The 55888-nt window shown below is 52.7% G+C and carries 58 protein-coding genes, 1 tRNA gene and 2 rRNA genes (2 of these 61 only partly in view); 34 read left to right on the forward strand and 27 right to left on the reverse strand.

Annotated elements, in window-relative coordinates; genetic code table 11:
- A 23S ribosomal RNA gene (locus F6R98_RS06300) occupies positions 1-2626 on the forward strand; it begins 255 nt to the left of the window's first position.
- A 156-nt stretch (positions 2627-2782) separates the two neighbouring features.
- A 5S ribosomal RNA gene (gene rrf, locus F6R98_RS06305) occupies positions 2783-2895 on the forward strand.
- Between the two features lie 201 nt (positions 2896-3096).
- On the opposite strand, the gene F6R98_RS06310 is transcribed toward rrf, so the two are convergent.
- The 7 genes from F6R98_RS06310 to F6R98_RS06340 all read right to left on the reverse strand — a co-directional run bounded on the left by F6R98_RS06310 (position 3097) and on the right by F6R98_RS06340 (position 8338).
- Complete coding sequence (locus tag F6R98_RS06310; RefSeq protein WP_153248262.1) at positions 3097-3978, reverse strand: carbon-nitrogen hydrolase family protein; 882 nt, start codon at positions 3976-3978, stop codon at positions 3097-3099.
- Positions 3979-4134: 156 nt separating this feature from the next.
- Positions 4135-4737, reverse strand: coding sequence for a GNAT family N-acetyltransferase (locus F6R98_RS06315; RefSeq protein ID WP_153248263.1), 603 nt, complete (start codon positions 4735-4737; stop codon positions 4135-4137).
- 9 nt (positions 4738-4746) lie between these two features.
- The gene (locus tag F6R98_RS06320) at positions 4747-5151 is read right to left on the reverse strand and encodes a ketosteroid isomerase-related protein (protein WP_153248264.1); all 405 of its coding nucleotides are present in this window, start codon (positions 5149-5151) and stop codon (positions 4747-4749) included.
- A 302-nt stretch (positions 5152-5453) separates the two neighbouring features.
- Positions 5454-6788 (reverse strand): exodeoxyribonuclease VII large subunit, encoded by a 1335-nt coding sequence (gene xseA / locus F6R98_RS06325; RefSeq protein ID WP_153248265.1) that lies wholly within the window; start codon positions 6786-6788, stop codon positions 5454-5456.
- Complete coding sequence (locus F6R98_RS06330) at positions 6785-7165, reverse strand: RNA-binding S4 domain-containing protein (protein WP_153248266.1); 381 nt, start codon at positions 7163-7165, stop codon at positions 6785-6787. Before F6R98_RS06330 ends, xseA begins: the two co-directional genes overlap by 4 nt.
- A 9-nt stretch (positions 7166-7174) precedes the next feature.
- Positions 7175-8113: a 4-hydroxy-3-methylbut-2-enyl diphosphate reductase gene (ispH, locus tag F6R98_RS06335; protein ID WP_153248267.1), complete on the reverse strand. Its 939-nt coding sequence runs from the start codon at positions 8111-8113 to the stop codon at positions 7175-7177.
- Positions 8114-8200: 87 nt separating this feature from the next.
- A complete protein-coding gene (locus F6R98_RS06340) occupies positions 8201-8338 on the reverse strand; it encodes an entericidin EcnAB (protein ID WP_153248268.1) in 138 nt (45 codons plus the stop codon).
- Positions 8339-8632: 294 nt separating this feature from the next.
- Between F6R98_RS06340 and F6R98_RS06345 the strand changes: the two genes are divergently transcribed.
- Entirely contained in the window at positions 8633-9070 is a 438-nt protein-coding gene (locus tag F6R98_RS06345) for a hypothetical protein (protein ID WP_153248269.1), read from the forward strand.
- A 10-nt stretch (positions 9071-9080) separates the two neighbouring features.
- Here the strand turns inward: F6R98_RS06345 and nadD are convergent, their stop codons facing one another.
- Together nadD and F6R98_RS06355 are read right to left on the reverse strand one after the other, a co-directional pair.
- Positions 9081-9722, reverse strand: coding sequence for a nicotinate-nucleotide adenylyltransferase (nadD, locus tag F6R98_RS06350; RefSeq protein WP_153248270.1), 642 nt, complete (start codon positions 9720-9722; stop codon positions 9081-9083).
- Positions 9723-9731: 9 nt separating this feature from the next.
- Positions 9732-13163 carry a DEAD/DEAH box helicase gene (locus tag F6R98_RS06355; protein ID WP_153248271.1) on the reverse strand — a complete coding sequence of 1144 codons (3432 nt, stop codon included), beginning with the start codon at positions 13161-13163 and terminating at the stop codon, positions 9732-9734.
- A 202-nt stretch (positions 13164-13365) separates the two neighbouring features.
- Between F6R98_RS06355 and F6R98_RS06360 the strand changes: the two genes are divergently transcribed.
- From F6R98_RS06360 to F6R98_RS06370, 3 genes are read left to right on the forward strand one after another with little or no spacing between them, the layout of a single operon-like run.
- The gene (locus F6R98_RS06360) at positions 13366-14556 is read left to right on the forward strand and encodes a pyridoxal-phosphate-dependent aminotransferase family protein (RefSeq protein WP_153248272.1); all 1191 of its coding nucleotides are present in this window, start codon (positions 13366-13368) and stop codon (positions 14554-14556) included.
- A gap of 3 nt (positions 14557-14559) precedes the next feature.
- Positions 14560-15417: an archaetidylserine decarboxylase gene (asd, locus tag F6R98_RS06365; protein ID WP_228125128.1), complete on the forward strand. Its 858-nt coding sequence runs from the start codon at positions 14560-14562 to the stop codon at positions 15415-15417.
- 7 nt (positions 15418-15424) lie between these two features.
- Positions 15425-16387, forward strand: a complete 963-nt coding sequence (locus F6R98_RS06370) for a sulfite exporter TauE/SafE family protein (protein WP_194270170.1) — start codon at positions 15425-15427, stop codon at positions 16385-16387.
- A gap of 119 nt (positions 16388-16506) precedes the next feature.
- Here F6R98_RS06370 and F6R98_RS06375 read toward each other — a convergent pair whose 3' ends face one another.
- Both F6R98_RS06375 and F6R98_RS06380 read right to left on the reverse strand, forming a co-directional pair.
- The gene (locus F6R98_RS06375; protein ID WP_153248274.1) at positions 16507-16794 is read right to left on the reverse strand and encodes a PIN domain-containing protein; all 288 of its coding nucleotides are present in this window, start codon (positions 16792-16794) and stop codon (positions 16507-16509) included.
- A 127-nt stretch (positions 16795-16921) separates the two neighbouring features.
- A complete protein-coding gene (locus tag F6R98_RS06380; RefSeq protein WP_153248275.1) occupies positions 16922-17170 on the reverse strand; it encodes a ribbon-helix-helix protein, CopG family in 249 nt (82 codons plus the stop codon).
- Between the two features lie 317 nt (positions 17171-17487).
- Here F6R98_RS06380 and F6R98_RS06385 point away from each other — a divergent pair, with 317 nt between their 5' ends.
- The 12 genes from F6R98_RS06385 to F6R98_RS06440 all read left to right on the forward strand — a co-directional run bounded on the left by F6R98_RS06385 (position 17488) and on the right by F6R98_RS06440 (position 33808).
- Complete coding sequence (locus F6R98_RS06385; RefSeq protein WP_153248276.1) at positions 17488-18810, forward strand: NAD(P)/FAD-dependent oxidoreductase; 1323 nt, start codon at positions 17488-17490, stop codon at positions 18808-18810.
- A 108-nt stretch (positions 18811-18918) separates the two neighbouring features.
- Positions 18919-20667 (forward strand): DUF262 domain-containing protein, encoded by a 1749-nt coding sequence (locus F6R98_RS06390; protein ID WP_228125129.1) that lies wholly within the window; start codon positions 18919-18921, stop codon positions 20665-20667.
- Between the two features lie 158 nt (positions 20668-20825).
- Positions 20826-21932, forward strand: coding sequence for a hypothetical protein (locus F6R98_RS06395; protein WP_153248277.1), 1107 nt, complete (start codon positions 20826-20828; stop codon positions 21930-21932).
- A 24-nt stretch (positions 21933-21956) separates the two neighbouring features.
- A complete protein-coding gene (locus tag F6R98_RS06400; protein ID WP_153248278.1) occupies positions 21957-23162 on the forward strand; it encodes a toxic anion resistance protein in 1206 nt (401 codons plus the stop codon).
- Positions 23163-23174: 12 nt separating this feature from the next.
- Positions 23175-24758 carry a vWA domain-containing protein gene (locus F6R98_RS06405; RefSeq protein WP_153248279.1) on the forward strand — a complete coding sequence of 528 codons (1584 nt, stop codon included), beginning with the start codon at positions 23175-23177 and terminating at the stop codon, positions 24756-24758.
- Positions 24758-25384 carry a hypothetical protein gene (locus tag F6R98_RS06410; protein ID WP_153248280.1) on the forward strand — a complete coding sequence of 209 codons (627 nt, stop codon included), beginning with the start codon at positions 24758-24760 and terminating at the stop codon, positions 25382-25384. The genes F6R98_RS06405 and F6R98_RS06410 overlap by 1 nt, the downstream gene beginning before the upstream one ends.
- 316 nt (positions 25385-25700) lie before the next feature.
- Positions 25701-27284 (forward strand): VPA1262 family N-terminal domain-containing protein, encoded by a 1584-nt coding sequence (locus F6R98_RS06415; protein WP_153248281.1) that lies wholly within the window; start codon positions 25701-25703, stop codon positions 27282-27284.
- Positions 27281-28750, forward strand: coding sequence for a hypothetical protein (locus tag F6R98_RS06420; RefSeq protein ID WP_153248282.1), 1470 nt, complete (start codon positions 27281-27283; stop codon positions 28748-28750). Before F6R98_RS06415 ends, F6R98_RS06420 begins: the two co-directional genes overlap by 4 nt.
- 116 nt (positions 28751-28866) lie before the next feature.
- Positions 28867-30159 carry an ATP-binding protein gene (locus F6R98_RS06425; RefSeq protein ID WP_153248283.1) on the forward strand — a complete coding sequence of 431 codons (1293 nt, stop codon included), beginning with the start codon at positions 28867-28869 and terminating at the stop codon, positions 30157-30159.
- Positions 30149-30772 carry a COG4648 family protein gene (locus F6R98_RS06430; protein ID WP_153248284.1) on the forward strand — a complete coding sequence of 208 codons (624 nt, stop codon included), beginning with the start codon at positions 30149-30151 and terminating at the stop codon, positions 30770-30772. The genes F6R98_RS06425 and F6R98_RS06430 overlap by 11 nt, the downstream gene beginning before the upstream one ends.
- Complete coding sequence (locus F6R98_RS06435) at positions 30769-31461, forward strand: outer membrane lipoprotein carrier protein LolA (protein ID WP_153248285.1); 693 nt, start codon at positions 30769-30771, stop codon at positions 31459-31461. The genes F6R98_RS06430 and F6R98_RS06435 overlap by 4 nt, the downstream gene beginning before the upstream one ends.
- A gap of 1 nt (position 31462) precedes the next feature.
- Positions 31463-33808, forward strand: coding sequence for an MMPL family transporter (locus F6R98_RS06440; protein WP_153248286.1), 2346 nt, complete (start codon positions 31463-31465; stop codon positions 33806-33808).
- A 164-nt stretch (positions 33809-33972) separates the two neighbouring features.
- Here the strand turns inward: F6R98_RS06440 and purD are convergent, their stop codons facing one another.
- A complete protein-coding gene (purD, locus tag F6R98_RS06445) occupies positions 33973-35280 on the reverse strand; it encodes a phosphoribosylamine--glycine ligase (RefSeq protein WP_153248287.1) in 1308 nt (435 codons plus the stop codon).
- 139 nt (positions 35281-35419) lie between these two features.
- Between purD and F6R98_RS06450 the strand changes: the two genes are divergently transcribed.
- On the forward strand, positions 35420-35953 hold the full coding sequence (locus F6R98_RS06450; protein WP_153248288.1) for an NUDIX hydrolase: 534 nt from the start codon (positions 35420-35422) through the stop codon (positions 35951-35953).
- A gap of 8 nt (positions 35954-35961) precedes the next feature.
- On the opposite strand, the gene F6R98_RS06455 is transcribed toward F6R98_RS06450, so the two are convergent.
- Genes F6R98_RS06455 through F6R98_RS06470 form a run of 4 tightly spaced genes read right to left on the reverse strand, consistent with a single transcriptional unit; the run spans position 35962 to position 38412 of the window.
- Complete coding sequence (locus F6R98_RS06455) at positions 35962-36219, reverse strand: YkgJ family cysteine cluster protein (RefSeq protein ID WP_153248289.1); 258 nt, start codon at positions 36217-36219, stop codon at positions 35962-35964.
- Complete coding sequence (locus F6R98_RS06460; protein WP_153248290.1) at positions 36216-36653, reverse strand: HIT family protein; 438 nt, start codon at positions 36651-36653, stop codon at positions 36216-36218. The genes F6R98_RS06455 and F6R98_RS06460 overlap by 4 nt, the downstream gene beginning before the upstream one ends.
- Positions 36650-37687, reverse strand: coding sequence for a tRNA preQ1(34) S-adenosylmethionine ribosyltransferase-isomerase QueA (gene queA / locus F6R98_RS06465; RefSeq protein ID WP_153248291.1), 1038 nt, complete (start codon positions 37685-37687; stop codon positions 36650-36652). Before queA ends, F6R98_RS06460 begins: the two co-directional genes overlap by 4 nt.
- The gene (locus F6R98_RS06470) at positions 37684-38412 is read right to left on the reverse strand and encodes a 4'-phosphopantetheinyl transferase family protein (protein WP_153248292.1); all 729 of its coding nucleotides are present in this window, start codon (positions 38410-38412) and stop codon (positions 37684-37686) included. Before F6R98_RS06470 ends, queA begins: the two co-directional genes overlap by 4 nt.
- Before the next feature lie 124 nt (positions 38413-38536).
- Here F6R98_RS06470 and F6R98_RS06475 point away from each other — a divergent pair.
- Positions 38537-38623 (forward strand) — tRNA-Leu (locus F6R98_RS06475).
- A gap of 179 nt (positions 38624-38802) precedes the next feature.
- On the forward strand, positions 38803-40032 hold the full coding sequence (locus tag F6R98_RS06480; protein WP_153248293.1) for a tyrosine-type recombinase/integrase: 1230 nt from the start codon (positions 38803-38805) through the stop codon (positions 40030-40032).
- Here F6R98_RS06480 and F6R98_RS06485 read toward each other — a convergent pair.
- From F6R98_RS06485 to F6R98_RS06500, 4 genes are read right to left on the reverse strand one after another with little or no spacing between them, the layout of a single operon-like run.
- Positions 40027-40269, reverse strand: a complete 243-nt coding sequence (locus tag F6R98_RS06485; RefSeq protein WP_153248294.1) for a hypothetical protein — start codon at positions 40267-40269, stop codon at positions 40027-40029. The two genes, F6R98_RS06480 and F6R98_RS06485, sit on opposite strands and share 6 nt — an antisense overlap.
- 44 nt (positions 40270-40313) lie before the next feature.
- Positions 40314-41183, reverse strand: a complete 870-nt coding sequence (locus F6R98_RS06490) for an IS3 family transposase (protein ID WP_153247699.1) — start codon at positions 41181-41183, stop codon at positions 40314-40316.
- Positions 41180-41497 (reverse strand): transposase, encoded by a 318-nt coding sequence (locus F6R98_RS06495; RefSeq protein ID WP_153247700.1) that lies wholly within the window; start codon positions 41495-41497, stop codon positions 41180-41182. The genes F6R98_RS06490 and F6R98_RS06495 overlap by 4 nt, the downstream gene beginning before the upstream one ends.
- A gap of 59 nt (positions 41498-41556) precedes the next feature.
- Positions 41557-42906, reverse strand: coding sequence for a hypothetical protein (locus F6R98_RS06500; protein ID WP_194270171.1), 1350 nt, complete (start codon positions 42904-42906; stop codon positions 41557-41559).
- Between the two features lie 49 nt (positions 42907-42955).
- Here F6R98_RS06500 and F6R98_RS06505 point away from each other — a divergent pair, with 49 nt between their 5' ends.
- The 9 genes from F6R98_RS06505 (at position 42956) to F6R98_RS06545 (ending at position 48381) form a co-directional block, all read left to right on the forward strand.
- Entirely contained in the window at positions 42956-43174 is a 219-nt protein-coding gene (locus F6R98_RS06505) for a helix-turn-helix transcriptional regulator (protein WP_153248296.1), read from the forward strand.
- Positions 43175-43466: 292 nt separating this feature from the next.
- A complete protein-coding gene (locus tag F6R98_RS06510) occupies positions 43467-43751 on the forward strand; it encodes a hypothetical protein (protein ID WP_153248297.1) in 285 nt (94 codons plus the stop codon).
- Positions 43744-44040: a DUF3077 domain-containing protein gene (locus F6R98_RS06515; RefSeq protein ID WP_153248298.1), complete on the forward strand. Its 297-nt coding sequence runs from the start codon at positions 43744-43746 to the stop codon at positions 44038-44040. Before F6R98_RS06510 ends, F6R98_RS06515 begins: the two co-directional genes overlap by 8 nt.
- Positions 44037-44315, forward strand: coding sequence for a DNA-binding protein (locus F6R98_RS06520; RefSeq protein WP_153248299.1), 279 nt, complete (start codon positions 44037-44039; stop codon positions 44313-44315). The genes F6R98_RS06515 and F6R98_RS06520 overlap by 4 nt, the downstream gene beginning before the upstream one ends.
- Complete coding sequence (locus tag F6R98_RS06525; protein ID WP_153248300.1) at positions 44312-44803, forward strand: hypothetical protein; 492 nt, start codon at positions 44312-44314, stop codon at positions 44801-44803. The genes F6R98_RS06520 and F6R98_RS06525 overlap by 4 nt, the downstream gene beginning before the upstream one ends.
- Positions 44800-45999, forward strand: a complete 1200-nt coding sequence (locus tag F6R98_RS06530) for a hypothetical protein (protein WP_153248301.1) — start codon at positions 44800-44802, stop codon at positions 45997-45999. Before F6R98_RS06525 ends, F6R98_RS06530 begins: the two co-directional genes overlap by 4 nt.
- An 8-nt stretch (positions 46000-46007) precedes the next feature.
- Entirely contained in the window at positions 46008-46697 is a 690-nt protein-coding gene (locus tag F6R98_RS06535; protein ID WP_153248302.1) for a hypothetical protein, read from the forward strand.
- A 935-nt stretch (positions 46698-47632) separates the two neighbouring features.
- On the forward strand, positions 47633-47977 hold the full coding sequence (locus F6R98_RS06540) for a nucleotidyltransferase family protein (RefSeq protein ID WP_228125130.1): 345 nt from the start codon (positions 47633-47635) through the stop codon (positions 47975-47977).
- Positions 47974-48381, forward strand: a complete 408-nt coding sequence (locus F6R98_RS06545) for a HEPN domain-containing protein (RefSeq protein ID WP_228125131.1) — start codon at positions 47974-47976, stop codon at positions 48379-48381. Before F6R98_RS06540 ends, F6R98_RS06545 begins: the two co-directional genes overlap by 4 nt.
- Here the strand turns inward: F6R98_RS06545 and F6R98_RS06550 are convergent.
- Positions 48378-48890 (reverse strand): 3'-5' exoribonuclease, encoded by a 513-nt coding sequence (locus tag F6R98_RS06550; RefSeq protein WP_153248303.1) that lies wholly within the window; start codon positions 48888-48890, stop codon positions 48378-48380. The two genes, F6R98_RS06545 and F6R98_RS06550, sit on opposite strands and share 4 nt — an antisense overlap.
- Positions 48891-49024: 134 nt before the next feature.
- Here F6R98_RS06550 and F6R98_RS06555 point away from each other — a divergent pair, with 134 nt between their 5' ends.
- Together F6R98_RS06555 and F6R98_RS06560 are read left to right on the forward strand one after the other, a co-directional pair.
- Positions 49025-49486 carry an HAD domain-containing protein gene (locus tag F6R98_RS06555; RefSeq protein WP_153248304.1) on the forward strand — a complete coding sequence of 154 codons (462 nt, stop codon included), beginning with the start codon at positions 49025-49027 and terminating at the stop codon, positions 49484-49486.
- Positions 49483-49917 carry an HAD domain-containing protein gene (locus F6R98_RS06560; RefSeq protein WP_153248305.1) on the forward strand — a complete coding sequence of 145 codons (435 nt, stop codon included), beginning with the start codon at positions 49483-49485 and terminating at the stop codon, positions 49915-49917. The genes F6R98_RS06555 and F6R98_RS06560 overlap by 4 nt, the downstream gene beginning before the upstream one ends.
- Positions 49918-50115: 198 nt before the next feature.
- Here F6R98_RS06560 and F6R98_RS06565 read toward each other — a convergent pair whose 3' ends face one another.
- From F6R98_RS06565 to F6R98_RS06590, 6 genes are read right to left on the reverse strand one after another with little or no spacing between them, the layout of a single operon-like run.
- The gene (locus F6R98_RS06565) at positions 50116-52233 is read right to left on the reverse strand and encodes a DotA/TraY family protein (protein WP_153248306.1); all 2118 of its coding nucleotides are present in this window, start codon (positions 52231-52233) and stop codon (positions 50116-50118) included.
- Positions 52233-52736, reverse strand: a complete 504-nt coding sequence (locus F6R98_RS06570; RefSeq protein ID WP_153248307.1) for a hypothetical protein — start codon at positions 52734-52736, stop codon at positions 52233-52235. Before F6R98_RS06570 ends, F6R98_RS06565 begins: the two co-directional genes overlap by 1 nt.
- A 14-nt stretch (positions 52737-52750) precedes the next feature.
- Complete coding sequence (locus F6R98_RS06575) at positions 52751-52969, reverse strand: hypothetical protein (RefSeq protein WP_153248308.1); 219 nt, start codon at positions 52967-52969, stop codon at positions 52751-52753.
- 42 nt (positions 52970-53011) lie between these two features.
- Complete coding sequence (locus F6R98_RS06580; RefSeq protein ID WP_153248309.1) at positions 53012-53761, reverse strand: hypothetical protein; 750 nt, start codon at positions 53759-53761, stop codon at positions 53012-53014.
- Positions 53761-54489, reverse strand: a complete 729-nt coding sequence (locus tag F6R98_RS06585) for a nucleotide-binding protein (protein ID WP_153248310.1) — start codon at positions 54487-54489, stop codon at positions 53761-53763. Before F6R98_RS06585 ends, F6R98_RS06580 begins: the two co-directional genes overlap by 1 nt.
- A gap of 26 nt (positions 54490-54515) precedes the next feature.
- Positions 54516-54749 carry a hypothetical protein gene (locus F6R98_RS06590; RefSeq protein ID WP_153248311.1) on the reverse strand — a complete coding sequence of 78 codons (234 nt, stop codon included), beginning with the start codon at positions 54747-54749 and terminating at the stop codon, positions 54516-54518.
- A 424-nt stretch (positions 54750-55173) separates the two neighbouring features.
- On the opposite strand from F6R98_RS06590, the gene F6R98_RS06595 reads away from it, so the two are divergent.
- Positions 55174-55692, forward strand: a complete 519-nt coding sequence (locus tag F6R98_RS06595) for a plasmid mobilization protein (protein WP_228125132.1) — start codon at positions 55174-55176, stop codon at positions 55690-55692.
- A gap of 139 nt (positions 55693-55831) precedes the next feature.
- Positions 55832-55888, forward strand: the start of a protein-coding gene (locus F6R98_RS06600) for an LPD7 domain-containing protein (protein ID WP_194270172.1). It continues 2187 nt past the right edge of the window; only the first 57 of its 2244 coding nucleotides appear in the window; its start codon is at positions 55832-55834; its stop codon lies off the right edge, out of view.

The raw sequence follows: 55888 nt of genomic DNA on the forward strand, positions 1-55888 counted from the left end.
AACAGCCCTTAAGTTGGTTGTGTGTTAGTGGAACAGACTGGAAAGTCCGGCGATAGAGGGTGATAGCCCCGTACACGAAAATGCGCATCCAATGAAAACGAGTAAGGCGAGGCACGTGAAACCTTGTCTGAACATGGGGGGACCATCCTCCAAGGCTAAATACTACTGACCGACCGATAGTGAACCAGTACCGTGAGGGAAAGGCGAAAAGAACCCCGGAGAGGGGAGTGAAATAGATCCTGAAACCGTATGCGTACAAGCAGTGGGAGCAGACTTGTTCTGTGACTGCGTACCTTTTGTATAATGGGTCAGCGACTTACTTTCAGTGGCGAGCTTAACCGACTAGGGGAGGCGTAGCGAAAGCGAGTCTGAACAGGGCGTTCAGTCGCTGGGAGTAGACCCGAAACCGGGCGATCTATCCATGACCAGGGTGAAGGTTAGGTAAAACTGACTGGAGGCCCGAACCGGGATCTGTTGAAAAAGATTCGGATGAGTTGTGGATCGGAGTGAAAGGCTAATCAAGCTCGGAGATAGCTGGTTCTCCTCGAAAGCTATTTAGGTAGCGCCTCGTGTATCACTGTTGGGGGTAGAGCACTGTTACGGCTAGGGGGTCATCCCGACTTACCAAACCGTTGCAAACTCCGAATACCAACAAGTGCGAGCACGGGAGACACACGGCGGGTGATAACGTTCGTCGTGAAGAGGGAAACAACCCAGACCGCCAGCTAAGGTCCCAAAATCATGGCTCAGTGGAAAACGATGTGGGAAGGCACAGACAGCCAGGAGGTTGGCTTAGAAGCAGCCATCCTTTAAAGAAAGCGTAATAGCTCACTGGTCGAGTCGGCCTGCGCGGAAGATTCAACGGGGCTCAAGCCATGTACCGAAGCTGCGGATTTGCCGCAAGGCAAGTGGTAGAGGAGCGTTCCGTAAGCCTGTGAAGGTCAATTGTAAAGTTGGCTGGAGGTATCGGAAGTGCGAATGCTGACATAAGTAACGATAAAACGGGTGAAAAACCCGTTCGCCGAAAGCCCAAGGATTCCTACGCAACGTTAATCGGCGTAGGGTAAGTCGGCACCTAAGGCGAGGCCGAAAGGCGTAGTCGATGGAAAACAGGTTAATATTCCTGTACCGGTCATTACTGCGATGGGGTGACGGAGAAGGCTAGGTTGGCCGGAGATTGGTAGTTCCGGTTCAAGCATGTAGGGAGTGTTCTCAGGCAAATCCGGGAGCACAATCCTGAGGTGTGATAACGAGTCTGCTTGCAGACGAAGCAACTAATGCCCAGCTTCCAAGAAAAGCCTCTAAGCATCAGGTAATGAGTGGCCGTACCATAAACCGACACAGGTGGGCAGGGTGAAAATCCCAAGGCGCTTGAGAGAACTCGGGTGAAGGAACTAGGCAAAATGATACCGTAACTTCGGGAGAAGGTATGCCCGTGGTAAGTGAAGTCCCTGCGGATGGAGCTGAAGCGGGTTGCAATAAAATGGTGGCTGCGACTGTTTATTAAAAACACAGCACTCTGCAAACACGAAAGTGGACGTATAGGGTGTGACGCCTGCCCGGTGCCGGAAGGTTAATTGATGGGGTCAACGCAAGTGAAGCTCTTGATCGAAGCCCCGGTAAACGGCGGCCGTAACTATAACGGTCCTAAGGTAGCGAAATTCCTTGTCGGGTAAGTTCCGACCTGCACGAATGGCGTAACGATGGCCACACTGTCTCCACCCGAGACTCAGTGAAATTGAATTGGCTGTGAAGATGCAGTGTACCCGCGGCTAGACGGAAAGACCCCGTGAACCTTTACTATAGCTTTACACTGGACTTTGAATCGACTTGTGTAGGATAGGTGGGAGGCAATGAAACTTGGACGCCAGTTCGAGTGGAGCCAACCTTGAAATACCACCCTGGTCTATTTGGAGTTCTAACCTAGATCCGTGATCCGGATCGGGGACCGTGTATGGTGGGTAGTTTGACTGGGGCGGTCTCCTCCCAAAGAGTAACGGAGGAGCACGAAGGTGCGCTCAGCGTGGTCGGAAATCACGCAAAGAGTGTAAAGGCAAAAGCGCGCTTGACTGCGAGACACACACGTCGAGCAGGTACGAAAGTAGGTCTTAGTGATCCGGTGGTTCTGAATGGAAGGGCCATCGCTCAACGGATAAAAGGTACTCCGGGGATAACAGGCTGATACCGCCCAAGAGTTCATATCGACGGCGGTGTTTGGCACCTCGATGTCGGCTCATCACATCCTGGGGCTGTAGTCGGTCCCAAGGGTATGGCTGTTCGCCATTTAAAGTGGTACGCGAGCTGGGTTTAGAACGTCGTGAGACAGTTCGGTCCCTATCTGCCGTGGGCGTTGGAGATTTGAGGGAAGTTGCTCCTAGTACGAGAGGACCGGAGTGAACGAACCGCTGGTGTTCCGGTTGTCATGCCAATGGCATTGCCGGGTAGCTATGTTCGGACAGGATAACCGCTGAAAGCATCTAAGCGGGAAGCCCCTCCCAAGATGAGATCTCCCTGGGACTTGAGTCCCCTGAAGGGCCCTGGAAGACTACCAGGTTGATAGGCTGGGTGTGGAAGCGCAGTAATGCGTGAAGCTGACCAGTACTAATTGCCCGAGAGGCTTGACCATATAACACCCAATCGGTTGGGCGTGTGTCACAACACAGTGGAGCGGCGTACGAGAATAAAAAAACGTACGGTGGACCGAAAAAACAGAGTACATCCGACAGTTTGAAAGGCTTTGATAAAAACAATCAAAGCCGCTTGCAACAAGCAACCAGTTTTGCCTGGTGGCCAGAGCGAGCGGGAACCACCCGATCCCATCCCGACCTCGGAAGTGAAACCGCTTAGCGCCGATGATAGTGTGGACCTCCATGCGAAAGTAGGGAACTGCCAGGCTCCTAATCTACAGGCAGCTGACATCACAGCTGGACAACAAGGCCCCTTTCCGTTATCGCGGAACGGGGCTTTTTTATGTGCTTTGATCCGCCGCCCTTGAAAAAAGGATCGACGCCGATGAGGTGGGACAGACCCTCTCCGACAAAATGCCTTAACTTTTGGCGCGCGCCCGACTATCCGGAATACGCGTCATCAAATTTACTAACTGTCAGTATTGAAAAACCGGAATTGCGATGACCAGTCACGGTAATTGAACACCTGTCCTGTATTGCGGACGGTAGCCAGCATTACAGGGTCAATATCGGCATAAATCCATTGTGTTTGATTCAATTCGCCCTGCGCCAGTATGCCATTATCGGGAAAGCCGTAATCGACCGGAGTATAAACTGCCGCAGCGCCTACGTTGACGTCAACCGCCTCGGACCATGGCGCGTTCCCCACAGTAGGCGATTGCACAACATAGCACTGGTTTTCGAGCGCGCGCGCCTGACAACCGATTTTAACCCGGTGGTAGCCGGCCAGCGTATCGGTACAACTGGGTACCAGAATCAAATCGGCGCCAGCTTGTACCTGCGCATTGGCAATCAACGGGAATTCGCTATCATAGCAGATACTGACGCCAATTTTACCGAATTTGGTATTGATCACTTTGATTTCTTCACCGGCGCTGATCAGCCAGTGTTCTTTCTCAAAGCGCGTCATCTGCAGTTTGTCCTGGTAATCGCGGCTGCCATCAGGGTAAAACAGCCAGGAGCGATTGGCGTAATTTCCGCTTTCCAGACGTAGCGGGAACGTTCCAGCCAATATATGCAGGCCGTTTATGCTTGCTTGTTGCGCAAACAGGCCGACGAAATCGTCCGCCAGGCTTTGCATGGCTTGCAACTGTCCTGATAGCGATTTGTAGACCGGCTCCGGAAACAGCGAAGCGAGTTCCATGCTGAAGTACTCAGGGAAAACCAGAAACTCGGCTCCGGCATCGGCAGCCTGCTGTATCCATAGTTGAATTTTGCTTTCATAGGCGGACCAGTTGCCTGGAAAACCGATATCGTATTGGGCTGCCGCCAAGCGGAATGACGTAGTCATGGTATTGTTCCTTTTCTATATCCTTCCCCTGATACAGGTACCTACACAAGTTTCCTCTCCCGGTGGGGAGGGGAATAAAAACAATCGCCTACGGAGTTTATGTAAATAACTATGCAGCGAGATGGATGTGTATTGGAGCGGCCGGTTAATGGGGGTCTAATTTGCGTGTATGTTCTTGGTCCAAAAAACCATGGGTTTTTCGGTTTCCTGCTGTTCGTCCACGTCTTTCCATGAATAGTGGGTTACCAGACTTGGCTGTTTCCGGTAGCCGAAACGTGTCCATACGGCATCCAGCGGGACATAATCAACCGGACGCAATGGATGCTTTTCAGGGCGTTGCACACAACAGAAGCTACAGTATTCAAAGCGTGCCAGCGCACGCGCATGCCCTTCGCGACCGCTGAAAAACTGCTTATAAATCCCCTTGCCCCGATGGCTGGGCAGTAATACTGATTCCGCACAATAAAACACCTTTCCGGGTTCGTAGCCTTGCTCGACGAAAGGCTGCTGAAACTCGCCGGTTTCATCCGTTAACGGCAAACCGGTCGATGCGCCAACTACGTGCTGTCCGTCGAGAGCAAGAATTATGATGCTGTCTTTCGATTTCAGGTAGGTTTGCAGATAGTTTTCTTCGTATTCGAAGCTGCCGTCGTAGAGATAAGGGAAATCGCGAAAAACAGTGATGCGCAGCCGCGCCAGATCTGGAATCCACGGCGCCAGATCCGTCCCGGCGAGAGACTGTATGCGGATGTGGGTCATAGCCTACGCTCAGGCAACCTGCCGGACCCAATCTTCCAGGTTGTAATAATTGGTTATACGCGCGACCTTGCCATCTCTAATGTCGAAAAAAGCGCCGGCAGGCAGGCGGTATTTTTGACCATTTGCTTCAGGAAGCCCTTCGTCAGTCACCAGATATTCACCCAATACCACGAATTCCGCCGCTGCGTGATCACCGGCATCGTTGGCCATAATGACCATATCAACCAATTGCTCGCGGTAATTGCGATTCATGCGATCCATGAAAGCGCGGAAAGCCGGTTTGCCGGTTTCGCGTCCGCCCTGGTTGATATCGTGGATTACATCATCCGTCAGCAGGTCGAGAAAACTATTCATATCGCCCGCATTAAAAGCGGCGTAATAACGTTCGATAAGCGCTAGTGCCTTATTTCTCATGACTTTTCTCCTTTGTGACGTGTAGAGATGGAAGGGCGCGCGGGCAACACAGGACTGTGTGCGATCGAGCGTAGCCGCATATTTTAACTCGATGGCTTCCATTCCCTCAATAGTAGTCTGTTCAGAAAAAATTGTTACTATTTTATCGGGCTGCCGCTTTGTTCAGGGAAATGCGGTCAAGCCATTATCGAATTGGCCGTGGCATGGTTGTTTAATTGCGATTAGGCAGGAACAGGCTTCGGGCACAGTCCATTGCTTCCACAAGTTCAGGCCCAGGGTTCCGTCCGTTTTGATGGCGCGGCTTACGATTCCCGTCCGGTTTCGACCCTACTCACAAGTACGCCTCCTGCCAGCCGCGTTTCGATCAGCGCGCCGGTTCTTATTTCATCCGGTGCGCGCAGAATGTGGCCATCCGATTTACGCATGCTCACACTGTAGCCGCGCCCCAGCGTTGCCAAAGGACTGATGGCATGCAATGCGGCAAGCGCCGTGTTCAAGCCTGATTTATTTCGACTGAGCAGGTTATTTACTGCTGTATGCCGGCGCTTCTCCAATTCATCCAGCAAGCTTAGCCGGGCTTGTATCGTGATGCCTGGCTGATGCTGTTGTAAACGCCGTCCGGCGCCTTCCAGTCTGGTGGTTCGTTCCCGGCGAATTTTAGCGTGAGCGTGCGACAGTCGTAATTCCAGCATATCGAGTCGTTGCGCATGGCGTTGCATGCCGCTACGCGGATGCGCCAGTTGCAATCTTTTTTGCAAAAAAAAGTTTTGCCTTGCCTGTGCTTGCAGAATGGCCTTCATGCGTGCAGTTAAACGCATTTCGCACAGGACAAAACGCTCATGCCACTCTCTGGCGTCGGGTACGACGGTTTCGGCGGCGGCGGAAGGCGTGGGCGCTCTGACATCGGCAACCAGATCGGCAATCGTGATGTCTGTTTCGTGTCCGACTCCGGTGATAACAGGAATCATTGATGCATGGATGGCTCGTGCGACGCTTTCTTCGTTAAACGTCCACAAGTCTTCGAGCGAACCGCCGCCGCGCGCCACGATCAGCACATCGCACAATCCGCTCATGTTGGCGCGGGCAATCGCATTGACGACCTCTGCGGAAGCTTCGGCGCCCTGCACCCGCGCCGGAAACAAAACGACCGGTATGGCGGGAAACCGCCGCTTCAATACCGTAAGAATGTCGTGTATCGCTGCGCCTTGAGGAGAAGTGACGATGCCGATGCTGTGCGGGAGAGGTGGCAGGGAACGTTTGCGCTCGGCAGAAAAGAGTCCTTCCCGCATCAGTTTTTGTTTGAGCGCTTCATAAGCGATGCGTAAATCGCCTGCTCCGGCATCCTCCAGATAGTCGATTATCAGTTGATAGTCGCCGCGCGGTTCGTAAAGGCTGACTTGCGCGCGTACCACTGCCTGCAGGCCGTTGCGCGGATCGCAGCAAAGTCCTTTGGCGCTACCGCGAAACATCGCGCAACGCACCTGCGCATCGCGGTCCTTCAGTGTAAAGTACAAATGCCCTGAGGACGCGCGTGTCAGGTTGGATATTTCGCCGCTGACCCAAATCGTTCCGAAGTGCGAACTGAGTATCAGCCGCGCGCTGCTGTTGAGTTCGGAAACGGAAAGTACCGTTTTCATTCGGCTATATCCGATTTGAATTGATGTATCGCACGGCGATCCTTTTTGCTTGGCCTCCCATGGGAGCCGCTTCCCTTTTCCTGATGGCGGCGTTCATCCTCCAAAGCGCGCGCCGCAATGCTTTCTGTGGATTCTTCGTAAAGTAAAACCGCTTCGCTCGCGGGCCGGCGTTGCGTATTGAGTCCTGCGACTATCACTTCCCAGCGCCCCTGTTCACGCGTAATCGTCAGTTGCGTGCCTATATCGATCTCTTTGCCGGGCTTGACGCGCTGCCGATTGACATGAACCTTGCCGCCGTTGATGGCTGCCGTTGCCAGGCTGCGCGTCTTGAAGAAACGGGCCGCCCACAGCCATTTATCAAGACGCATGCTGCTCATGGAGCGAGCCTAGGCGCGCGCGCGCAATTCCTTGGGCAGGGAGAACACTACTTTTTCCTCGATACCTTCGTTTTCATGCGCGATATTGCCGCCCCAGGCGCGTAACTGTTCAATAACGCGCTGAACCAGAATTTCCGGCGCGGATGCTCCGGCGGCTATACCGACCCGGTTGGTTCCTTCGATCCATGATTGTTGCAATTGACTGGCATTGTCAATGAGGTAAGCCGGTTTTCCGAGTTTTTCCGCAATTTCGCGTAGACGATTGGAGTTGGAGCTGTTGGGCGAACCGACCACCAGAATCACGTCGCACTCACCGGCAAGTTTCTTGACCGCATCCTGGCGATTTTGCGTGGCGTAACAGATATCGTCTTTTTTGGGGCCGATAATGTTTGTAAAACGCTCGCGCAGAGCATTTACCACTGCGCCGGTATCGTCAATCGACAAGGTGGTTTGGGTAACATAGGCCAGGTTGTTCTCGTCAATCACTTTTAATTTTGCTACGTCTTCCGGCGATTCAACCAGATAAATGCCGCCTTCGGGATTGGTGTACTGCCCCATGGTGCCTTCGACTTCCGGGTGTCCGGCGTGCCCGATAAAAATAATCTCGCGCCCTTCGGCCGCGTGATGATGTACCTCTATATGTACTTTTGTGACCAGAGGGCAGGTTGCATCGAAAACCTGCAGCTTGCGCTCGCTCGCCTGTTGCTGAACATCTTTGGATACGCCGTGCGCACTGAAAATGACCGTCGATTGCTCCGGCACTTCCGACAGCTCTTCCACAAAAACCGCGCCACGCGCGCGCAGTCCGTCGACCACATAGCGATTATGCACAACCTCGTGACGCACGTAGATCGGCGCGCCGAAAACCTCAATGGTGCGTTCGACAATTTCGATGGCGCGATCGACCCCGGCGCAAAAACCTCTGGGATTTGCAAGTATGATATCCATGAATGACTAGCCCTCAGCAATATTCAGTTATGGATTCTGGCATGTTGCAGGCGCATAATCAACGACGGTGATTTTAGGGTTTTAGGCTTACTGCTTATTCCCGGAGTTTTCCATTTTTTTCCCCATCTGCTGTACATCCTTGCCCAACCCGGCCCACATGTTGCAGCCGGACAGTAATAAACCGGCCAGCAAAGCGCCTTTGGCGATAAATGAAAAAAACTTCATGACAACTCCAAAAATCAATCAAATTACTGCAAAGACGGATAGCCGCCACCCGTTGGCGAACAGATGATGGAACTTACGGTGCATAATCATTCTGATTGCGCCTATACAATCGCAGTGGATTGGCGCAAAATGTGCAAAGGAACCAATTCGAAATAAAATAGTCTTATTACCCGTGTATCTCCTCCGACAGGATAAAGGTTTGCCGGTCTACTGATTACCGGGAGGCCGGGCCTGCCTGGGATAACGACGGAATCGAACATCATCTACCTTCTCAAGTACCCAGGTTAAAACGCAATGCCAAAAATATCGCCAAAACTGTCCGCCGTCCTGCTGATCCTCTTCATTGTTGCGCTGTACTGGATACAGGATCGCGCGGTTATTCCTTTTGTGATGAAAATTATACAATCGGAGCTGTTTTTCGAGAAAGATGAAGAGCAGGAAGAAATCGGCAAGATTAACAACGAACGTGCAGATTTTGCCTTGACGCATTGCAAAACCGCAGTCAAACAGGACAAGGACCTTCCGGAAACAGCTCAGTTTGACGATAAAAACTTCGAAGCCTGGGCGCTGGGCGGAAAAGTTTATCTGGTGCGCTCCAGTATTCTGGTGCCGTCTGATAACAACGCCAGCAAGGACGAAAAAAAGTACGCCTGTAAAATCAAGTGGAAGGGAGAGGAAATGTCCAAATTTGAAAGCTGGTCCGTTATGGGGCTTGATTTTCAGGATATGTAACTTACCTCGGTCAGCGATAAATCCGCTGCTGATCGATAAAATCAATCACGGGCTTGGGCGTCAGGAAACAAATACCGCGCCCGGCGCCCGCCAGTTTGCGTATGCGGCTTGCCGAGATATCGATCTGTATCACCGGAATAAAATATACCAGGCCTGCCGCTTGACTGCGTAAGTCGGCGGGCAAGTCGGTGGATGTGGACTGTACTCTGGCTGCAAGCGCTTCATTCATGGTTAAAACGGCGCGAGCTCGCGTCATAACGATAATGTGGGCGTAGTCAAATATCTGCTCCCAACGCTGCCAGGATGTAAACCCGGAAAAGGCATCCTGCCCCACTATCAGGCAGAGCGGCCTGTCGCCCCCCGACTCTTTTCTCAAGGATTGCAGACTGTCTATCATATAGGATGGTCCGCTGCGGAGCACTTCGCGCGCGTCGGTGCGAATCGGATACCCGCCAAGATTTTCCCGTATTGCTAGTTCGATCATAGCCAGTCTTTGTTGCGCTGTGGCAACGGTGCGGTTTCTATGTGCGGGAATATCGCCGCACGGCATGAAGCGCAATTCACTCAAATTCAGCGCTTCAAAAACCTCGAACGCGGTGCGCAAGTGCCCGTGATGCACGGGGTCAAAAGTTCCGCCGTAGATACCAATCATCGCGGCGGCCTATTCCGGTAAGGCTTCCAGCAGCGCCGCGATATCGTTTTCATTGAACTTGCTCAATTCTCCGCCATCTTCGCTCAAAATGCCTTCGGCCAGCGCCGCTTTTTTTTCCTGCAACGCCATGATCTTTTCTTCTATGGAACCGGCAACAACCAGCTTATAGACGAAAACATTCTTTTCCTGACCGATGCGATGCGCGCGATCGGTGGCCTGATTTTCCACTGCCGGATTCCACCAGGGATCGTAATGAATGACGGTATCGGCAGCAGTCAGGTTGAGTCCTACGCCCCCGGCCTTGAGGCTGATCAGAAACAACGGCACCTTGCCGGCTTGAAACTGCTCTACCGGCGTCGCGCGATCGCGCGTGCTTCCGGTCAGTTTGACGTAATGTATTTTGTGCTTGGCCAATTGAATTTCTATGGTTTCCAGCATCGCGGTAAATTGCGAAAACAGCAGGACTCGCCGCCCTTCGCTGATCAGCTCCGGCAGCATTTCCATCAGCAACTCCAGCTTGGCGGATTGCTTTACCTTGCGCGCCGCAGCCAGTTTAACCAGACTGGGGTCGCAGCAGGCCTGCCGCAGTTTCAGCAAGGCGTCCAGAATGATGATTTGGCTGCGTTTGAATCCTTTACTGGCTATTTCCTGGCGCACCTTTTCATCCATAGCCACTCGCACCGTTTCGTACAGGTCGCGTTGCGCCGCTTCCAGTTCCACCGTGCGCACGATGATGGTTTTAGGCGGTAATTCGCGTGCGACGTCTTCCTTTTTACGTCTCAGAATAAAAGGGCGTATGCGTCGCGCCAGCAAGTCGGCGCGTATGCGGTCGCCTTGTTTTTCGATAGGCGTGCGCCAGCGTTTGGTGAATTCCTTGGCGTCCCCTAAAAAACCGGGTAGCAGATAGTCGAATAACGACCATAGTTCACCCAGATGATTTTCCAGCGGCGTACCGGTCAACGCCAGGCGATGGCGTGCCTGCAGGCTACGCACCACGCCGGCTGCCTTGGACGCCGCATTTTTTACGCTTTGCGCTTCATCCAGTATCAGGATATGGTATTGATACTGCTGTAACTCGTCGGCATCGCGCCATAACAGCGGATAGGTGGTTAAAATCACCTGGTGCTCGGGGATTCCCCCAAAGATTTCCTTTCGGGATTGTCCGTGCAGGGTGAGTACCTTCAACTCCGGCGCAAAACGCGTCAGTTCCCGATTCCAGTTGAACAGCAACGAAGTCGGCATTACTACCAGGGTCGGTCTGTCCATGCGTCCGGCTTCGTATTCGGTTTGCAAATGCGCAATGCTTTGGGCTGTTTTTCCCAAGCCCATGTCGTCGGCCAACACGCCGGAAAGATCCTGGGAGCGCAAGTATTGCAGCCAGCGCAAGCCGTCGAGCTGGTAAGGCCGCAATTGCGCCTTGAAACCGGCCGGCGCCTGTACTTCCGGCATATCCGTGCCTCTTAAACGGCGCGCAAGCTGTGCGACGGCCTCATGCGCTTTGAATTGCCAGCGTTCGCGGTCAGCCAGACCGGCCAGATCTTCCAGACGCGCGGCATCCCAACTGGAAATTTTCATCGTTTCCGCTGCCGGCCCGCCGAATAGATCGATCAGTATGCTTACGATAGGCTTCAACCGCTCGGCCTTGACGCCGATACGCCCGACTCCCTCCGCTATCAGCATAACGGTTTCGGCGTCGGCTATGGTATCCAGACCGCCTTGCGCCAGCCAGCGCCGGTCGCGCGCGAACAATTCGCTGAGCAACGGCTGCAATGCCAGCCGCTGCCCTGAAACTTCGATTCCCATAGCCAGATTGAACCAGCCCCCGCCTTCATCTTCCTGCAGGTCGCCATGCCAGGCATCTATTTCCTGATAGGCGTGTCGAAAATCGGGTGTGTAGTGAATATCCCAGCCTTGAGCGCGCAATTCCGGCACGGTTTTCTCTACAAAGCGTATCCATTGCGTGCTTTCAGGCAAGCCCAAAGCCGTCCGGGCAATATGATTGTCATGCAGATAGGTTATCGTATGCAAAGGAACCAGACCTTGCTGTTTCAGAAGTTCGACCGCGGTCTGTTCCCGCATGATATCGCGTTTGATATGTATCGTCGTTCCCTCTGCATCGGCGACGAAAACATCCTTGTCGCTACGCGGCAGGACATGTCCCTGATAATCGAAATACAGCTCGGCGTAATCGAGATGACTTTCATGATAAGGCGGATGTGGAACGTAATGCTGGTGGCGAATCGAGTTCATCTTGAGCCGCACAGTCGGCTCGACTTCCACGACTTGCAGATTCGCGCTTAGGTCGGCTGCCGGCGCTAATGTTCCCAGCCCGTGATCCCTGAGTATCCTGGCGACGAGCGGCACCGAAACCGGATCGAGAGAGGGAGCATGCAGCAACGTATCCATTAAATCCGCGCTCAGATCCTTATTATCGACACCGGCAATATGCGCAGGTCCTATCTCGCGCCGTAGATGATCCGCGTACCAATACGGCGAGCCCAATAGTATCTCCGCTTCCGATTCGAACTGCAGATCTGCGTGCAGCGTGCCGTCTGACCGGATACGCCACTCCAGACGCCCCTCGCGTACTTCTCCAAGTTGATAGGCGCGCAGTAATGGCAGCGAAACAGCTCTCATCGTGTTGTTGACGGTCCGTGATTCGAATACGACCAGGCGTTCTGTGGATACCGCCGTTTTCAAAAATGCGACTGCCGCGCTTCCTTCCAGAAGGTACTCGGAGCCGACGCTGCCATAGCGGGCGCTGCCGGACTGATAGAGTTTCAGCAGCAGCGGCAAATCGTCTTCCGCTACAAACTTGGGCGGGCTACGCAGCGCGCGTTCGATATTACTCCAGCTCTCTGTCGCCTGCCACTCGCCCGTCCCGCTCTGCTTCGCTTTCCAAAGCGATACGGCGCATGAGCGCCCGGCATGACGAACACAATAAAGCAGTTTCGGAGGAACTACCGCTTTTCTGACAACGCGTTTGACCGCAGGCGCCTCGGTTTGCTGCAAGTGGCCGACGAGTTGTTCAAGCCAGGCCAATACTTCCTGCGGCTGCTTTTCCGGTTCATCCTTTTTCTGCATCGACATATTATTTTCGGCTATTTGCATCCAATACAAATAGATTGCCGCAATATGTTTACAGCGATATCCGATAGGGCAGGAACACTCCGCTTCGAAAAGCGTTCCGGACGGCACGGGTGTATAGGTGGCCACCACGGAGTAAGGGCGGCGCGCGCTTCCCTGGATTCTGGCGGTAATCCACTCGGGTCCGAGGTTCACATCGCTTACCCGCGAAATATAAGGCTTGCCCTTCTCCAGTTCTGCCCTGCCCAGCCAATGGGTTAAATCCTCGAGCGTGAAGCTGGGTTTGTACGAGCCTCCCTGCCGGGTCAGCCGCGTAGCCAAATTCCCTGATATTTGTTTTTTGGGCGTAGTCATCGCAAAAAAGGGTCAAATCCTGAAGGAATCGTCATTCGAACCATGCATTATACTTCGCGTTCATGTCAGGACAAAGCCATTCCTGTAAAGCATAACAACTTGATTCGATTACCTGCAGGCGTTATCCTTCCTAAAGTAGCTGCTTTGACCTCAATAGCAGGCAATTCGTCTTAATCCGGAAACAAATCATACAAAACACACCATGAGCATCACATCGTTTAACCCGCCTGTACGCACCCTGATGGGACCTGGTCCTTCCGACGTTCACCCCCGTATTCTGGCTGCGATGGCGCGGCCGACCATCGGTCATCTCGATCCTCTGTTCGTGAACATGATGGACGAGATGAAGGTATTGTTGCAGTACGCCTTTAAAACCGAAAATGCTTTGACGCTGCCGGTTTCCGCGCCGGGTTCGGCCGGTATGGAAACCTGCTTCGTCAACCTGGTGGAGCCGGGCGACAAGGTAATCGTTTGCCAGAACGGCGTGTTCGGCATGCGCATGACGGAAAATGTCGTGCGCTCGGGCGGAGTCGCTATCGTTGTCCAGGATGCCTGGGGGCAGCCGGTCGATCCCAATAAAGTGGAGCAGGCGTTCAAGGAAAATCCTGATGCGCGTTTTCTGGCGTTCGTTCAGGCGGAAACCTCGACCGGCGCGTATTCCGACGCCAAAACCCTGACCAAACTGGCGCACGGTCACGGCGCGCTGGTCATAGTCGACGCAGTTACCTCGCTCGGCGGCAGCCAGCTGGAAGTCGACGCGTGGGGCATCGACGCGATTTATTCCGGTTCGCAGAAATGCCTGTCCTGCACCCCTGGCCTTTCCCCGGTCAGTTTCGGCGAGCGCGCGGTTGAAGTCATCAAGAACCGCAAGACCAAGGTGCAAAGCTGGTTCCTGGACATGAATCTGGTAATGAACTATTGGGGCGGCGGCACCAAACGCGCCTACCATCATACCGCGCCGATCAATGCCTTGTACGGCCTGCACGAAGCGCTGGTGATGTTGCAGGACGAAGGCCTGGAGAACTCCTGGACCCGGCACACCAACCTGCATCTGGCGCTCAAGGCCGGATTCGAAGCGCTGGGATTGAGCTTCGTAGTGCCGGAAGGTTCCCGTCTGCCCCAGCTTAACTCGGTTACCATACCGGAAGGCGTGGACGATGCGCAGGTGCGCGGCACGCTGCTGCAGCGCTACAATCTGGAGATAGGCGCTGGCCTGGGCGATCTGGCTGGAAAAATTTGGCGTTTCGGCCTGATGGGTCACAGCGCCACGCCGAAAAACGTGATCTTCGCGCTGGCGGCGCTGGAATCGGTATTGACCGAACTGAAAGCGCCGATCAACCGCGGCGTTGCGCTGGACGCGGCTCAGCAGGTGCTGCTGGCGAAGGGATACTGAGCCATGGCTTGCGCATGCATGGAGCGCCTGACCAGCGCGATACAATACCTGCTGCCTCATCATTTGCTGTCGCGCGGGATGCATGCGCTGGCGCGTTGCCAGAACACCGCGCTGAAGAATGCCTTGATCAGCCGCGTCGTAAAGCTTTACGGCGTCAACGTCGGCGAAGCGCTGGAGCCCGATCCGTTGGCCTATCCGAGTTTCAATGCGTTCTTCACGCGCGCATTGAAGCTTGGCGCAAGGCCGCTGGACCCGACGCCGGGCGCGATTTTGTGTCCGGCGGACGGCGCTGTCAGCCAGTTAGGCGACATTAACGACGGCACGATCTTTCAGGCGAAAGGACACAGTTACAGCGTCACAGAACTATTGGGCGGCGATGCCGGATTGGCGCAGCCGTTTCTGGACGGCAAGTTTGCAACGATTTATCTGTCGCCCAGGGATTACCATCGCCTGCATATGCCGCTGTCGGGCCGTCTGCGCGACATGCAGCATGTGCCGGGCAGGCTGTTCAGCGTCAATGCCGCAACGGCGCGCAATGTTCCCAGACTGTTTGCGCGCAACGAACGCGTTGCCGCGTTTTTCGATACCGAGGCCGGCCCGATGGCGTTGGTCCTGGTCGGCGCGATATTCGTATCCAGCATCGAAACGGTATGGCATGGCGAAGTAACTCCGCCGTCAAGTTCCACAGTGCGCCGCTGGCATTACGACGATGGCGTCCGGCTGGAGCAAGGCGCTGAAATAGGGCGCTTCAACATGGGGTCCACCATTATCGTGCTGCTGGGTAAACAGGCCGGAAACTGGCTTGAAGGTTTGGGCGCAGGCGACAGCGTGCGCATGGGGCAGCTGTTGGGAACATGCTGAGTAAGCAGTGAAAAAAATCCGGTTGCGAACGATGACGCTGCTCATTCCGCCCCTGGTCTGGCTGGGGTGGTATTTCCTGCCGCAACAATCGCCGCTGCCGGTATTGCTGGAGCACTGGCGCATCGCCCTGACCATGGCTTTCGGTTCGTTTATCGGCGGAGCGACCAGCGAAGCGGGCGGAGCGGTAGCTTTCCCTGTATTCACCAAGATACTGGCGATTCCGCCAAAACACGCCAAACTGTTTTCCCTCGCCACCCAAAGCATAGGCATGGGCTCGGCGTTTCTCACCATACTGCTGTTGCGCATACGCGTGGAATGGCGCGCCATATTCTGGGTCGTACCCGGTTCCATACCCATGTTGTATGTTGGCTTGAACCTGGCCGGGGCGCTGCCGGCGAGCGCGGTCCGCATCCTTTTTACCGTAGTGCAATGCAGCTTTGCGCTTGCGCTCTATCTGCATAACCGCAATCCGGCACAAAGCCGCCACGATTGCTTGCCGCGATGCGAAATCAGGGAGCGAAGCATTTTGCTGGTTTTCGGCATGGCCGGCGGATTGATCAGCGGACTATTGGGCAGCGGTCTGGAAATTATCGTGTTTTCGGTGTTGGTGCTGCTGTTTCGCTTGTGCGAGAAAACCGCTACGCCGACCGTTATCGTGATGATGGTGCTGACGACCTGGGCCGGTTTTGCGATGATAGTGTCCAGGGGCGAGTTCGTCGCGCCGGTCACCGAATACTGGCTGGCCGCCATCCCCATCGTCGTCGTGGGAGGGCCGCTGGGCGTTTACGCTTGTTCCCATATGCCGCGAATAATCATAGTCCGTGTGCTGATAGGCTTGATTCTGGCGGAGTTGATATCGTCGCTGCTGCTGATTCCGCTTGATCGCGCCACAGCCGTTGGAGCATTGGTTTTATTTCTGGCTTTTTCCGGCATTTATTACCGGATGTCTTTATCGCAACGCTATCGGTAGAACCTGACCCGACACGATCAATACGGCAGACTCAAGCCGTCATTCCCGTCTGATGCTCACCACATACCCCAGATCAAGTCCAGGGCAGACGTTGTGGTACAAGTAGGCGGGGTAGTTGTTTACCAGGGGGTTACCAGCGGGATGACTTTTCTTCCATGACGACGGTAGATATGAAAATCACTGTCCAAGGTCAGAACCCGGCATGGCTCGTTCAACTCAGCGAGTCGAATCAGGCAGGCATCGGCCAATGACGCGGGGATATTATCGTACCGTTGAAACAGTGCGCGAACGGCTGCAACTTCGTTACTCAGCGACATCGCCACCAGCACCACGCCTCGCTCAATCAAAGCCAGAGCCTTGGCTGGATCAAAACCGGCGCGTGCCAGCAGAAAACAGGTAAGCGGCAACGACAGCTTCGCAGGTCAGAAACGGGCCGGCATACATGGCAAACTGTGCCTTTGCCCACTCATGATAGCTATCGCCTCGGCAATGCAGGGCAACCCAAGGGCCTGTATCCAAAAGCAAATGCACTGCTCAGACGCGCCCAAAAGAGGCCAAATGACTTGGATTGGAAGACAAATCGGCTGGTCCTCCCGAAAAACAGCCTACCAAATCGTCGGCTTGGTCAAGCGCCGAAACAAAATGTGCGGACGACATGCGTTGCCGCAGATACATATTCAGCGCCCGCCGCACCAACTCCGACTTACTCAGATGCTCTTGCGCGCTGGCCTGAAGAATTGCAGCTTCAAGCTGCGGGGTAATTTTGATGGTCAAAGTATTCATGGGTAAATAATATCTGACGGCAGCACGTATTACAAACAGGTTTCTGTTGCATTCTTAATGATTTGCACTGAGTACAATCCTTTTGATGAAGCTCTGTTAAAACGCTTTGTAGGAGCGGGCTTAGCCCGCGAACAGGCCAATCGCGGGCTAAAGCCCGCTCCTGCAAGGATAGGTAATGGCAGTTGAACCGTTGCAAGATATTTGGTTCTGAATGAAACGGGTTCCACGCATTTTCCTGATGCTTGAATTTGCGCTATTGTAGCGTGTCTGCAATGGAGTGGAATACAGGACTCGTTATTGGCACATGCACTGACACTATGACTATAAGCAATACCGAAATACCCTGCTCATGCGATGTGTTGGTCATCGGCGGCGGCCCGGCGGGTTCCAGCGTAGCCGCCCTGCTGGCGAGAGATGGGATCGACGTCGTGTTGCTGGAAAAGGCCTTGCACCCGCGCCCGCAGGTCGGCGAAAGCCTGATCCCGCATTTCTGGAAATACGCCGACCTGACCGGCGCAACGCCGCTGATCGAATCCGAAGGGTTTGTCGCCAAGGCGGGAGGGATTACCGTATGGAACGGCAAAATCCATCGCATCGCATTTTCCGAGTTCGGTTTTACCCGTCCCGCGCTGCATGTGGAACGCGATGTTTTCGACGATCTGCTGCTGCGCCATGCGGTGTCGTCCGGTGCGCGCGTTTATCAGCAGATTGCGGTGAAAGAGGTTAACTTTTCCTCCGAAGCGCGTCCGCTGGTTCATTACCTGGACAAGCGCGGCGACAAAGCAGGGGAGGGGCGTATCGCCTGCCGTTACGTCATCGACGCCAGCGGCAACGGCGCGGTGCTGGCGGGGCAGTTCGGCAGCAAGCGCCTGATCGATACGCGCATGCGTTTCCTGTCGCTGTGGGGGTATTTCCGCAACTCCCGTTATGTCGGCGCCGACGGCAAAAGCCATGCGCCGGAAGACATCGGCGCGATCAAGCCAGTCACCTTTGTAACCTCGTTCGAGGACGGCTGGATTTGGCATATCGCGATGCGCAAGCTGACCAGCGTCGGCGTCGTCCTGCATACCGACAGAGCGCGCGGTATGAACGGGAGCGAACGGGAACAGTTTTTTCTGGAAACCTGCCGCAAAACGCCCTATATCGATCGCCTGCTGGATGCGGCGGAATATCAGGAGGGCTTGTACTGCGAACGTCCGGACTACTCCTATTATTCGACGCGGCTGTGCGGAGAAAACTTTTATCTGCTCGGCGACGCGGCGTCTTTTGTCGATCCCATTTACTCACACGGCGTGCTGAATGCGTTTTACAATGCCGCGATGGCCGCCGTGGCGGTGCGCGAATCCCTGCGCGATCCGGCGCGCCGCGCCCGCCATGCGCAGTTGTGCGAAAACCGCATGCGGCAGTTTTACGGCTTCTCGCGCGCGCTGGCGCTTGGCGAATTCGGTGGCGACGGCGTGGATGCCGATCTGGTCAAGCACCTGATGCGCTCGGTTCCCCGGCGCGAGCTGGATTTGATGCTGGCCGCTTCGTATATGTCCGAGCGCGCCGGAAATTTCCACCGACTGATCGAGGATGCCGGGTTGCAACATACCGAGGCTCCGGACAAGATACATTTCATGTCGCGGCTGGAGTTGTGACATGTCGGCGGCTCCCCCTCTTCCTTTTATCATCAATCTGAATGTACTACGAATGCATGGAAGCTGGGATAATGAAACAGGTTTTCCGCTATCCATCGAAATTAATGCATGCGCTGGGTGAAATCGTCTCGCGAGATCGACATGGCCGCCACCAATTTCAAAACAGAAAACAATATCTTCCGTAAGCTGATCGGAAACGGGCTGACCTACTGCATACCCAGATTCCAGCGCGATTACAGTTGGACGGCGGATGAGTGGGAAGATTTGTGGCTGGATTTGCTCGGCACTCTGCAGCCGGAAGGCGAACCGTCGCATTATATGGGCTATCTGGTTCTGCAATCGGCGGACGATAAAACGTTTGCGGTGATTGACGGTCAGCAGCGTCTTACCACCTTGAGCATCATCATCCTTGCCATATTGAAAAACCTTCAGCGCCAGATCGACGCCAAAAACGACGCGGAAGCCAATCAGCAACGGCTGCAACAAATCCGCCAAGCCTACATCGGTTATCTCGATCCCGTTACCCTGGTTTCGCGGCCCAAGCTGACGCTCAACCGCAACAACAACGACTATTATCAGAATTATCTGGTTACCTTGGGCCATCTACCGGTGCGAGGTTTCCGCAGTTCCGAACACCTGTTGCGCAAGGCATTCGAATGGTTCGACAAACGCGTTGCCGATTACATCAAACCGAGCGCCGGCAATGAAGGCATGCGGCTGGCGCAATTGGCGGAGGATATCAGCGACCGTCTGTTTTTTACCGTGATCACCGTTACCGATGAACTCAACGCCTATAAAGTATTCGAAACCTTGAACGCGCGAGGCGTGCGTCTATCCGCCACCGATTTGCTGAAAAACTACCTGTTTTCGGTATTGGATCGACAAGGCCAAAACGATCACGAATTACGCAATTTGGAAGATCGCTGGGAAGCCATGGTCGGGCGTTTGGGCGCTGAAAGTTTTCCGGACTTTTTGCGGGTGCATTGGAACAGTCGCCGCTCATTTGCACGGCAGGCCGAATTGTTCAAAACCATACGCAGCCGCATCGACACGCGGGAAGCGGTCTTTCAACTGCTACGGGACATGGAGCAGGATCTGGACGCTTATCTGGCCTTGTCGTCGCCTGAGGCGTCCGATTGGCCGCCCGACGCGAAAATCCTGGCGAGCACCCTGCGCACCTTCAATGTGCGCCAACCTTACCCCTTGCTGCTGGCGGCAAAGCGCCAATTCAACGAAACCGACTTTATCGGGTTGTTGCGCGCCTGCGTGGTGATTTCCATGCGCTTCAACGTCATCGGCAGCTACAGCACGGCGGAGCAGGAACGCACCTACAATGCCGTTGCAGAACGTATCGCCAAGGTTGAGATCACCGCGCTGGGTCAGGCGCTACCGGCGATGTCGAGTATCTACCCGAACGATGCGGCATTCCGCGCCGCATTTGCCGAAAAAACCATACGCACTACGCTGCCGCGCAATAATCGCGTTGTGCGCTACATCCTGTGCACGCTGGAAAAACATTTGTCGGGAGTGGAGCTGAGTTTTACCAGCGACAGTTTCAATGTCGAGCATGTTCTCCCGCAACGGCCGCAGTCAGGCTGGGATGCATTCAGCGACGAAGAAGCCGATGCACTGGCCTACCGTCTCGGCAACATGACGCTGTTGCAAAGCGGCGTCAACAAGGATTTGGGCAATGTGGCCTATGGCGTCAAACGCCCGGTTTACCAGGACAGTCAGTTCGCCATCACTCGCAAAATTGCCGAGGATAATGCAGAGTGGACGCCCGAGCGCATCGGCGCGCACCAGAGCTGGATGGCGAATCAGGCTACTTCTATTTGGCGGATCGGGCAGTTGGGCTAACTGGCGAATTGCAGGAAAAATGGTTGTGGAAGACCTTGATGGAACCGGTCCTGGAGTTTTCCAGGAACGCTTTCCATCAGTCCTGATATTGTAGCTGCTGTACTGCCCACAGTTTCGTATATCGACTTTGACGCGCCCATAAATATAAGGATACACAAATGGAAATCAAACGAATTATTGGCCCGGCGATGGCCGTTGTGCTGATCATTGGAATTGGCGCCGCCGCTTTTATTTCTCATAATCGCAAAGCAGTTGATGACGCCAACAAAGCGGCTGCTGCGTCCATCGTCGAACTCAAAGGGATGATAGGTTCCGAGAAAGAATCGTTTTTCGCCGACCCTGAAGTAATTGAAGCGCTGGCCGCAAAAGGTTTTCGGGTGAAAGTCGAAAAAGTGGGGTCTCGCGAAATCGTGTCGCGCGATCCTACTGGATATGACTTCGGTTTTCCATCCGGATCTCCTGCTGCGATGGCTTTGCAAAACAAGGTAAAAGCCAGACAGGTATACACGACTTTCTTTACCCCAATGGCTGTCGCTTCCTGGAAGTTGCTGGTACCCGTTCTGGAGCAAGAGGGTATTGTAAAAATGACGGACGGGGCTTACTACATCCTCGATATGAAAAAGCTGCTCGACAAGATCGAACAAGGCGTTCGTTGGCGCGAGCTGAAAGGCAATACGGTTTATCCGACAGGCAAAAGCATACTGATCAGCTCGACGGATGTGCGTAAATCGAATTCGGCGGCGATGTATCTGGCGTTGGCGAGCTATGTGCTTAACGATAACAACGTGGTGGACGATAACGAACACGCCAACAAGCTGTTGCCTTTCCTGACTTCGCTTTTCTTGCGGCAGGGGCTGCAGGAATCCAGTTCTTCCGGGCCGTTCGAGGATTACGCAACCATGGGGGTTGGCAAAGCGCCTCTTGTCATGATTTACGAAAGCCAATTCCTGGAGTATCAGTCAAAACGCGCGCAGCCGAATGCGGATATGGTTCTGCTTTACCCGCAACCCACCCTTTATTCCAAACACGTCCTGGTGCCTTTTAATGAAAATGGCCGCAGGCTGGGAGAAGTTTTGGCTTCAGACTTAAAGCTGCAAAAACTGGCCACTCAGTACGGCTATCGCACGTCGTCACTGGAAAATTTTGCGGAATTCCTGAAAAGCAAAAACCTTCAGGCCCCTGCAACACTTGTGGAAGTGATCGACCCTCCAAGTTATGAAATACTGGAGCGGATGATTCAGTCTATCGAAAACAAATTCCAGTAAACTCGCCCTTCGAGGAACCCGATAATGTCCGACTTGCAAAATAGTGCCGAAGCACAAAATACATTAACCCCTCCCGAGGTGATCACACCGGTTGCCGGACCCAATGCCCCGGACAGGGTGCCGCTCAAAGCGGAAGTAACCGCCAAAATCGACGAGCAGATTGCGCATTACCTGGACAGCCTGATGAATGAGGATATTCAAAGCGAGAGTTTTCAGGCCAAGCTGGATTCCGCATTCCGCCTGGGCAAGGAGGAAATATCCAACGCCTCGTCGTTAATGACCGGGCGCTTTATGGAGCGTAATTTTGTCGGAATCGAAAATTCCGCCGCATTTAAATCAATCCAGTCGATGCGCGGCATGCTTGATGAGCTTAATCCGGGCAAGCAAGGCGACCTGCTGGAGAAGAACAGGCTACTCGGGGTGATCCCGTTCGGAAACAAGCTTCAGGCCTATTTCCGTAAATTCCAGTCAGTCAGAAATCAGATGCAGGCCGTGATGACCGCCATTCACGCCGCTCGAGACGACATGCAGCGCGATGCCGCCGAGATCGAGCTGGTTAAATCCAAGCTGTGGGATGCGATGCAAAAACTGAAAGGGGCCATCTACTTTGCAGAACAGATAGACCGGCAAATTGCGGCGCGCGTCGAGGAATTGAAGGCCGGCGACCCGCTGCGCGCCAAAGCGTTGGAGCAGGAGGTGCTTTTTTACGCCAGACAGAATCTGCAGGACATGCAAACCCAGATGGCGGTCAATGTGAACGGCTATCTATCCCTCGACGTACTCAAGAAAACCGCCCGTGAAATGGCGAACGGCTGCAGCCGTGTCGCGACAACCGGCATGTCGGCTCTCGCGACCGCGCAAACAGTCGCGCGCGCTACCGGCAACCAGATTCAAGTCATGGAAATGCTCACCGGCGTGAGCGACACCATCGGCGAGCTGGTTACCGAAACATCCCGGCAGCTTGGCAAGCACGTCGACAAAACAGGCGAGTTCGCATCGAATCCGTTGATCGGCATCCAGAAAATACAGGAGATGTTCGACAATACCTTTAAGGCGATGGACGCCATGGACGCCTTCCGTTCCAAAGCGATCGACGCCCTCGGCAAGAACAACCAGATTCTGAAAGAACAAATTTCCCGCTCCGAACAGTATCTCGACCGTTCCCGTTCGGCGGATGCAAAAGCTGCAATGTCGTCTGACGCAACGATAGCGGGTCCGGTTAAACTTTAATGAGGGTTCGCGATGAAAATAGTTACCCTGTTGTTTGCCTGTCTCGTATTGGTTTTATCCGGCTGCGATGAAAAAAAGGATGCCCCAAGCGGTCAGGCTGCGAAAGATTCGAATATATTGCAGGTTCTTGCCGGTTCCGAATTAAAAGATATTGAGCCCCTGCTGCCGAAGATTGCAAACGCCACCGGCATTACCGTGCAAATGCGCTATTCGGGTACGCTGGATGCGGTAGAGCGGCTTCAGTCCGGAGAAGCGGTGGATGCCGCCTGGCTGGCCAGTAACCGCTACGCCATGCTGGTGCCTGCCGTAAAGTCGCGCATCGCAGCATCCGAACGCACCATGTTGACCCCTGTCGTGCTGGGCGTCAAGGAAAGCAAGGCGCGTGAATTGCATTGGCTCAACAACAAGAGTGTGACCTGGAAAGACATCGCCGATGCAGCCAGACAAGGAAAGTTTACCTTCGGCATGACCGATCCCGCCTCATCCAATACCGGTTTTTCAGCGCTGCTCGGGCTCGCGGCAGCGTTATCCGGCAAGGGCGACGCGCTCGAAGAAAAAGATATCGACGCAAAAAAGCTGGCGTCATTCTTCGCGGCGCAGCGCTTGACCTCCGGCAGTTCCGGTTGGCTCGCCGAAGCCTATCTGAACGAACAGGACACGGTGGACGGCATCATCAATTACGCTTCCACGCTGATGTCGATGAACCGAGGCCCGGGGTTAAAAGAAAAGCTGGTCCTGATTTATCCCCAGGATGGCATTGTGACGGCGGATTACCCGATCATGCTGATCGATCCCGCCCGGCGTGACGATTACAACAAGGTGGTGAATTACATCCGTGGCGCTGAATTCCAGCAGGAGATGACAAAAACGACATTACGCCGTCCCGTTAATCCTGACGTGCAAGCGGGAGATACCTCGACCGATACTCTGGTTGAGTTGTCCTTCCCCGCCAAACTTGCGGTTGTCGATGCAATCCTGACCGCGTTCAATAATAATTTACGCTTGCCGACGGACAGTACTTTCGTACTGGATAGAAGCGGATCGATGGACGGGGAGCGCATGCAGTCGTTAAAAACGGCCATGCAAGGGTTATCCGGCGCCGACAGTTCCATCAGCGGCCGATTCGCACGATTCCGGAATCGCGAGAGAATTTTCCTGTTGTCGTTCAGCGATACGAATGGGAAGACGGAAATGTTCAACTTGGGCGTGGACGAAAAAGCAAACCGGGCGTCCTTGAACGCTATTTCCGCCAGCGTAAACGGGCTGCAGGCGAAAGGCGGCACTGCAATCTTCTCCGCCGTTCGACAAGCCTATTCCGAAGCCGCACAGCGCTGCCGTGGCGATCCATCGCGCTTTTATTCCATCGTGTTAATGACTGACGGAGAAAATAATGAAGGAATCGATGCCGTCCAGTTTGCCGACTGGTACAGCCGGCTTCAGGCAGCGGATAAGGGCATCAAAATTTTCCCGGTATTATTTGGCGAGGCCAACCCCGCTGAGTTAAACACGCTGGCGGATATGACCGGAGGACGCATTTTTGACAGCCGTAAAGCCGGCTTGCAATCCATATTCAAGGAGATAAGGGGATATCAATAATGCAACCGGTCACCTTGAAAATGAGAGGCTTGCTGTTTTTGTACAGCACGCAGAATCTGGTCGGCTGCCTGCTTGCCATGGGCGGGCTCGGGCTGTTTTTCAGCGGCTTGATTGCCGATTGGTGGTTTCCTATTGTAGTCGGCCTTTATGCGGTAGGCTGGTTCGCAGTGCCGGGCGATAAGGAGCTCGAACTGCGCATTCGAAATGAAACCACGCAGTCCGACCTGACCGAAGGCATTGAGGAATTGATCGATAAATCCCGATCGAAGTTGCCGCAAGAGGCGGTTGACCGGTTGCTGCAAATTCGCGACGTGGTTGTTGCGCTTGCTCCCAAGCTTTTTGCCGGTGGAATTGCCATGAACTCCTCCATATCGCTGGTTAATGCAGTCAACCGCGATCTGCCCGAAACCGTACAAAACTATCTGCGCCTGCCTGCGGCCTTTGCTACATTGCATGTCATTGACAACGGCAAGACGAGCAAGCAACTTCTTATCGATCAGCTCGATTTACTCAGCGGGCAGTTATCGAAGATTGCAGAAAGCGTCTACAAGGAAGACGCCGATGCGCTGGTTGTGAATGGCAGGTTCCTCCAGGAGAAATTTCATGCCGTTTCGTTTATTGGATAGGCTGAGGAAAAGACTATGAAAACTGCGTGTTGATGAAATAGCGCAACTGCACAAGCCCTGTAACTGGCGAGACGCCTGCAATGCGGCTGGATTTGATGCTGGCGGCTTCGTACATGTCCGAGCGTTCAGGTAACTTTCACCGTTTGATAGAGGATGCCCCGGATTGCAGCATACGAATGCTTCATGCCGCAGCTGAACTTTAACTGAGATTAGTACTGATGATGCAACCTAAGCGTTTCCTTTCGCCACTACTGCCGCAAGTTAAGGCGCTCAATGAGTGGTGACATGACAGGCAACCTTGCAAAAGATAACATTCATGGATGAAGTGGCAAAGCTAATGACGCCCGGATGCTTGGGGTTTTATGATCAAGCTGAAGTAACAGAGATATTTGCCTGCTTGCCGGACAAATCCATTGTAAATGTATTCACTATTATTGTGACGGAGGAAAGAAATTGTGAAGAATTAGTTGATCCAGTATTAGTTAATGAAAATAGAATAAAGCTTGATGAATTAAAGAAATGGAGCTTTGGGATAAAGCGATATACCAAACGCATATCAGATATAACGGAGGATATTTCACGGCTAATGCACGAGAATATATGGAGTGCATGCGGAATACCTTTGCAGTTAGATCGGTTGGAACATCAACCACCAAGATTTGTGGCGCCAGACTCTTTCGATGCAGTTCCTATAAATAATATACTTAAAAACAACTTCTTTAATGGAAGCTATATAGTTGAATGGTTTGATAATTCGAAGTTGCAATTGGCCTGTTTTTTTGATAACCCCCTGTTAATTCAAGAGCTTTCAGAGAAAATTCAGCGGCACATCCCTTTGTCGCTGGCAAGTGTTTCGGATCGTCTGGGTAATATTATCTTGCAGATTCCTGTGACTGTCCTTATGACAAGAATAAGGCGATTACCACAAGATAATTATTTAGAGTTAGCTGTGGCATGGCACAATAATGCCTCACCAAGAAAACTGAGGGTTACATGCGAGAGTGAGTTCGATCGCATAATAAATGGGTTTGCGTCACGTGAGTTATTAGATGGCAGTACATTGCTCCCGATGCGATACGATTATGGGTCTTACCGGTATATTGTTTGGGATGATTGCAGTGAATTAATACTTGCAATGGCTTCATCTGTATCATTTATATCCTGCTCAATATTTAATATAAATATAATTGAACCTGAGTCGCGAATTTTTGGTGTTGCCATCGGAAACGCTGAAAAAACAGAAAGAGTTAGTTTAATAAGCGTTGTAAATAACAAAGCAGGAAAGCCTAGCTCAATTGTGGATAGCACGACACAAAAAAGACTTTACCAAGATGAGAAGGAAAGACTTAAAAAACAACGGAAATTTGTAGAATTCAAGCCAGCGCCCGGAAAACAGGATGCTCAGCACGAAGAGGCATTAAAACATATTCGAGTACTCATTGGACAGTATGGGGAAAAAGGCGCATGGTTATGGGACCCTTATTTGGATATTGATGATGTATTAAAAACATTATTTTACTGCCCATTTTTCCACGCTGATTTGAGAGCGCTTACCAGTCTTAAAACACATTCAGATTGCGACAAAAAAACAAACAAAATATCTCAGCTAGAACAGCAACGAGAAGCACTAAAAAGCCTGAAAAGCAATTTTCATGGGTTAAAGCTTGAATTTCGCGCACTCATAGGTAGCGTCGGATGGGAGTTTCATGACCGATTCCTGATTTTCCCTGAAACACAAAATGGTACGCTGGCCTGGTCTTTGGGAACATCAGTAAATAGCCTTGGTAAAAACCATCACATTTTACAACAAGTTGACGATGGGCAACTTATCGCAGATTCATTCTTGGAAATATGGAATCAGCTTTGTTCACCTGAACAGCTTATATGGAAACGCTCATGAGCGATTATCAAGGGTGGTTGTCATCGCTGGCACAAGAAGCTAAATCGATAAAGGTGGGCAATATTAAGCTACCGGATGAGTTACTAAATACCTTGGAACAAACCTCGGTTTTATGCCTCAACAATCATGCTACACACGAATCATTCAATATTTTACAAGCGAATTACAGCTTTATTGAAATACGAAAAGACTCCTCGCTTTTAATTTCCGATGAGCAAAAATATCAGTCAATAACGCTTTTGGCATGGCTAATACATAGCATTGATAAGTGGCGAAAAAATTTAGATTCAGAGCGCAGAATGCTTTTGGGGCTGTTTATCGTATCATGCTTTCTTGATGATAGAGACGGAGGTCTGTGGAAAGTTTTGCCATGCTATACTACAATAAATACCGAGCTTCTTGATGAACTACAGCTTATAACATCAAACCTCGCATCCAACGTTTCTACAATAGGTGAGCCACCGATATGGGAGCGTGAATCTGTAGAACAATTTCAGGTTGCTATAAACAATAGAGACTGGCTGACTATCAGTAATTTGTGGAATAGACTTAAACAGGCATCGCTACCATTATTTTTTCAAACTCAAATTATCAGGCTACTGGCTCATTATGACTCTAGTAGATTGCGTAATGCCTTTATTAATAGTAAAGATATACCGATATTAATGCATTCAATTGATGCATTAACCGTAGAGCAGGCATTAACCTTAGGCGCATACAGCGATAACCCATACGTAGAATTTTCAGCAGTACATGGTGCCCTGTCAAAAATAGGGGCCTCTCGCGACTTTATTCAAAACGAGCAAAGTATGCTGGTAATGGTTTTAAACAAGGTTTCCCGTGATGTTTTGCGTTTCAACAACTGGATGGATGTGTTTAACGCATACCCGCTTCGTTATCCGGCATTACAGACAGCATTGGGTTTATTTTTAGCCCAATCAGAGGGGGGTAGTATCTTTGATGCTTATATAAATTCTATCGCTTTAAGCAAGCTTGGGCTGGATTTTCAATCAAACAAAAGCAGAGCTCTGGTTGCGAAGTGTCTTGGCATATTTTGCAAAAGTGCTGATATCGAAAAAAGAAAAAATCTATGGAGAAAAGCATACGAGCGATGGAGTGAATGGAACTTCGAAGTTAATACTATGGACTCGCACATTTTCTCAGTCGTCGTCTCTGATCTTGATTTTGCCCTCATTGGATATTATTTGGAGTGCATGACTCACAATGATAGAATCGCATATAAAACCGATGTACTACAAAAACTAAGAGTATCTTTCTATCAATGGTATAGATCTACGTCAGATCTAATTACCTGTGTGAATAGACTGATTTCACATATGCAGCCTGTTGCGCACGCGATAATTATTCAACACAACTCAAGTGAATTATGGCTAATGGATGGAAAATATGATATACCTGAACAATTCAAGGATAACGCATACATAAAAATGATGCTTGAAGTATAATTGCATACTTGATATGTTGATACGTTAATTTCGATTATTCAACTCAGCATAGCAATAGTGATTTAAAAAAATTATAAGTTGCACATCTGATAACGGAAGATATTAACAGAGAAAAAATGAACATCGAACGCCTGATGCAACGCATCCGCCTGGGCGAAGACTCCACGCTGGAACTGAAACAGCTGGTGATTCGCGAAAACGGGAAAAGCATCGAACCGCACCCCGACAGCCTGGCGGACGAACTGGCGGCCTTGGGCAACGCCAATGGCGGTATGCTGATACTCGGCATCGACGACAAAACCCGCGCGGTCACCGGCATTGCGCTGGAGTATCTGGATCGGGTCGAGGCGTGGCTGACGGCGATCTGCAACGACCGCATCAAGCCGCCGCTGGATGTGGTGACTCACCATGTCGAATTGCCGGACGCCGATGGCCAACTACGCCCGGTTATCGTGGCGGAGGTGCCGCAAAGTCTGTGGGTGCATCAAAGCGGCAACGGCTATTTTCGCCGCGTCGGACACGCCAAACGTAAACTGGAGCCCGATGTTCTGGCGCGCCTGTTTCAGCAGCGCAGTCAGGCGCGTATTATCCGGTTCGAGGAGCAACCGGTGTTTGACGCGGGTTACACGGATTTCGATCCGTTGCTGGTCAACCGTTTCACGCGTGAAGATCAGGACGATGCGCAGATTCAATTGCAGCGGCTGCACCTGTTGCGTAAAACGGATGGCGGGCTGCGCGCCGGCGTTGCCGGCGTGTTACTTTGTACCCTGACGCCGCATCGCTGGTTGCGCAATGCCGAAATCATCGCGGTCGCTCACGATGGGCTGGTCAACAACCCGGACGATCAGGTCGATGCACAGGAAATCCGCGGGCCGCTGGACCGGCAGATTTGGGACGCCATCCATTTCGTGCAGCGCAATATGCGCACCCCGGCGCGCAAGGTTCTTGGGCGCATCGATTATCCGCAATACGATCTGGCTGCGGTGTTCGAGGCGGTTGTCAATGCCGTTGCGCATCGCGATTATTCGCGCGACGCGCAACGCATACGCCTATTTATGTTCAGCGACCGCATGGAAATCTATACGCCCGGCGCATTACCCAATTCCATGACTATCGAGTCGATGGCCAGCATTTCCGCGCCGCGTAACGAGGTTATCGCCAGCTTGTTTGCCCAGTATTACCCGGTCGAGGAGCCGTTGTACGGCAAAAACCAGCTTATGGACAAGCGTGGCGCGGGTGTGCGCATGATACTGAAACGTAGCGAGGCGCTTTCAGGCAAGCGTCCGCTTTATGAAAACCTGGGAGACATGGAACTGAAACTGACTATTTTTGCCGCGCCGCCACCCGAAAGAAATGCCGGGTGGCAGGCAATACCATCATCCGGCATGCGGATTGGCAATGACGATTAAACAACTCCAAATCACCGCCATCGTTTGCGTCATAATCGCCTACCCATTTATCAGCGCCTACGCGATAAATGAAGGATGGCACCGGCTGATTCTGGCGCTGATTGTGGCGCTGAGCGCCTTTCGCGCGTTTCGTGCCGGGAAACCGGCCATGCGCATGCTTTTCGGCGCATCGGCGCTGTTTATCGCCATAGGTGCGGTTGTAGCGGAAACGCTGACCACCCGGCTGATTCCGTCCATCGTTTATCTTTCGCTGGTCGCGCTGTTCGGGTACACCTTATGGCATCCCCCATCCTTGATCGAGCGCATGGTGCGGCTGCAGTTCCCCGAGTTCAAGCCGGGCATAGCCGAGTATCTGCGGCAGCTTACCGTGCTTTGGCTTGTGTTTTTTATCGTGAATGCCATAGTGGGCATCATACTGGCGTTGTTCGCCGATGAAAGGGTGTGGATGGCGTATACCGGTTTCTGGGTTTATCTGCTGATGGCCTGTCTGGTCATCGGCGAGTACATTTACCGTCCGCATCGTTTTCCAGGGCTGGAGATTCCCCCGCCGTGGAGCAGCCTCGAAAGCATCGTGCGTGACGGATATAAAATTTTTCAGGATTTGCGTAAATGAATAGAGGATTTCTGTGTTGCACGCCGTTTGTGTTGTTTATCGCGTTGTTGCTGCCTCACAGTAGCAGCGCGGACGTTACGCCTTCGTCTGATGCGGAGCCGCCAAGCGTAGCCTCTAAACCGGGGAATGCCGGCAATACCGCGAAGATGCTGGAGCATTTTCGCCAGATGGCGGCAAGCGGCTACCATTACGAAGAAACCCGTGTACTGGAGTTGGTGGAAGCGCCCTGGCATGGCAGCGGCTACCTGCTTACCGATACGGACGGCACGCTGGTAAAGCTGCAACTGTCGCCGGAGCGCATCATCATGGCGATAACCGCGCAGCGCATGTATTACTACGCAGCCGCGCAAGGGCAGCGCTATTCCGCGCCGCTGGATTTTTCCGATCCGATGATAGCGCAGGTCGGCACGTTGCGGGCGGTTTTGCAGGGACATACGGCGGAGCTTTACGCGGATTATGATATCGCCATAGATCAGCGGGAGACTGAGTGGCTGCTGCGTCTGACCGGAAAATCCTCCTCCAATGCCGGTCTGCTGCTCGAAGTGTCGGGCGACGATGCAAAACCGCAGCGTAAAATCATGATCCGTCAGCCGGACGGCGAAAAAAGCGAATATAGGATGCTGCCGGCTTCCGAACGTCAGGTTGGAACCAACGTGGCGCGTCTGCTGGCGGAAGCGGCGGGAGAATAAGGTGTCCTACGTTTGGCGCAGACGCTGTTTTTTATTGCTGCTGCCGTTGTTTCTGATGGCCGCTTTTCTGTTTACGCGTGTAGAAACCGACCTGAACGCTTTTTTCACGGCCACCAGCGGCAAGGATGCCGCTTTGCTCGCCAGTTTTTTACAATCGGGAGAATTATCGCGCCGTTACCTGATTACGGTGGAAGAACGGCCCGAAGCAGCAGCCGGAAATACCGGGACTCCCGCGCAGTCCGGAGCAGAAACATTCGCGCACGCTTATGCGCAGGCGTTGGCCGCGTTGCCGGAAGTGGAGCGGGCATGGCCCGCCAATCGTCCGCCGCGCGAATGGATCGCCGCGGTACAGGCTTATGCGCCGTATTATGCGCGAATTTACAGCCTGCAGCCGGAAGCGGAGCAGGAGTTGTTCGATCCCGCGCGTCTGCAGGCAAGAGCCGACGGCTTGAAGCAGGCGCTGTTGTCGCCGCAAGGCGGGTTCATCAGGCAGGTCGCTAAACAAGACCCGCTTTTGCTGTCCTTGCAGGGCTTTAGACAGTTACAGGACCGGCTGAATACGCCGGCGGAAAACAACGCGAAAGTGTCCGGGCTGATCCTGCAATCGCGCGCGCCGGCGCTGGACACCGCTGCGCAAGCGCAGCTGCAGACGCTGATCCGTCAACGCTTCGATGAGCTTAACGCAACGATGAACCATGCTTATCGCCTGGACATGACCGGCGTTCCCGTATTCAGCGTGATCGCGCACGATCAGATCAATCAGGATGTGATGTCGGTTTCCACGGTGTCCACCGTCGGCGTGGTCCTGCTTTTCCTGCTGCTGTTCCGCTCCCTGTCCGCTTTGCAAAGCGTGATGCTGATCGTGCTTGCGTCTTACGGCGTCGGCGCGGTGGCGACTACGCTGGTTTTCGGCGTTACGCACAGCCTGACTCTGGCCCTGGGTTCCAGCCTGACCGGCGTCTGCGTCGATTACCCGATGCATGTGCTCGCCCATGCGTCGCAGCGCCGCGGCGAAAATCCGGGCCTGGCGGTACGGCTGGTCTGGCCCAGCCTGTTTATCGGCGCCCTGACCACCGTTGTCGGCTATTGCGCCCTCGGACTGAGCGGGTTCCCCGGGTTCAGGCAGATCGCCGTTTTCGCCAGCGCCAATATTCTGGCGACGCTGGCGCTGACGCGCTGGGTGTTGCCGGCCTTGCTGACCCGCGCCGCCCTGCATCCGCCGCACATCGCGGGACTCGACGCCTGGCTCGGGTTTTGCCGCCGCTATCGCCGTGCGTTGCTGGCGTTGTTAATGACCGGTTTATTCGCGTCGCTTGCGCTGCTGCCCCAGGTGCGCTGGCTGGATAATCTGGAAAATATGATGATGGATATGAGCGCGCTGAAGCAGCGCGATCAGGACATCCGCAGCCACTTTACCGGCATCGAGCCGGGCCGTTTCGTGGTCGCGCAGGGCAAGGATCTGGAAACTGCCCTGCAGCAGTCCGAAGCCGCCGAGCTGCGGCTGCGCAAACTAAAAGAAAGCGGAGCGCTCGGCGAATTCTACGGCCTTTATCCATGGCTGGTTTCGGCGCATCTGCAGCAAGACAATATCGATCGCTACAACCGGGCGGTCGACAGCGAATTCATTGCCGCGTGGCGGGCGGCCCTGCTCCATGCCGGGCTGTCCGCGGACAAGCTGGCGCCAAGCGCGCAGCCGGCAGCGGCGCTGCGCCCGGATTTCGCTTTGTCTCCGGAGGTAAGGCAGATACTTTCCGGCCAGATCATCGAACAGCCCGAAAGCGTCGCATTGGTCATTTGGCTGGGCGACCACGATACCGCCGTTGTAAGCAAGGCGCTGGAGGGTTTGCCGGGCGTGCGATATTTCAGCCATCACGATCTGTTGAACGATCTGGCCAGGGATTACCGGGACCATTCCCTGGTTATGCTGGGTTGGGGACTGCTGCTGATTTATCTGCTGCTGTGGCTGCGCTACCGGCAACTGAAAAAAGCCTGGTTCAGTATGCTGCCGGCGACGCTTGCGGCGCTGTTTATCTTTGCCGCCTGGGCGGCGCTGGGCCAGGAAGTCAGTTTTTTGCATGTGATGTGTCTGCTGCTGGCGGTATCGATTTGCGAGGACTATGGCATTTTCTTCCTCGACAACGGCGGAAAGGATATTAACGCCACCTATCAGGCCATCGGCGCGTCGATGCTGACGACCGCCGTTTCCTTCGCCGCGCTGGGGTTGGCGGAAAACGCCACCTTGCGCATCGTATCGGTGGCGGTTACCTTCGGCATCGTGTTGGGATTTTTGCTGTGTCCGCTGTTGATCGGAGCGGATGCCGAGACATCAACGTCTAAATCCGAGTAGTTACCGTTGAACTTTTGATAACTACTCAGTGTAAATCGATGAAGATGGAGCGAGGTGAGTCTGTCTTCGCTTGGATGGCTGCGATAGTCGGACTTCCGGGATTTGCAGCGTGCTTTGAAACGATCGACAGTTTACTCGTATCAATGTAAAGCGATGTAGCCGGCTCAGGAGTCTTCGACACCCACCGCAACTTGCTCGCGCGCAATGGCGCGATAGCCGATATCGTGACGGTAGTAAGCGCCTTCCCAATGTATCTTCGAGGCGAGATTGTAGGCGCTACGCTGCGCTTCCCGGACGCTGTCGCCAAGTGCGCAGACGCACAGCACGCGTCCGCCCGAGCTGACGATATGGCCGTCATGGCGTTTCGTACCGGCATGGAATACGCGTGCGTCGGGGCCGGTGTCTTCTTCCAGGCCATGAATGATATCGCCGCTGCGATAACCGTCCGGGTAGCCTTTGGCCGCCATGACTACGCCCAGGGCCTTGCGTTCATCCCATTCGATGGTATGAGCGGCCAGATTACCGGAAGTCGCCGCCATGCACAGGTTGACCAGATCGCTACGCAGACGCATCAAAATAGGCTGGGTTTCGGGATCGCCGAAGCGGCAGTTGAATTCCAGAACTTTCGGCGCGCCATCCGGCGTTATCATCAGTCCGGCATATAGAAAACCGGTGTAAGGCGTACCGTCCTTGATCATGCCCCGTAACGTTGGCTCGATAACCAGCTGCATGATGCGAGCATGCAATTCCGGCGTGATAACCGGAGCGGGCGAATAGGCGCCCATGCCGCCGGTATTCGGCCCCAGGTCGCCGTCATCCCTGGCCTTGTGGTCTTGCGATGTCGCCATCGGCAGCGCATAAGCGCCGTCAGCCATGACGATAAAGCTGGCTTCTTCGCCTTCGAGAAACTCCTCGACGACGATACGGCAGCCGGCATTGCCGAACGCATTGCCGCTCAACATGACTTCGGCCGCGGCCAACGCTTCTTCATGGCTATGGGCGATGACTACGCCCTTGCCGGCAGCAAGTCCGTCCGCTTTGACAACCAGCGGCAGCGCGTGTTCCTGAATATAGGCCTTGGCGTCGTCGATACGCGTAAAAGTTTGAAATGCCGCTGTGGGTATGCCATGACGTTGCAGAAAGCGCTTGCAGTAATCCTTCGAACCTTCCAGTTGCGCGGCGGCCCTGGTCGGGCCAAAGCAAGCCAGGCCGGCGGCGCTGAATTCGTCGACGATACCGGCTACCAATGGCACTTCCGGCCCGACGATGGTAAGGGATATGCCGTGCTCTTGTGCAAAATAGCGTAATGCAATTATATCGTCAGCGGGAATGGCGACATTTTCAACACCTTTCTCGACACCGGTGCCGGCATTGCCAGGCGCAACAAAAACCCGGCTGACAAGAGGGCTTTGAGCCGCTTTCCATGCCAGGGCATGTTCACGACCGCCACTACCTACAATCAAAACATTCATACAGAGCCTTAATAGTGAAGAGGTAATCGGAGTTATACTTTTATCCTGAATATTATAGCTAGATTTTCAGGCCTTCATCGCGCTTAGTCTGCAGGATCGGTTAAAATCCAACCATGCAGCGTTTATCAGGTCATCATCCATGAAATATTGTAGCGAATGCGGCGTATCCGTCCGCAGGGAAATCCCAGCCGGCGACGATCGTTTAAGGCATGTGTGTAATGGTTGCGGACGCATTCACTACCATAACCCACGCATTATTGCCGGTTGCGTGCCGGTTTGGGAGGAAAAGGTGCTGTTGTGCCGCCGAGCCATAGAGCCGCGTCATGGCTATTGGACCTTGCCGGCCGGGTTCATGGAAATGGGCGAAACGCTGGCCGAGGCCGCACGCCGCGAAGCGATGGAAGAAGCAGGCATCGACGTCGAACTGCACGGCGTGCAAAGCATATTCAGCCTGCCGCAATTCTCGCAGGTGTTTACCTTCCATTATGCCTGCATGAAGGATGAAACCCATGCGCCCGGCATAGAAAGTCTGGAGACGCGGCTGTTCGAGGAAACGGAGATTCCCTGGGATGATATATCCTTTACCAGCGTGCGCCGTTCGTTGGAACTGTATTTCAGCGACAGGAAACTATCTCTGAGGCCGCTGCACGAAGAAACGCTCAGCAAAGGATAACAGCGGCTTTATCTGCCCCGCGTAATTTCTTCCAGCGCGTCGAGGATTTTCATCGCTTCGAAACTATCGCTACCGCAGGTTTCCGTATTGGGCTGGAATGAGCCGCATACCCTGGGTCGTCCGGACTGCCCAAAAATCAGGCATAGATTATCCTGACCCAGTTGCACGCAACGCGTGCCGGCCGGCTTTCCCTCCGGCATGCCGGGTATGGCGCTGCTGATGGACGGCGCCACACAGCACGCGCCGCAGCCGGCCCGGCAATTCATTGTTTCTCAAAGCTTATAAACGACGGAGGCAATGCGGCTGTGAGCGCGTCGGCGACTTGCATGCGGGCATCGTCTGTATAGGGCAACGGCTGGAATTTCCCCCAGACGGGAGCAGGCCAGGCGGCATCGTGCCGATAGCGCGCTATATGGTGCAGGTGCAGTTGCGGGACGACATTGCCTATCGCGGCGATATTCAATTTATCGGCTTTGAAAACCCGCTCCAGCGCGCGCGCCAGCACCGACGATTCCTGAATCAGCCGGCGCTGGTCGTCATCGGCAAGCTGATGTATCTCGGTCAGTTCCGGGCGTTGCGGCACCAGGATGAACCACGGATAGCGGCTTTCGTTCATCAGCAGCAAACGGCACAACGGAAATTGCCCGAGTTCGAAACAGTCTGCCGCCAGTTGCGGGTGCAATTCAAACGCATTATTCATGGTGCGGTTTTCCGGGTAACGAACATGGCGTCGCCATAACTGAAAAAGCGGTAGCGCTGTTCCACCGCGTGGCGATAACAGCGCATGACATGCTCGTAACCGGCAAAAGCGCAGACCAGCGTGAGCAGCGTGGATTCCGGCAGATGGAAGTTGGTGAGCAGCGCGTCAACGCAGTTGAATTCGAAGCCGGGGCGGATAAACAGGTCGGTATCGCCGCTGAAAGCCTGCAGTTCGCCGCCGCGCGCGGCTGTTTCCAGCACGCGCAACGAGGTGGTCCCGACCGCAATTACCCGTCCGCCGCGGGCCATGGCTTCCTGTATGGCGCTGACGGCTTCCGCCGTGATTTCGCAGTATTCGCTGTGCATGACATGCTCGTCCAGGTTTTCCACCTTGAGCGGACGAAAAGTGCCGCTACCGACATGCAGCGTTACCTTGACCAGCCGGATTCCGGCTGCGGCAATATGCTCCAGCATGGCGTCGTCGAAATGCAGACCCGCTGTCGGCGCGGCTACCGCGCCGGGTTGAGCGGCGTAAACGGTTTGATAGCGCTGTGCGTGATCGGTACCGCTGTTGTCGGGCGCTATGTATGGCGGCAGCGGAATCTGCCCGATTTTTTGCAGAATATCCAGTATCGGCGTTTCGGTGTGGAAATCGAGAATAAATAAATCGTTGTCGCGTCCGACAACCTCGCATTCGATGCCTGCATCGAAAATCAGCCGGGTTCCGCTACGCGGCGTTTTGCTGGCGCGCACCTGCGCCGAAACCCGGAAAGGCGTCAGTATGCGCTCCACCAGCATTTCGATCCTGCCGCCGCTGGCCTTGCGTCCGTAAAGGCGCGCGGGAATGACGCGCGTGTCGTTGACGACCAGTACATCGGTTGCTTTCAGCAACGTGAGAATATCCTGAAACATCAGATCCCGGTAGCCGCCGCAGAGGCCGTCCAGATACAGCAGGCGCGACGAACCGCGCCGCTCAGCCGGCGCTTGCGCGATTAACGAAACATCCAGTGGGTAATAGAAATCACTTTTTTTCATTGCGCGCGCAGTTTTCCCGTCAGGTGGCGAATTTTAAGGTTAACAGGCGTTTCCGGCGAGCGGCGCAGCGCCAGGGAAACGGTGTGATGCGGGTCGATATTGTAGTTTCGCAACGCCCACTCTTCCGGCGATCCCCAGTCCGGGCCATCGAAGGCGACAGAGACGTTATCCATGTCGCAGTGAAAAGATTTCAAGTCCATTTGCAGGCCGAGCCCGGTTGTTTTGGTTATCGCCTCCTTGAGCGTCCACAGCCGTATAAATTCATGGCGAAGCCGTTCTTCCGGCAATCCGCGCAGCCAGCAAGCTTCTCGTAAGGAAAGAAACCGCTCGGCAATAGCCAGCGGCTGCAGCCGGCGCAGCAGCGATTCCGCATCGACGCCGATTTCCACGCCCGGTTGTGACTTGCCGACGGTTAATGCGCAGACCGCCATGCCGTGGGTATGGCTGATGCTGAAACGGGGCGGATGGTCTATTCCCAATTCCGGGTCAACTTCGGGGCGTCCGGATGAGTTATTGCGGAAACGCCAGGATAACGGCGGCAGGCCGTGAAATTCGGCCAGTAACAGGCGCAGCAGGGCGTGAGCCGCAGCGTAGGACCAGCCATCCCTGGAAAAAGCAAAGCGGGCTGTGCGTTGCCGCTCTGCTACGTCAAGCAGGTCAGGATCAATCTGATCGAATGGATTTTTCGCAGCGTCCGCCGCCAGTGTGCAGAGTATGATGTTCAACGAGTAAATATTGAATAATAACAGATAGAGTGAAATCTGAGTTTATAAAATTGCTGTTTTTTTGTTTATTCTATGTCGATAGAGTAGAATTGCAAATGAAGCTTTGATATACTGGAATGATGATGCCGGGGTGGCGAAACTGGTAGACGCGCCAGACTCAAAATCTGGTAGTGGTGACACTGTGTCGGTTCGATTCCGACCCTCGGTACCAATTGATTGTTTCATGCCGTCTCATCGAGACGCAAAACCCGCAAGCTATAAGGCTTCGCGGGTTTTTTATTGTCTCATCCCGTCTCATGCGGTAGCATCCAATACCGTATACAAACACGGTATAAATTACGGTGTTGGCGCATACCGTAAAAAACGATACCGTAAATCACGGTAAATGCCATGCTGACAGACATCCAAATACGCAAAGCCAAGCCCCAAGGGAAGCCCTACAAGCTGGCTGATTCTCACCAGCTTTTTATCCTGGTCAACACAAACGGCAGCAAACTATGGCGTTTTGACTACAGTTTCGACGGCAAGCGTAAAACGCTGGCGCTCGGTTCTTATCCTATAGCGTCCTTGTCCGACGCACGCACTCGGCGCGATGAGGCGCGGCAACTGCTGGCGCAAGGCGTCGATCCTGCTGCGCAACGCAAGGCGGCAAGAGCGGCAAAGGACGAACAGGCCGCAAACAGCTTTGAAGTGATAGCGCGAGAGTGGTTTGAGAAGCAAGCACCAAGCTGGGCAGATACCACGCTGATACATGCCAGAAAACGGCTTGAAAGCGATCTGCTGCCGGATTTAGGCAAAAAGCCGATTACCGCGATCACTACCCGCGAGTTACTGGAGACGCTTAATAAAATAGTGCAGCGCGGCGCTACCGATACCGCGAGCCGGGCGCGATCCGATTTAACACGTATTTTCCGCCATGCGATCCTGACCGGCAGGGCCGAATATAACCCGGCTTCGCAGCTTGTCGGCGCATTGCCGACCGTACCAGTAAAGCATCGGGCTACCATTGTGGAACCCAAGGATGTGGGCGATCTGTTACGGGCCATAGATTCATATCAAGGTTTACCTTATGTTCAGGCCGCTTTCAGGTTGGCACCGCTGGTATTCTTGCGACCGATTGAATTGGCTCAGGCTGAATGGTCTGAGTTTGATCTTGATGTCGGAGAATGGCGTATACCCGGCGAGCGTATGAAGATGAACAGCCGCCATATCGTGCCATTGTCCACGCAGGCTGTGGTTATTCTGCGTGAACTTTATCTGTTTACTGGAAACCAGAAGTATTTATTCCCCCACGCACGCAACAAAGGCCAGCACATGAGCCGCGAAACGATACGCGCGGCACTCGTGCGTATTGGTTATGGGCCGAATAGCTCAACGCCTATGACGGCGCACGGCTTCAGGGGTATGGCTTCAACGCTGCTTCATGAGCAGGGCTGGCCGTCTGACATGATCGAGCGCCAGCTTGCACATGCCGAGCGCAATAAGGTCAAAGCAGCGTACAACCACGCCGAACATCTGCCGGAGCGCCGCCGTATGATGCAGGCTTGGGCGGATTATCTTGAGCGATTGAAAAATGGCGCTGTTGTTGTGATTTCGTTTCGGCAAAAAACTGCTTCATAAGGCAGCGTCTTTAGAAAACTTGCTCAAAAGTTTGGAGACAACTTTGGAACTGATTTCCAATTTGTGTGCAATTTCGTTCAGGCTCAATCCATCTCGATTCATTTGCACGGCCTGAATATATTTCTCGGATAGAAGGATACGAATGAAATTGTATTCACTCAAAATACTGGAAACGTATTGGGAGGTAACTTCAATTTTTTCAGCGATTTCTTTCTGGTTTAATCCCTTTCGTTTCATTTCAACTGCCGTAATGTAATGGTCAACAAAAACCGGACACCTGTTCAGGCAGCGTTTCTATAAAATTCCCGCTCGAATTCGAGTGGGGACTGGTAGCCCAATGTTGAGTGTGGTCGAAGGCCATTATAAAAAGCCAAATAATCGATCACACTCAGTTTTGCCGCCGCTTGGGTCTTGAATTTTTCGTAGTTGAGCTGCTCATGCTTCAAGCTGCGAAAAAAACGTTCGGTCGGCGAGTTGTCCCAGCAGTTCCCTTTGCGGCTCATACTCTGTTCCATCTTCATCACGTCTAAATGCCGGCGATATTCCCTGCTCGCATACTGGCTGCCACGATCCGAGTGATGCAACAGACCGGGTGGCGGTTTGCGGCGCCAGAAGGCCATTTGCAAGGCCTTGACGCACAGCGAGGCCCGCATGTGATCATCAATCGCCCAGCCCACGACTTGCCGGGAAAACAGATCGATGACCACCGCGACATAAAGCCAGCCTTCTAGGGTCCACACGTAGGTGATATCTGTCGTCCATACTTGATTGGGCTTGCCAACCTGGAATTGCCGGTCCAAGCGGTTGGGCGAAATGGCCTCGTTATGGTTGCTATCGGTAGTGACTTTAATTCGCCTGGGATAGCGCACCTTCAAGTTTAAATCTCGCATGATGCGCCGCGTTTTAAAACGCCCAACGACAAAACCTTGTTTTTGCAGTCGATCCGCTAAACGACGCGAACCAAAGCACTGTTTATTGTCGATGAAAATCTGCCTCGCTTTCTCGGCAAGCTTTTGATCTTGTTGATCCTTATCACTGTCCTGCGGGGCTTTTAACCACTCATAATATGCACTGCTACTCACCTGCATCACTCGGCAGAGCACGGTCACTGGATACGTCTTCTGTTGCGCCTGAATAAACCCGTACTTTATTCGGCTTCTTTCGCAAAGAAGACTGCGGCCTTTTTTAAGATTTCACGCTCCATGCGTAATTGTTCAATTTCCTTGCGCAAACGAATCAATTCATCGTGATCCCCCAGATTCAAGCCTGGCTTTTTCGTCGCAGACTCATTGCCGGAAGGCTTGCGTTCCGCCCGCACCCAGCGTCCCAGGGCACTTAATGATATGCCCAAATGATCGGCAGCCTGGTTCAGGCTGTAGCCTTTTTCAAGAACCAGCTGGGCGGCATCTTGCTTAAATTCCAGACTGTATTTGGGGCGCTTGTGTTTTTTCTCGTTTGTCTTCATGCTCACCTCTGCTGACAGTATAAATTCTGCCTTTGGAAGTGTCCGGGTTCATTAAACCATTACATAATACATTTATCAGATAAGCGGATGCGAACGAAGTTATATGCAAAACGCCTAATGTCCTGATCTTGATCTCTATCAAAGCCGAATGAATAGTGCAAAACTCGTTTATATTCCATAATTTTTTTATGAAAGTTATCTTTGTACTCTCTAATGTCGTTATTGTATTTTTTCTCATGTGAGTCATGCACACTACATAATCTGAGACTAAGTTTCTTCCCCTGCCCCTCTTCTCCTCCTTCTTGATTTTTTTGTTTAATACTTAATGAAGCAGGGCGTTTTTCCTCGACGGCTTGGGAAAAAGCAGAAAGACGCCAGCAGAGCTCACAATAGGGGTAATGCCTCTTATCCACCTTATATCGCAATGTTCGCCTGGATTCTCCAAGCTCTGGATCGATTATCAGGCCGATATTTTGTTTTCTTTCGCAACCGGGGGTAGATAAAAATTCTACTAAAAAAAGTAAAGATTCCATTGTCTCTACAAAATCTTGTGGTAGACGATCTTCATGCAAGAAATCAGGTAAGGAATAAAAAACTTTAGTTGTTCGTATAGTCGCTCTCAGACTATCCTCCATCTCTTTCAGATTCGATTTTGCAGCAGAGGAAAAACCGGCAGGGAAAAGATTAGACTTACGGGTTTTTCTCAAATAATCTTTGACCGCTGGGTCAATGTGTTTTTGCACAAGACTCCACAGTGGATATGTCTTAGATGTCAAAGAATAAGAAGGGGTGGAGTCATATTCGTCAGCGAATGCTAGTAACGCGTCTGCAATTTTCGTATCACATCTACCTAATGGATGGCAAAAATAGGCGGCTTTCGATTGAACTGGCTGTTTTTTGTGCCGTAGTAAATAAGGGTAAATAGATTCGCGAATAGACTCGCGTAACTGTTCGTTGGGTGGTTCGAATTCATAATCTGAGAGCACCTGAAGAGTATTTTTTCTTATGTATAATGCTGGAGCGTCCATAAATGGAGAGAATCCACCTTTAGTACAGAGCAATATATTAACGACCAATCCAATGAGTGTGACTTGCGCTTCAAATTCGCCTATACATTCTGTGTTTTTCAACTTTGAATCTAAACTGGCTATTATTCGCATTACTTCGGCAGCACGGTCAGCGTGAGACTCATCTATCTTTTCTATCGATTCGCCTATGCGATCTCGCCAAACCTGACCATCGGAAGTGAGCCAAACTCCAAGAGAGTTGGGGGCATTGAACGCCTTCTGGAATGTTTCACCCAAGTTATGAAGAAAACCTTCTCCATCCGTCATCGCTCGCAGCCCTCCCGGAAAAAACAACCAAATATTACATATTTCCGTTCTTACTTGTCGATAAAAATTACGCATGATGTTGCCCACCACAAGTAGTGGCATACAGTCGCATGGAGACGCAAGCATGACCATAAAACAAGAGCAGTCCAAAACCACCAGCTATATCCGTATGTCCAGCCTAATTACAATCGTGCCGCTGGTACCGTCCACCATCTGGCGGCTCGTAAAAAAAGGCACTTTTCCGCAGCCGGTCAAACTGACCGAAAACTGCACAGCATGGAAACTGGAAGACGTGCAAGCATGGCTAGACGCTAAAGCCGATGCATCGAGGAGCGCGTCATGATGCCGCTCCAACGCTTGACACCACCCTCATTCGGAGAGCAAACTTTCCCCGTTGCCCCGGACGTATCCGGGGCCGGGTTTAGCAGCCTGAAATGTATTGGCGCTACAGCGCCATTCCGTATGGAATACGGCGTTTTTTTACGCCCGCAATCCATCCATTATGGCGGGGTGCCGTGGGACATCCGCGAGGGTGTGCCGGTTCCAATACACCGGTCTGCTAACCCATTACACCCCGTCACCCAATCGTTTAGCAGCGATCGTGACGGTTCTAAATCTTAGTATTGGAGCCACTCATGACCACCCAAACCATGGGCAAAATCCGCCCAGAATCTACCCTTAGCGTCAGTCAAGCTGATGAGCTGCGCTCGCGCGTACTGGACGTATACGTCCATATGGACAACCTCACCGCACTGGCCGCCGACTTTGCGCAGGATTATTCCCATCAAACCGGCTTGGGCGGTATCTGCGCCCACCTGACCGCCGCCAGCGGCCACCTGGAACACGCCAAACGCGAAAGTTTTGCCTTGTGGACTGCCGCTATAGAGGCCGCTGATCTAGGAGGACGTAGCCGTGCTTAATCCCAACAATCAAGCGCCTGACTTTCGGGCTACTACTGCTTATCCCTTTTACCCATGCAACGCTGAGGGTAACCACCTATTCCAGGTGCGCGCCGGCGTGTCTGCCGTAGATGCGCTGCAGGAAGCGTCCAACCTCTTGGACGCCGCCAAAGCCTCCGCCTTCGAAATCGCAACGAACCGCGTCGAAGATGTTGCCCGTAACACCTGGACGTTGGCCTACCTGCTCGAAATGGCAAAGGCTGTTGTTGATGCAGCAATCACGAATATGGAGCGGGAAGCACGTCAATGAGCGCGAACGGAGAAAATAACAGCTATACAAAACAATGGCTAACGGAAAAATACGGGGCTCTTTTGACTATGGATAATCTTGCCGAGGTACTCCATCGCAAGATAGGAGGGCTGCGATTCACCCTGCGAAATCCCACGGCGGAATTAACACAAAAACTGGCCCCAGGCCTAATAACAATAGGCCGACGCAAATCGTACCGGGTCGATGTCATTGCGGCGCTAATTGATCAGGTTGATTACCCGGCCACGAGCACGGAGCAGGAGCCGCGCCGATGAAGACCATCATCAAATACAAGCGCACCGTCAAGAATCCGTGGCAACGGCTTCCCTTTGTAAGTTCAAATCCACGCGCCAAGGCACCAAACTGGAACGTACCCGCGAAAGGCGGCTATTTCGGCGGTTTTAAAACGGGTCAGTTTATGGCAGTGGCATTACTCAAATATCAGCGACAAGATGATGATGCCGGTTTTCTTGAAAAAGTTGTCGAATCCTTTATGCGGCGCTACGAGATGGAAGGCGGAAGCGCCATGCTTGATAAGCCTCCATCTGAATGGAGCGAAGGCTTTAAGGCGCTTAGGGGGCAGTATTACGGCTTCTTCAGCTATCTGGGTAAATGGCTGCATTACGCATCTACGGATGGGGACAATCTCGACAACACCAGCGAAAAAGATATCGAGACCGGTGCCAATGCCGGGCTGGCCTACAACGAAAAAGCTGTTATGGCTGCGATTTGTTCCGGCAAGTTCCAGGAGGAGGACGAATGAGCGCCAAAATCCACCGAATCCAGCCAGACCTACCACCGCCGCAAAAAAAAAGGAAACAGAAAGCCGAAAAACACGCCCTCTATGTGGAGGAAAAAGGCGTTATCTGCAAGATCGGCGAGAAAAGCTCGTTTCCGCTCTGCAATTTTTCGGCACACATTATCGAAGAAGTGATACACGATAACGGCGAGGAAAAGACGCTGACCAGCGCAATAGAGGGCAAGTTGTCCAACGGCCAGACACTGCCGCGTATCGAAGTTGGTGCCGGCAGCTTCGCCGGCATGGCCTGGGTATACTCGCAATGGGGAACCATGGTCAGTATTAAGGCCGGTAATGCATCGAAAGATCATTTGCGCGCGGCCATACAAGCGCTGTCCGGAGAATATCCACGGCGCACGGTTTACGGCCACACCGGTTGGCGGGAAATCGACGGCCAGTGGTTGTACCTGCATACGGGCGGCGCGATCGACGCAGACGGCAACCGTACCGATGTCGAAGTAAACCCCGGCGCCGGTAATATGCAGCACTACCGGCTACCCGATCCGCCACAAGGGGAAGCGCTGAAAGCGGCGGTACGCGCCAGCCTGTCGTTGTTCGGTATTGCTCCGCACAAGCCGGAAATAGGTGCGTTGTTGCTGGCCACCATCTACCGCGCGCCAACGGCCACCGCCGCGTTGATCGACCATACCGCCATGCTGTTCGGCATATCTGGCACGCGCAAGAGCGAGGCCACCGCCATGGCGCTGGCCCATTTCGGCCAAGGCTTCGATTCACGGCATTTTCCGGCCGCCTGGGTAGATTCGGCAGGCGTGCTTGAAGTCAAGGCGCATGCGGCCAAGGACGCGCTTTTTGTTGTGGATGACTTCAACCCGCAAGGCGGCAAAGGCGACATCGATAAAATACACGCCATAGCCGACAAACTGATCAGGGGCGCGGGCAATCAGGCCGGGCGTGGCCGCCTGCAGTCCGACCTGAAGCAACGCGCGGCCTATCATCCACGCGGCCTGGTGCTGATGAGCGGCGAGGACATCCCGCGCGGGCAATCCTGCAGGGCGCGTATCACTATCGCCAGCATCAGCCGCGATGTGACCGACAAAACCGGAAAGGCGACATCGACAGCGACCGCCTTACAGTGCTACAAGAGCACGCCAGAGCCGGAACACTGGCCGCAGCCATGTCTGGGTATCTACAATGGTTAGCACCTCAAATGAACGCCCTCAAGCAATCCTTGCCGGAAGTCATCCGCACCGGGCGGGATAAGGCAATTCATGCGGGTCTGAAGGGTCACACCCGCGCACCGTCCGACTTCGCCAGCCTGAAGGCCGGTCTGGCGCTGTTTACGGATTTTGCCCGGCAATGCGGGGCAATCACTCGGGCCGAAGCGGAACAGTTCTTGTCAGAAACCAGCGCCGCATTGTGGCGCTTGATCGAGGAGCAGGACGAACACCAGGCCAGCCAGGACGAAGTAACCCGGTTTCTGGCGCTGCTGTCTTCGGCGCTGTCTTCCGGACGTTGTCATGTCATCGACCTCGAAGGCGGCGAGAAAGGCATACCAAGCGGCAACATGTCCTACGTGCGCAATTTCGGCTGGATTCAGGACGCGCGCGGAGACTATGAGCCGCAAGGCATGCTGATCGGCTGGATGGACAAGAACGAGGACACCTTATACCTGGATGGCGACGCCGCGCACGCGGTAGTGGTTAAGTACGCCGGCGACCAAGGCGGCAACTTTAGTCTTGGGCAGCGTACCTTGATACTACGCATTTATGAGCGCGGCTTGTTAACCAGGGTCACCAAGGACAAAGAAAAGATTGTATACAGCGTCCAAAAACCATTGACCGGCAGCAACAAACGCCGCTATGCCTTGCGCCTTTCTGCGCTGATTGACGCTGGGTAAAAACACCCCATAAAAAGCCCTGAAACCCATGCCGGGCGGGGCTTTTCGCCCGATTTAGAAAAAAAGTATAGGGGGGGATATGTAAAATAGGTGAAGTAGATGGGATATTGAGCTTATCTTATTGTTATATTGGTGTTTATATATCCCACCTAGCTAAAATTTAGGTGGGATATATCCCATTTAGGTGGGATTTGCTTAGGATTCCATGACCGCCAGAAACTTAGGTGGGATAATCCCACCTATTTTTTGGCTTAGGTGGGATTTAAGAATCCAGCAACGGCGCGGCTTACAGCGGTTTTTAATGGTCAAATCCCACCTAATTCACCTAATTTCACATCCCCCCCTCAAAACTTTTCGCTGTTTTAGCTGAAGGCCGCGCCAGCCGTGGGATACAGCCCTATTTTATGGCGTAAAAAAACGCACTTTTTCAGCGTGTGTAAAAATTAGGTGGGATTTGGTACAGGCAAGCCTAAAAAGACGGTTTTACAGGAGTGGGCGGGGTTGTCATCAGGCGGTGGGGCTTGGCGATCCACTGCCGGCGCACAGAACGGCCTCGTGTTCGAGGTGCGTGACGCGATGCTTCGCAGTCGCTTCATGTGGGCAGCCGCCCACATACCGGAATCGGCTACGCCGGCGCTTTTTATTACTCTTGCCTAATAATGTTTGGCTAATAATTTATCCAACTCACCGGCGCTGGTCTGCTAAACAGCGGTTGTTCGGCGCTTTCGTTTTGTGTTTTGATTGACAGCAATAGGAAATCGCGCAACAGTTGCAGAAACTCGCAAAGTTTTCTACTTACCATGCAACACCGCACCTCACTCATGAGCAATACACCTTGGCCGCTATCGATGACGTGATTTTGCGTGGTAAGTGGCTGGATCTGGATGCACTATGTCGAAAAGCACCGTAATGACGGAGTAGAGAAGGACAATTTCATGAATGATGAACTCGTTGATGTTGACACGGCAAGGACGGCAGAGGCCTTCATGAGGCGGATCAATGACCGGTATGCCGTCAGTCAAGCTATTCTGTTTGGCAGTAGAGCAAGACATACGCATAGCCCGGACAGCGATGCGGACATTGCCGTTGTCCTTCGTGGCGATCACGGAAAACGCTCGACCGTGGCAATGGACATGGCGGGTATCGCATTTGAGGTACTGCTGGATACCGGCTTGCTTGTCGAAGCGTTGCCGCTGTGGGAGGACGAGCTGGCGCACCCCGAGCATTTCAGTAATCCGGCCCTGATCGAGAATATCCGGAAGGAGGGAATCAGGCTATGAGTATGACTGCCGACACGTACATGAGCAAGGCTGACCGTGCCGCTAAATCGGCGCGCACACTGCTTGATGTCGGCGATATAGATGGCGCGTGCGACCGTGCGTACTACGCCATGTTCAACGCCGCGCGCGCCGCACTGATCGCATCCGGCGCAACGATTTCTGATTCCGCAACAAAAACGCACCGAGGGTTAATAGGCGCATTCGGTTTACACCTGGTTAAGACGAATCTCATTGCTGCCGACCTTGGAGGTGCAATCAACAAGGTTGAACGCTTGCGCCTTCTTGCAGACTATACGGGCGACCCGATCTCACTTGAGGAGGCAGCGTGGGCGGTAGTGCAAGCTACTTCGTTTGTGGCGACATTAAGGCAAACGTTTATGCCAGAAAATGACGCGATGATCTAACCATGTGCCGCCCATACCTGTTCCATAGACGCATACCATGCACGATGTCCTGCCCGTAATGCTCTGGCATCAGCCAACGCATGATGAGGCGGCCATTTCTGTGTAAAAGTTCGATTCAGGGCATGCCCGAACACAGGGTCGTTGAATATTGAACTATCCAGTAGCAACTTCTCGCCCATGTTAACTGGTGGGGTTTTTTGCCCACCACAAAGTAAGGCCTCGTTGAGCAATAACCAATCGCCTTCAAAATCGCAAACAATAGTAGCTGGCTCAGATAGCGCCGCAAACCAGGTATGTAAGCGCTTGGTGAGTGTGGTCTGGTTACAGGCAGCGCCAGGTACTCGACCCAGCAACGGCAAGACGGTTGTTCGAACGAATTTGTTGCAAGCATCGCGCGAATAATCCGTGCGCTCTGCATAAAACTCATGTCCATCCTCGGTCACCAACGCGATGCTTATCAACGCCGGTGAGTTGAAGTCGGTAAATTCCGTATCAATGAAGATCCGCATGTTTTCTCTTGAGAGCGATAAGCCTACTACATGCGTAGATCATAGCTGCTTTGCTTCTTTGAAAAAACGTTGATTGAAAAGTTTTCCGGCGTGACACTGAAAGCACCCTGTTAACGACATTCTTTGAAAGCGAAATGATCCTGTTTCTTGACTTCGACGGCGTACTGCACCCAGAGTATGACGGTCAGCCGACACCAGCCGACCGACAGTTTTGCCACTTGGAGCGCTTCGAGGCGGTGATGCGTGACTTTCCACATGTGGAAATAGTCATCAGTTCGATGTGGCGCTATGAATTTACGCTCGACCAGCTACGCGCGCAGTTTTCACCGGACATCGCAGCACGTATCATCGACATGACGCCGCAGACAGAACGCATTGACGGAAAATATTTGCCGGCTCGCCGTGAGGGTGAGATTCTTGACTGGATCACGGCAGCAGGCCGCGAAGACGCGCCGTGGGTTGCGCTGGATGATGCAGACTGGCAGTTCCAGAAGCATCGCGACCGGCTGGTAACCTGTACCTGGTATATCGGACTGGACGATACCACTGCCGAAACCCTGCGGACAGCATTGCGTAACGAAGGACACATGACATGATTTTATTTCTGGACTTCGATGGCGTGCTGCACCCTGAACCGTTTGAGCGCATGTTTTGTCACCTTGAGCGTTTTGAGGCGGTCATGCGTGACTTTCCTGCCGTGGAAATTGTTATTAGTTCGATGTGGCGGTATCAGTTCGGTTTGGAGGCGCTCCGTGCGCGATTCTCCAAGGACATCGTGGCCAGAATCATCGACACCACGCTTTTACCTGAACATAGCGGAGCTGACACGCTCACCCGCGAGCGGGAAATCCTAAATTGGCTGATTGCTCACAGGCGAATGGATGAGTCGTGGCTTGCCGTCGACGACGCCGATTGGGAGTTTCAATGGCACCGTGACCAGCTTATTGCCTGTGCTTCACACGTAGGATTTGACGATAAAGCAGCAGAAGCGTTACGGGGAAAAATGGAAACCACTTTGACCAGGTAGCCGGGCGTTAGCCCATCCGGTATGCGGGCGGCTGCCCGCATAAAGCGACTGCGAAGCATCGCGCAACGCCTCTCGACATTGATGCTGTTCGAGCGCCGGATACGGATCGCCAAGCGCCACCGCCTAATCCTGGAACACATCACCCTCTAATCAACCGTTTTTTTCTCCCCGGTTTCCCGACCGGGGAGAAAGTCAAACCTAATCCTTTTTCGAACCTGAAAACTTGCCGCCGATCCTTCCTAAGCGCCCTGAACCTCCCTGTTTTTTCATCGCCGATTCCATTCGCCCAAACTTGGCCATAACCAGACCCTGAATTTTGTTTTCCTTTTCGTTTTCTCCGAGACCTCCCATTTGGCCCTCTACCCACCGCATCACATTTTCAGGCAGCGCCGTAATAATCGAGAAAACGCTATGCTCGGCCATCGCCAGCAGGACACCACCCAGCAGGATAGTAGCCAATCCCTGGACCAGTGCGCTGACGCCCAAGCCAAGAAGACCCGCTACAGCAGGGGCGGCGATTGCGCCGAGATTAGCGTTACTCGTCACGCCACTGGTGAACACCTGAAATCCCGTCCCGATGAATTTGCCCACCGGTTGAATGAGCAAAAACGAAATAAAGAATCCGGTCGTCATCAGCGCGGGACGGAGCAGAATATTCATCAACAGCATATAGCCACGTCGGGCTGACTGGCCGACAAACCCGTCACCCTCCGGCAGCGTGTGCGCAATCGCCCATACCGGTGCGGCAAACACGGCTTCCATGATCAGCAGTAGCCAGCCAATGAACGCCATACTCCAAATAATGAACGGCACTGCCGGCAAGTAGACCGTCAGCACCAACCCGATAAAAAACGCAGCCGATATTAAGTCCTGGGCTGTGTCCTTTACGAAATCGGCCGCCCCTACCGCGAATTCTGCAGGTGCTTTAGCCAGCACGCCGAAACCAAGCAGCCCCCATAACGATTTGCTAGCGCCATCCGCCGCACCGGAAGCCGCGCGGATCGATCCGTACAGGGCGGCACCGGATAAACCGGCCAGTTCAGCGCCGGTCATTAATTGCTGTCCTCGTGTCTGGAGATTCTGGATCGGATCCCCTTCGGACAGATCGGCCACAATATTTGCGCCGGCATTGGCGGCGATAGCTGCCGGAAACAATTGAGCCAGCCAACCGGTTGAAAACTTTTCATTCGCCGAAGCAATGCCGACCGAGCCGGATGTCGTGGTAACGTTGGAAACTGTTGCCAGATATTTTTTGAGTTGCCGCATTGGAACCTCTAAATCATCGCCGGCATGCGAGCCAATGATTTCATAGTCCGGTTTTGCTCCCACGCGAGGCTGGGCTGTCGCGACTTTGGACACGGCTGCGTTAAAATAAGCGAACGTCCAATACCAGCTACCCAAGCTGGCCCACCCTTGGTCCTGTGCGACCTTTGCAAACTGCGTAATAGCGGAGTTTTCGTCTGGCTGTTGCGCCTGAACCCAGGAAACCAAAGCGCTTTGCACTGTGTTTCGATAGCTGTTCATCGCGCTGATCATGGAATTAGTGTCGGGGTCTTGGTTCGCGCCGTACTTCCAATGACTGGTGATGGCGTCGGCGGCGGTTTGCAGATTGGGCAGCATGTCCTTAATTGCCTTGACGCGCGCCTGACAAACCGGGTCGTCTTTGCCGAGTGAGCACGGCACTTCAAAATAACCCATGCTCGGGGATGGGATTGATGGATCGGGCGAATTGAGGCTGAGCAGAAAGGATTGCCCATTAGGTGTAGCGACGGCATTCAGTCCCTTAACGCTGGGCATGTCCTGCATGACGTTGAAATAGGTTTGTATCGTCAGTTGTTCGAGCAGGTTGCCGGCAACGTCGTTGACATTATCCGGCAAGGCCGGGGAACTGATCTGGCCGCCGTTGGCCGTAATTTGATTAGTCACCTGGATATTCACGAAGTCGGCAAAGCCAATGCTGAGGAAAACGCACTTCAGGATAATTGCCTGCAACAAGCTGGCCTGACACCAGGGCAGCGGCATCAGGAGCGCCACCCCTCCGACCAGGCGTAGCGGAGACCATAGGGTAGAGCGTTTGCCCAGCGCTTCTCCTTGGTGCGCCGTATCAATCGTACCGGCCACAGCGGTATAAAAAACCATGATGCCGGCAACAGCCAGCCCCACGCCATTAAAAGCGAACATGATTGTCAGCAGCACCCCACCGGCACCGGTTGGGTTGCTGCCGGTTAATATGCCATCCCATCCAGCGCCGATCACGGAATTGATAGCGTTGACTGACACATCCGCAGCAGGGACAAAACTTAAGTCAGGATTCATTACTGTAGACCTCGTAAACTGATGGGGATGTATTGGCGCTTGCGCAAACAGGCGATTTGCCAGAATCTAACGCTGATGAACGAAAGTAATGCCGGCACTGTGACGGCGCACTCAACCCATGTCCAAAACTGATTCCATTCCACCGCCGACCAGACAATGATGGTTGTTGCGAACAGGGAACCCATGACTTCGGCAATCCACAACATGATACGGTCGTCGATGTCGGTCTCATCAACGCCCCATGTGGTTAAGCACCACCGAAAATCACGGCCTGGTTTTGATACACCGTCTTCACGTTCGCCGTGCCGGATTTGCCGCCACACCTGACCGGTATATTCGGCAATTTCATCGACCGTAACGGCTATCAGTTTCAAATATTTACCCGCACGGAATAGCGGCGAGAGAGGATAAATAAAAATAAAATATAATCCCTTCCCGCCGACCCACAGAAATCCACGGCCCACCCGCCGTATCAATCCGTTATTTTGCTTAAATGACGCCATAGCACGCTCCCGCTCTATTTTTGCGACATAAACCCAAGAAATTCAGGTGCGGTAATCTGGTGTATTTTGTACCCGATCAAGCCCACCGGAATGCCGATGATAAACTCCACCAAAAACATAAGCGGTATCAGCATTATTACAACAACGACCCAAAACAAAGCCTTGCCGAAAAATACGAATAGTTGTCTAACGATATCGTCTATTTGTTCGCGTTTTATATTAATATATGACATTGTATCCACCTACTTAAAGTTGATTTTGTGGTAGCTTTGATATTATTTCTTTTTCTGTGGCGGGATGGCCTCAATAATTCTTGATGCCAATGACTCATAGTTGACCTCGAATGTTTTTTGTATGGATATCACATTATTGTTAATAAGAAAAACCATGAATGCCGCAGCGATAAATGAACTGGATAAACATGCAAGTATTAACAGTAGTACTTGTTTGTTATTATTGTTTAAGCTTTCTTTTGCTGCTTCTATTTGTTTTGCTGCATCGTTCGTTGATTCTTTTAATATAGCGAGTTCACGTTGTAGCGAATCGCGCACAACCTCAGTAATCACCTGTTTAACATTTACCTTTTGGTCGTCGGCCCAGACATCCGCTCTCGCCTTGGCTTCCTCGCCAGCTAGTTCCGCGCGTGCTACAGCTACTTTCTCGGCTAATTCAACATTGCGCGATGCAATTTCTTCTGCCATCTTGATTTGCTCGGTGGCTGAGTTAGCCGCCGCATCAGCGCTCTTTTTCTGGAATTCTTCGCTCTTATAGAAGATTTCTTTGTGCACCCTCTCAAGATCGTTATAAACCTCGGATAGTTGATCAATGGATATGTGTATTTTATCAGCCTGCTTTTCCACATTTGCCGCGAAACGATCCAGCATACCTGCAAGATCAATTTTTTGTCCATCAAATATCATCCGGTTTAAATGTACGATGACAAAGGCCGGATCATCCGGGTCAATAGCTATACCGGTTTTTGAGAATATTTCGCCGGCCAGTTTTTTGTTGATGTCGATATCCATCAGAATGCAATGGCGTCGAGTTGTGTATACACGTCTTTAACAACGGTGCTAATACGTTGTTTTTCCATTATTGTGAAATCTGTTGATTCCATGATCTCAAGAACGGTAAGCCTTTTTGTATTCATTTTTTTTATATCGTCGCCATAAGTTTGACGATTACGTTCATGAAGTGTGATTAAACCGTGTAGCCGGTCTTCGTTTCGTATGTAGATTTTTGTATCCGTGAATTCCTTGCCTTCGGTAGTGGCCGTCTTACCGAAATATTCATTTAGCCAGATAATAATTGGCGCATTATCAATACCGTTGGCGATGGATTCAAATCCATTAGCTGTATCGATAAGAACATCGCCGCCACCTATAACGGTATGGATATAAACAGTCTTTCCATTTTCTTGTAAAAAATCAACAACGTTGTTTTCGACCATGTAAGCTAACAAAGGTGAGAATGTGTTAGCGCCATTATCAATCACATAGGTTCCATCTTCCGTCAAAATATTTTCGATAAGCGAGTCAAACCGTTTGGCGTCAACCGTACGTGAATAGTCCATTACCGGAATGTGTTGAGCATTTAATGACTTGTAATGCGCAAAAGTGGTGTTTTCCTGGTCGGTGTCGTATGCTTTAAGATCGGCTTGTTTGCTTGCGAAATATTGAGAAAGCAGAACAGCGATAAACGATTTACCTATGCCGCCTTTTCCTTGTAGAATAAAATGAACTGTGTTTTGCATATTCATAACTCCTTATTGAATGTTAACTAATCTAAAATACCGTCTCTTGGTGTTGGGTTATGCACGAACTTCTTGGGCTTTGATGTTGTACCGAGTCTTGGTCTGGCACCATCCGTTTGCTTTGCGTGCTTGTTATCGCTTTCGTGATAGGTCAGACCACCTGACATGTCCGTTGTGGCTTTAACTTTTTCGCACTCACCCTTGTCTCGCCGCTCCTTTCTTATCCGGTAAACCGCCTTCTCGAAGGATTTCATATTCATTCGGATTCCTTGATTATTCACATGCGCGAGTATTACCGACCTACTTACGCCCGCATGTATTGCCATTTCTATTGCTTCAAAAACATCTCTCAGTTTTGACGTTTCCGACTTGCCTTTGCTACCCCTGGCTAGTTCTATCAGTTCGTCCGCGAGTGTAGTCATATATATTGTTGCGTTTTTTGGAAACTCATTTATATTTGTATTAAATTGATTTGATGTCAATAGGCCTAATTCGAGTTTATGCGAGTTTATGCGAGAGTTTAAAAAAATATTTCCTGTTTATGTCCTGCGTATGTGAAGACGCGTCCTACTTATGTCGTATTTATGTCTTGTGTGTGGGGTAACGCGTCTTGTTTATGTCCTGTTCATGTCCTGCGCATGGAGTATCTTAATTTTCACGCTTTAACACACAGGCACGTCGCATATGTTTACGGGCTACGCCCCTAAACATATGCTTTGTGCCAAAGGGTGCCCCTTTGGAACCCCGGCGCGGTGCGCCGAACTGCACTGGGTGCGCAGTTTTATTACTGGCCTTGTTTTATCCGAGTTACTTACAACGATGACCGAAAAAGCAAAAAAGAAAAGAACGGAAAAGCCTACAACTGCCAAACTTACCCGCTTGGTAAGCTTCCGTTTGGCCGAGTCCGATCACGCTGCCTACCTGCAAAAAGTTGAAGCGTCCGGCAGGAAACCGTCCGCCTTTTTCCGCGAATGCGTTTTAACCAACAAAACGCAGGTAATCGCCCGACATAAAGCCAGCGTCGAAAAGGAAAGACTTATTTTTATTTTCAACAAAACAAGTAATAACCTCAATCAATTGGCGTACCGTGCCAACGCCGAATACCGTGCCGGTATTATTTCCGGTTCAACCTATACCCGCATTCTTGATGCGCTGGAAACACTCGCGCACGAAATGAAGGACGTTATACGAAATGCTGATTAGAGTAGGTGGCGGTAACGACGGCATAGCCGAATATCTGAGAGACGGACAAAAGCAGGGTCGTCAATATACGCGTGATGAATTAGACGAGCGTGTTATACTCGACGGCGATCTGGAACTAACCGACACCATCATAAAAGGAATGAACAATGACGGTGAACGCTATTTGCATATCACCCTTGCGTTCAAGGAAGACGAG

Origin of the sequence: Candidatus Methylospira mobilis (assembly GCF_009498235.1) — a bacterium.
GTDB lineage: Bacteria > Pseudomonadota > Gammaproteobacteria > Methylococcales > Methylococcaceae > Methylospira > Methylospira mobilis.

What these genes read in the sequence shown, in the direction of transcription:
- nadD (WP_153248270.1), bottom strand. Translation starts at nt 9,722, where the DNA reads ATGATTGGTATCTACGGCGGAACTTTTGACCCCGTGCATCACGGGCAC.
- F6R98_RS06380 (WP_153248275.1), bottom strand. Translation starts at nt 17,170, where the DNA reads ATGAATACTTTGACCATCAAAATTACCCCGCAGCTTGAAGCTGCAATT.
- F6R98_RS06480 (WP_153248293.1), top strand. Translation starts at nt 38,803, where the DNA reads ATGCTGACAGACATCCAAATACGCAAAGCCAAGCCCCAAGGGAAGCCC.
- F6R98_RS06590 (WP_153248311.1), bottom strand. Translation starts at nt 54,749, where the DNA reads ATGAATATGAAATCCTTCGAGAAGGCGGTTTACCGGATAAGAAAGGAG.
- F6R98_RS06405 (WP_153248279.1), top strand. Translation starts at nt 23,175, where the DNA reads ATGAAAATAGTTACCCTGTTGTTTGCCTGTCTCGTATTGGTTTTATCC.
- F6R98_RS06400 (WP_153248278.1), top strand. Translation starts at nt 21,957, where the DNA reads ATGTCCGACTTGCAAAATAGTGCCGAAGCACAAAATACATTAACCCCT.
- ispH (WP_153248267.1), bottom strand. Translation starts at nt 8,113, where the DNA reads ATGGATATCATACTTGCAAATCCCAGAGGTTTTTGCGCCGGGGTCGAT.
- F6R98_RS06360 (WP_153248272.1), top strand. Translation starts at nt 13,366, where the DNA reads ATGAGCATCACATCGTTTAACCCGCCTGTACGCACCCTGATGGGACCT.
- F6R98_RS06595 (WP_228125132.1), top strand. Translation starts at nt 55,174, where the DNA reads ATGTTTACGGGCTACGCCCCTAAACATATGCTTTGTGCCAAAGGGTGC.
- F6R98_RS06345 (WP_153248269.1), top strand. Translation starts at nt 8,633, where the DNA reads ATGCCAAAAATATCGCCAAAACTGTCCGCCGTCCTGCTGATCCTCTTC.
- F6R98_RS06530 (WP_153248301.1), top strand. Translation starts at nt 44,800, where the DNA reads ATGAGCGCCAAAATCCACCGAATCCAGCCAGACCTACCACCGCCGCAA.
- F6R98_RS06525 (WP_153248300.1), top strand. Translation starts at nt 44,312, where the DNA reads ATGAAGACCATCATCAAATACAAGCGCACCGTCAAGAATCCGTGGCAA.
- F6R98_RS06355 (WP_153248271.1), bottom strand. Translation starts at nt 13,163, where the DNA reads ATGACTACGCCCAAAAAACAAATATCAGGGAATTTGGCTACGCGGCTG.
- F6R98_RS06450 (WP_153248288.1), top strand. Translation starts at nt 35,420, where the DNA reads ATGAAATATTGTAGCGAATGCGGCGTATCCGTCCGCAGGGAAATCCCA.
- F6R98_RS06435 (WP_153248285.1), top strand. Translation starts at nt 30,769, where the DNA reads ATGAATAGAGGATTTCTGTGTTGCACGCCGTTTGTGTTGTTTATCGCG.
- F6R98_RS06540 (WP_228125130.1), top strand. Translation starts at nt 47,633, where the DNA reads ATGAATGATGAACTCGTTGATGTTGACACGGCAAGGACGGCAGAGGCC.
- F6R98_RS06555 (WP_153248304.1), top strand. Translation starts at nt 49,025, where the DNA reads ATGATCCTGTTTCTTGACTTCGACGGCGTACTGCACCCAGAGTATGAC.
- F6R98_RS06535 (WP_153248302.1), top strand. Translation starts at nt 46,008, where the DNA reads ATGAACGCCCTCAAGCAATCCTTGCCGGAAGTCATCCGCACCGGGCGG.
- F6R98_RS06580 (WP_153248309.1), bottom strand. Translation starts at nt 53,761, where the DNA reads ATGGATATCGACATCAACAAAAAACTGGCCGGCGAAATATTCTCAAAA.
- F6R98_RS06485 (WP_153248294.1), bottom strand. Translation starts at nt 40,269, where the DNA reads ATGAAACGAAAGGGATTAAACCAGAAAGAAATCGCTGAAAAAATTGAA.
- F6R98_RS06570 (WP_153248307.1), bottom strand. Translation starts at nt 52,736, where the DNA reads ATGGCGTCATTTAAGCAAAATAACGGATTGATACGGCGGGTGGGCCGT.
- F6R98_RS06585 (WP_153248310.1), bottom strand. Translation starts at nt 54,489, where the DNA reads ATGCAAAACACAGTTCATTTTATTCTACAAGGAAAAGGCGGCATAGGT.
- F6R98_RS06495 (WP_153247700.1), bottom strand. Translation starts at nt 41,497, where the DNA reads ATGAAGACAAACGAGAAAAAACACAAGCGCCCCAAATACAGTCTGGAA.
- F6R98_RS06415 (WP_153248281.1), top strand. Translation starts at nt 25,701, where the DNA reads ATGGATGAAGTGGCAAAGCTAATGACGCCCGGATGCTTGGGGTTTTAT.
- F6R98_RS06550 (WP_153248303.1), bottom strand. Translation starts at nt 48,890, where the DNA reads ATGCGGATCTTCATTGATACGGAATTTACCGACTTCAACTCACCGGCG.
- F6R98_RS06330 (WP_153248266.1), bottom strand. Translation starts at nt 7,165, where the DNA reads ATGAGCAGCATGCGTCTTGATAAATGGCTGTGGGCGGCCCGTTTCTTC.
- F6R98_RS06565 (WP_153248306.1), bottom strand. Translation starts at nt 52,233, where the DNA reads ATGAATCCTGACTTAAGTTTTGTCCCTGCTGCGGATGTGTCAGTCAAC.
- F6R98_RS06575 (WP_153248308.1), bottom strand. Translation starts at nt 52,969, where the DNA reads ATGTCATATATTAATATAAAACGCGAACAAATAGACGATATCGTTAGA.
- F6R98_RS06395 (WP_153248277.1), top strand. Translation starts at nt 20,826, where the DNA reads ATGGAAATCAAACGAATTATTGGCCCGGCGATGGCCGTTGTGCTGATC.
- purD (WP_153248287.1), bottom strand. Translation starts at nt 35,280, where the DNA reads ATGAATGTTTTGATTGTAGGTAGTGGCGGTCGTGAACATGCCCTGGCA.
- F6R98_RS06385 (WP_153248276.1), top strand. Translation starts at nt 17,488, where the DNA reads ATGACTATAAGCAATACCGAAATACCCTGCTCATGCGATGTGTTGGTC.
- F6R98_RS06505 (WP_153248296.1), top strand. Translation starts at nt 42,956, where the DNA reads ATGACCATAAAACAAGAGCAGTCCAAAACCACCAGCTATATCCGTATG.
- F6R98_RS06520 (WP_153248299.1), top strand. Translation starts at nt 44,037, where the DNA reads ATGAGCGCGAACGGAGAAAATAACAGCTATACAAAACAATGGCTAACG.
- F6R98_RS06455 (WP_153248289.1), bottom strand. Translation starts at nt 36,219, where the DNA reads ATGAATTGCCGGGCCGGCTGCGGCGCGTGCTGTGTGGCGCCGTCCATC.
- F6R98_RS06560 (WP_153248305.1), top strand. Translation starts at nt 49,483, where the DNA reads ATGATTTTATTTCTGGACTTCGATGGCGTGCTGCACCCTGAACCGTTT.
- F6R98_RS06410 (WP_153248280.1), top strand. Translation starts at nt 24,758, where the DNA reads ATGCAACCGGTCACCTTGAAAATGAGAGGCTTGCTGTTTTTGTACAGC.
- F6R98_RS06420 (WP_153248282.1), top strand. Translation starts at nt 27,281, where the DNA reads ATGAGCGATTATCAAGGGTGGTTGTCATCGCTGGCACAAGAAGCTAAA.
- xseA (WP_153248265.1), bottom strand. Translation starts at nt 6,788, where the DNA reads ATGAAAACGGTACTTTCCGTTTCCGAACTCAACAGCAGCGCGCGGCTG.
- asd (WP_228125128.1), top strand. Translation starts at nt 14,560, where the DNA reads ATGGCTTGCGCATGCATGGAGCGCCTGACCAGCGCGATACAATACCTG.
- F6R98_RS06460 (WP_153248290.1), bottom strand. Translation starts at nt 36,653, where the DNA reads ATGAATAATGCGTTTGAATTGCACCCGCAACTGGCGGCAGACTGTTTC.
- F6R98_RS06340 (WP_153248268.1), bottom strand. Translation starts at nt 8,338, where the DNA reads ATGAAGTTTTTTTCATTTATCGCCAAAGGCGCTTTGCTGGCCGGTTTA.
- F6R98_RS06500 (WP_194270171.1), bottom strand. Translation starts at nt 42,906, where the DNA reads ATGCGTAATTTTTATCGACAAGTAAGAACGGAAATATGTAATATTTGG.
- F6R98_RS06430 (WP_153248284.1), top strand. Translation starts at nt 30,149, where the DNA reads ATGACGATTAAACAACTCCAAATCACCGCCATCGTTTGCGTCATAATC.
- F6R98_RS06315 (WP_153248263.1), bottom strand. Translation starts at nt 4,737, where the DNA reads ATGACCCACATCCGCATACAGTCTCTCGCCGGGACGGATCTGGCGCCG.
- F6R98_RS06545 (WP_228125131.1), top strand. Translation starts at nt 47,974, where the DNA reads ATGAGTATGACTGCCGACACGTACATGAGCAAGGCTGACCGTGCCGCT.
- F6R98_RS06425 (WP_153248283.1), top strand. Translation starts at nt 28,867, where the DNA reads ATGAACATCGAACGCCTGATGCAACGCATCCGCCTGGGCGAAGACTCC.
- queA (WP_153248291.1), bottom strand. Translation starts at nt 37,687, where the DNA reads ATGAAAAAAAGTGATTTCTATTACCCACTGGATGTTTCGTTAATCGCG.
- F6R98_RS06310 (WP_153248262.1), bottom strand. Translation starts at nt 3,978, where the DNA reads ATGACTACGTCATTCCGCTTGGCGGCAGCCCAATACGATATCGGTTTT.
- F6R98_RS06320 (WP_153248264.1), bottom strand. Translation starts at nt 5,151, where the DNA reads ATGAGAAATAAGGCACTAGCGCTTATCGAACGTTATTACGCCGCTTTT.
- F6R98_RS06390 (WP_228125129.1), top strand. Translation starts at nt 18,919, where the DNA reads ATGCGCTGGGTGAAATCGTCTCGCGAGATCGACATGGCCGCCACCAAT.
- F6R98_RS06510 (WP_153248297.1), top strand. Translation starts at nt 43,467, where the DNA reads ATGACCACCCAAACCATGGGCAAAATCCGCCCAGAATCTACCCTTAGC.